Below are 57,671 nucleotides of genomic sequence, written 5' to 3'. Positions count from 1 at the left end.
TCGCCCACGGCATAGTATGGTTTATCAAGATGGAGGTATACTTTTTCCTGCGGATATTCGGCGCGCCATTTATCAAGCTGGTCCACAAGTTTGCTTAACAGGTCATCGCCGGGATCTGTAAAACTAAAAGCAAATGATACAATTACGGTTAGGAGCAACCCAAGCGATATTTTCTTGTATTTCATCATGGTAAATAAAATTCAATTTACACAAAATATCTTGCAGGCGATGTATTGTGAGGTTATAGGTTTTATAAGGTTATTAACTTCCGTGTTGTCATTCTGATACAGCGAAAACTATCTCTTGAGCGGGAGTGAAAATGCAGCGTTATATGCCCATCGCCTAAGACCGCTCCCTGTACTTCACCAGGATGACCTTGTTTTTTTATTACACAAGTCGCCATTTCGACTCGTTATATCAACAATGGTTTAACCTGTTCAAAAAAAAAGATTAAAACTTATTTTTCCACATCATGCTTTCAACAGGCCTTGTTGTAGGATTATTGTATTTGGCGTTGCTTTTGGTATTGTACATGGTTTCAATATCGCCCTCAACCACAAAATAAATAAGCTGCCCTATAGGCATACCCGCGTAAATGCGTACGGGCTGGGCACATGAAATTTCAAGTGTCCAGGTATTGCAAAAACCAACGTCGCCTTTGCCCGCCGTTGCATGTATATCAATACCCAGGCGGCCCGTGCTTGATTTCCCTTCCAGAAACGGCACGTGACTATGTGTTTCGGTATACTCCATGGTTACACCCAGGTAAAGCGTGTTGGGCTGCAGTATAAAACCTTCTTTGGGTATCTCAAAGCCATCAATTTCATTATGTACCTTGGCGTCCAGTACCCGGTTACGGTAGGTGGCCAGGTGCTTGCCTAAATGTACATCGTATGAATTGGTGCCCAGGCATTCACGTTTAAAGGGTTCAATAATGATGTTTCCTTTTTCAATTTCTTCGAGAATGCGCTTGTCTGATAGTATCATGGTAGGGCCTAAATTATAACTAATTAAAACAATAGGCAAGATGTAGTATCAAGTAATTAGTAGTGAGTAGGCAGTGGGAGATTTTTTTATCTGAAAATATAATGCGGGCCCTGATACGCGATACTAACTACTTAATACCAGTGATTGCAAATCAAATGCCGCTTGGTGTCGACTCACCCGATCTACGCTATGCTGGATCATCCTTCATTAGTGGAAAGAGAGAAGAGTAAAAAGTTGGACAAAAGAATAAAGAAAACAATATCTTCACCCTCTTTCCAGCGAAGCTGGAGAGGGGGTCGCCCGGCGGAGCGCAGGCGGGGTGAGTCGGCACCATGCGACAAATTGACCTATATCATTTACTATATTCTAAATATATTTTAATTAAATTTATTTGACATAAGTTTGTCACCTATTTTGCAATTTTACATATATGGCTATAGCATACAGGCAGCGTATCGATGATGATACTGAATTTGCGCTCTGGAAAATTGAGGAAGAGGCTGACGATCTGTATAAACAACTGCAACTTGATGAGGATGAAAAAGCTTACGTTGAAAAACTGAGCAAAGGTAAACGCCACCTGCACTGGCTGGGCACACGGGTGTTGCTGCGCAAAATGCTGCGCACCGATGAATATATTGACTGTAAGGTCGACTCACATGGCAAACCCTACCTGGTAAATCTGCCCTATCATATATCATTAAGCCACTCCTTTGATTATGCTGCTGTAATGATCAGTAAAACGAATAAGGTAGGGATTGATATTGAACAGATCAAACAAAAAGTAGAACGCATTGCCGGTAAATTCATGCGCCCTGAAGAGCTGGCCTTTATAAGCCCGCAGCATAAAATTGAACAGCTGTATGTTTGCTGGTGCGCCAAAGAGGCGGTATATAAATGCAACGGCGAAAAAGAGGTATCATTTGCAGACAATATTTTTTTGAACACTTTTGATTTTCAAAGCAGCGGCGAGTTAAGCGCCCGTCTTCTTAAAAAAGATATCACCCTTGATTATGCGGTGAGCTATATGCAATATGAAGATTACATGATTGGCTACGTAAAGGGATAAATGTGATGAAGAACAAAAAAGTATTTTTTCAGGACTGGGGTTTGATAGATTACCAGCAAGCATGGGATAAACAGGAAGAGCTGTTTGCATCTTCGGTACAAACCAAATTGAAAAACCGCAACAGCGAACTGGCTTATGAAACAGCTGCCAAAACACCGGTAGCTGCCGGCGTTTATGAGCCTTTTGAGCCCGATGAAACTTTTAACTACCTGGTATTTTGCGAACACCCGCACGTTTACACCCTTGGCAAAAGCGGCAAGCCTGAACATTTGCTGCTTAACGAGCAGGGATTAAAAGAAAAGCAGGCCGTTTACTATACCATTAATCGTGGAGGCGATATTACCTATCACGGTCCGGGCCAAATTGTGTCATATCCCATACTCGACCTCGAAAATTTTTTTACTGATATACACCTGTACCTGCGTACACTGGAAGAAGCTATTATTTTAACCCTTGCCGATTATGGCTTAAAGGCAGGCCGCTATCCGGGCTATACCGGCGTTTGGTTTGATGCCGATAATGCCAATGCCCGGAAGATATGCGCCATGGGCGTACGCTGCAGCCGCTGGGTAACCATGCACGGGCTGGCTTTTAACGTAAATACCGACCTGGATTACTTTAACCATATAGTTCCCTGCGGTATTGACGATAAGGCCGTGACTTCCATGCAAAAAGAGCTGGGCCGCCAGGTTGATATAAACGAAGTAAAAGAAATCCTTAAACATCATATTTCCGTATTGTTTGGTATGGAGATATTATGATAAAAGCACTATTCTTAATTTTATTTTCAATAAGCACGCTATCAGCCTGCACAAAAACCGCATTGATGACGCAGATACCACCAGTTACCGGATCGCCCGCTGCTGTTACAGATACCTTAAGTTACCTGGCCCTCGGCGATTCATATACCATAGGCCAGTCGGTACCCGAGCATGACGCGTTTCCATACCAGCTTGCAGGGCAATTGCCCGGTCACAAAATAACCGGCCCAACCATTATAGCACAAACCGGGTGGACAACCCAGCAGCTCATATCGGCTATCGACGCCAGCAGCATCGGGGATAACACCTATGATATAGTAACCCTGCTTATTGGTGTGAACGATCAGTATCGCGGCGGCAGCCAGGCAGGTTACCGGGCTAAATTTGCCGAGGTTTTAAATACAGCCATTAAATTTGCCAAAGGAAATAAGGCCCGCGTTTTTGTACTTTCCATTCCCGATTACGGGGTAACACCTTTTGCCCACGGCGATGACGCGCGGATAGGCAAAGAGATTGATGAATTCAATGATATTAACCGTGAAGAAAGTTCCAGGGCAGGTGTTAACTATATCGACATTACTCCTATATCAAAGGAGGCGGCCTATAATAAAGCGCTCATTGCTGATGACGGTCTGCACCCTTCGGCTATCATGTACGGCCTGTGGGTTGAAAAACTACGACCGGTTATTTTAGGTGCGCTGGAAAATAAATAGTCCCCGCTGGTTTAAATTACCGTCTCAGCCCAAAAACTTTTTTAATCGCCAAAAACCGATTAAAAAAGTGTTAAAATAAATCAAAAAACATCAGTTTTAACACTTTTATTGATTATTTATATGTTGTTTTGATCGTTTTTTCAAGTGTTAACTGAGCTTTAAAAAGTTCAGCGCTGTATATCGGAAAATCAGCACTCGGGCAAGCTGATTGGTATGTTAATGGCCAGTCCGCCATCCGAAGTTTCCTTGTATTTGGAGTTCATGTCAAGGGCGGTTTGCCACATGGTTTTCACCACGGCATCTAAACTTACTTTAGCTTTTTCCGGGTTGCTTTGCAGGGCCAGTTGTGATGCGGTTATAGCCTTGATGGCGCCCATGGTATTGCGTTCAATACAGGGTATCTGCACCAGGCCGCCTATAGGGTCGCAGGTTAAGCCTAAATGATGTTCCATAGCAATCTCGGCCGCCATGAGCACCTGCCTTTGGGTGCCTCCAAGGCATTCGGTCAAAGCGGCGGCGGCCATTGCTGATGATACGCCGATCTCGGCCTGACAGCCTCCCATAGCAGCAGATATAGTAGCCCCCTTTTTAAATATACTGCCAATTTCTGAAGCAGTAAGCAAAAACTGAATGATGCACTGATCGCTATAACCATTGCAAAAAACAATATAGTATTGCAGCACTGCCGGTATAACACCAGCCGCGCCATTTGTAGGTGCGGTGACCACCCGGCCGAACGAAGCGTTCTCTTCATTTACGGCCAGGGCAAAACAACTTACCCAATCCAGTATATTTTTAAAGCCATCGCCGGTTTTCCTGATGGCCATCACCCACTCTTCATAATTAGTGTAGCTGTTATTACCTATTAATTTACTATTGAGTTTAAAGGCGCGCCTTGCTACATTCAGGCCGCCCGGCAGTTGCCCGGTGGTATGGCAGCCGCGGTACATACATTCTTTTATTGCTTTAAAAATATTTAGCACACCGGTACGCGTTTCCTGCTCACTGCGCCAGGCCAGTTCATTCTCCATCACCACCTCTGATATTTTGAGACCGGTTTTGATGCACCAGTGCAGCAGATCAGCAGCGGTATCTATGGGGAACGGGAGGTCAACCTCTTGTTTGGCTTGGTCAGAGCCACCTTCTTTTACCACAAAGCCGCCGCCAATGGAATAGTAGGTTTCAGAAACCGCCCTGCCCGTATTTAAAAATGCCTGAAAAGTTACCGCGTTGGGATGAAAAGGCAAGCTTTCATTGAACAGAAACAGCAGATCATCCACTACAGAAAAGCTGACCTCCTGTGTGCCTGCCAACCGCAATTTATGTGTATTGGTTATGGTTTCAATTTTAGGCGTTATCTGGTCAACCTCAAACGTTACCGGGTCATCGCCGCTCAGGCCCAGGAGTATGGCAATATCAGTACCATGCCCCCTGCCGGTTTTGGCTAAGGAACCATACAGCAATATCTTTACCTGCTCAACCTGGGGCAACAAGCCTTGCTGACCAAGCCCCTGAGCAAACTGCTGCGCAGCCCGCCAGGGGCCAAGCGTATGTGAACTTGATGGCCCAATGCCTATCTTGAACATGTCAAATACAGAAATTTGCTCTCTTTGCATCAAGTCAAAATTATAAATAATATACCATTGTACATTTGAAATAAAGCTGATATCTTATTTATTTTTTATTTAAATATTTTATACTTTGCAGTAATTAAAAAACTCTAAAACACTTACTTAAACCAAAAAAAATGGAAAATTATGATTCTCAATCGGCGCTAACCGGTGCCTTATTTGGTGCATTTCTGATCCCATCACTAATTGTCGGGATCATTTGCATTATTGGCATGTGGAAAATTTTTGAAAAAGCAGGCAAACCAGGCTGGGCATCAATTATTCCTATTTACAATATCATTGTATTGCTTGAAATTGTGGGTAAACCTGTTTGGTGGATAATTTTATTTCTGATTCCGTGCGTAAACATCATATTTGGTATCTGGACCATCAATTTATTAAGCAAAAGTTTCGGTCAGGGCGAAGGCTTTACTGTGGGCCTGATATTGTTGGGCTTTATATTTTACCCGCTGTTGGGTTTTGGTAACTATCAATATATAGGCCCTGCCGGTGCCGGGTTTGCAGGTCATAAACCGTTTGATCCGTCAACCGATTATAAAGACCCTTTTAACAACAACCCACCGCAGGTTTAATGCTGCCAAACTATATTACTTTACAACTATTTTGCAGCCAGCCGGGTTTTATCCACTGGCTGCAAAATCATTTGATCCCCTGTCCTTTCAAATATCTTACCGGCCTTGATTGTCCGGGCTGTGGTTTCCAGCGTTCCGTAATAGCCTTAATTCAGGGCAATGTTCACCAAAGCTTTTCTTTATACCCTCCGGCTATTCCGCTATTGTTATTTTTCACATACGGCATTGCCGACGGATATTTAAAACTGGATACCTCTAAATTCGTTGTAAAAAAAACCTTATTTATTATAACCGGCAGTATCGTGTTAGTTAGTTACGGTATCAAAGTGTGGGGATTATACACCCATTACAAAACATCGGCCTGAGCTATAATGTGGCTGTAATCCTTAATAATGGTTTGTAAAAAAAGCATGTCGTTCATTTCGGGCGGGGGTGTTACGCCTAAAAGCTCTTTAATGCGCTGCGCCATATTGTATACCAATACGCTGTTACGGCTTTTTATGTAGTTATTTATTACCTCGTTTATCAGTTCAATATCTTTCTCATTTAAATTGGCCGCAGCTGCAAAAACCGGCTGATAATTATCGGCCTCGGGTTTAAAGGCAATGTTATTCATTTTGGTACGCGGGCTTGTTCTGATCAGGGTAGTGCCTGCAACCATATCGCCAATGCGCTGAGCTTTATCTGATACGGCTACACATATCACCGCGCATACCCCTCCGCTTAATAAAAAGTCAACTATCCGGAATAACCAGCGCATGAGGTACTGCCCAAACCGTGGCCGGGACCCGTCAAGGCTTATTACCTTTATTTTCATGATACGCTTGCCAACGCTTTGTCCGTTCATGGCGGTTTCGCATATCAGGTCATAAAAAACATATAATGCTGCATAAGCTATAAAAATGAAACCTATCAGTATGTCATTAGTACTTTTGATACTTCCAGAGATGCCAATACCGATTAAAGCCGCAAAAATTACAGCCACAAAAAGCCCCATATCAATAATATAGGCCACTATGCGCTCGCCTACACCTGCCACTTCGTAATCAATATCAATATTTTGTGTGGTGGTTACCCTAATAGTTTGCATACCTGAAATAAATAGGTTTAAATATGCTTTTTTTTGTTGATATATATATGTTTTGTAATTATTTTAACAGAATATTTAAATAAACGGTAATTCATGCGGGAACCGCTTTTTGTAAAACAGAATGCTTCAAAGTGGACCAGCTTTGAGCGAACGCCAACGGATGATCCTGATGAACTTGCTGACCGCTTTATCCAGATCACCGATGACCTCGCTTATGCCAAAACCTTTTATCCAAAATCAAAAACTATCGCATATTTAAACGGACTGGCCGCGGGTTTGCATCAATCCATCTATAAAAACAAAAGCGAGAAAAGTAACCGGTTTTTAACTTTCTGGAAATACGAATTGCCCTTGCTGTTTAAAACCTATCAAAAGCAACTGCTTTACGCCTTTTTATTCTTTACTGTATTTTGCCTGATAGGCGCGCTCTCGGCAAAATATGATGAAAACTTTGTAAGGCTAATCATGGGCGACGATTATGTGGATATGACCAATGCCAATATCATGAAAGGAGATCCTTTTGGCGTGTACAAACAAGGTAGCGAAGCATTGATGTTTTTTGGAATTGCCGTCAACAACATTTTTGTTTCACTGATAACATTTGTAAGCGGCATTATATTCACCGTTGGTTCCGTTTATTATTTATTCCGTAATGGGGTAATGCTGGGCTCGTTCCAGTATTATTTCTTTAGCAAAGGCCTGGGTATTAAATCTGTTTTAGTGATCTGGATACATGGCACGTTAGAAATTTCATCAATCGTTATAGCAGGCGCTGCCGGTATTATTTTAGGGAACAGTTTGTTGTTCCCCAAAACCTATAAGCGCATGGTATCGCTAAAAAAAGGCGCAAAAGACGGCATGAAGGTGGCTATCGGTATTATTCCTATTTTAATTGTGGCGGCTTTTTTTGAAGGCTTTGTAACCCGGCATACCGAGATGCCTGTATGGCTCAGTATTACTATTTTAGCATCATCATTAGTTTTTATTATATGGTATGTAATTATATACCCTAACAAAATTTATAAAACCAACCAAACCTATCATGCAATCAAAAGTTGAGTTAGCCAAAGTCCGCGATTTTGGCGAAATTATAAATGACACCTTTTTGTTTTTGAAGCAGAATATAAAACCCCTGCTCAAATACTTTTTTATCTTTTGCGGCATTTTTGTTATTGCAGGCGTTATAAGTGCAAGCATGTACCAGCTAAAAGTAACCAATACCATGAACAGCATCAGCAATGGTACTTATAATAACATGGAGTACAAACCGTCCTTTTTTAGCTTTATTGGTCCGGAACTTTTCATGACCTCTACTTTTGCGTTTTTAAGTGTTATTACCATCGAGGTAACTATTTTAAGCTACATCGCCCTGTATAAAGAAAAAGATAAAGCGGTGCCCACTACCGAAGAGATGTGGGGTTATATTAAATACTATTATCTTAAAATATTGGGCAGCTCCATACTGTTGCATTTATTGTTGGTAATAGGCTTTGTATTTTGCATAATACCCGGTTTGTATCTTGCCCCAATCTTTGCACTTGTACTGCCTATCATGATCATTGAAAACACCAGCTTTAGTTACGCTTTTAACCGTTGCTTTTTTCTGATCAAGGAAAACTGGTGGGCAACATTTGGTGTGATGGTAGTAGTTTGGATAATTTTTTCTGTATGCCGGGGGATCATCGTATTGCCAACAAGCATCCTTAATATCATAAGCCTGATTACACACCCTAACAAAGCAGTACTTTCGGTACCTGGCGCTGTAATTACCGCGGGGGTTCAGCAGCTTTCCCTGGTATTTTTAATGATACCAATTGTTGCACTAAGCCTGTGTTATTTTAATTTAACCGAAAGTAAAGACGGCACCAGCTTAATGGATAAAATAAGCAAACTTGGTACTACTACTCCTGATACCGATTTACCTGCCGAAGAATATTGATGATGCTGCGCCTGTTCTGTACTATTATCTTCGCGTTATCTGTTCATGCGGGTACCGGAACCGTTCCGGCCAAACCGGCAAAACATTTGCCGTTGGTGCTTAAAATGGATAGTACACGGGTAACCGTGCGGCAGCTGGACAGCGCGGCAATAACTGCATACCGCAAGATGCCCGAGTTTCAATATAATGACGATGTTGAAACCACGCCTTCCTGGTGGATCCGTTTCTGGCACTGGTTCTGGGGCCTGTTTAAGCCCATAAACTTTGGCAAGCATGATCCGGGTCCGTTTATGCGGGTTTTGATTTATATTATAAAATATATTTTTATAGCGGCGGGCCTGGCAGCCATAGTTTTGTTGGTGTTTAAGCTGGCCGGGATAGATATGCTTCATATTTTCAGACGCCGGTCTATGCAGGCTGAGGTGCCTTATTCTGAATCATTAGAAAACATTCATGAAATAAACTTTGATGCTGAGATAGAAAAGGCAATAGCGCAGCACAATTACCGCCTTGCAGTAAGAATGCTTTATTTAAGGTGCCTTAAACAGCTAAGCGATGCCGATTTAATAAAATGGCAAATTGATAAAACAAACAGCACCTATATTAATGAGCTTAACAATACCGAGCAACGCAAGGTTTTTAAAACATTAACCCTGCAGTTTGAATATGTTTGGTACGGCGAATTTATTATTGATGCCGCTGTGTTTAAAAATATAAACACATTGTTCCAGGACTTTAAAAAGAGCATAGCATGAAAGACTTTAAGATCTACATCACTATTGCCAGCCTGCTACTTATAGGTTACGTGGTTGCACAATATAATAAGCCAAGTCCGGTAAACTGGCAATCTACCCTGTACCGTAATGATAAGATCCCTTTTGGAACCTATATTTTATATCACCAGCTCAATCAATTATACCCCGGGGCGCGGGTTATAAATACCAATAAATCTGTTTACAATGTTTTCCATAATGACAGCTTGCAGCAAGGCAACTATATAATTATAGCTAAAAGTATAAAGCTCAACAAGTTTGATTTTGGTGAGATGCTCAAATATATCAAAGCGGGCAATTCGGTGTTTATGTCGGCATTTGAATGGCAGGGCTATATTGCCGACTCGCTAAAAATTGTTACGCGGGCCGAGTACGCGAAAAGGAATGTTTCGCTTAACTTCATCAACCATCAGCTAAAAGCACCGGTTAATTATGTATTTAACCGCGACATTGCCAACCAGTATTTTTCTGAACTTGATACCGCCAGGGCTACAGTTATAGGTAAAAACTACGCGGAACACTGCACATTTTTAAGCTATAAGTTTGGCAGGGGTAACTTATACTTATGTACCACTCCGGCTGTTTTTACCAACTACAGCCTGCTAACCAAACAGGGAGCTGATTATGCGGCGAAAGCATTATCATACCTGCCGAACGCTAAATACATTTACTGGGACCAATTTCAAAACGGCGATATACCCGAAGATATATCGCCGTTGCGGGTATTTTTTAGCAATCGGGCTTTACAATGGTCATACTACATAAGTTTAGTGGGCATGGTGGTTTTTATAATTTATGAAATGAAACGCCGCCAGCGGATTATCCCGGTTATTGAACCATTGCAAAACTCTACATTAAACTTTGTTACCGTTGTTGGTCAGGTTTATTATGAAAAACGTAATAATGCCAACATCGCTCATAAAAAAGTGATCTATTTGTTAGCACACCTGAGAGACCATTACCGGTTAAAGACCAGCAACCTTGATCAGGAATTTGTGGATAAACTATCACAGAAAACAGGTATCGACAGCAAATTTGCAGCCTCACTTATAAATGTCATCAGTTTTATCAGCGTTCAGCAACGTGTAACTGATATGGAATTAATACAGCTCAATAAACTTATAGAAAAATTTTACAGCCAAACCGGATATAATGGAAAATGAGAACTTTGAAAAAAGAACCGATCTGAGCAAGCTCAGTACAGCGGTTGATCAAATAAAATACACGCTTGCCAAAATTATTGTAGGGCAGCAGGAATCTATCGATCTGCTGATAGCCGGGATACTGGCCGATGGGCATATACTGATAGAGGGCGTACCAGGTGTGGCTAAAACTCTTACGGCCAAGCTTATTTCAAAGGCGATTGAAGCCCGTTACTCGCGTATACAATTTACTCCCGACCTGATGCCTTCGGATATATTGGGCACATCGGTATTTAACCCTAAGAGCACTGAGTTTGAGTTTAAACAGGGGCCAATTTTTGGTAATGTTATACTCATAGATGAGATTAACCGCGCACCGGCAAAAACACAATCGGCTTTGTTTGAGGTGATGGAAGAGCGCCAGGTTACTATTGACGGGCACACCTATAAAATGCAGGAACCGTTTACCGTACTGGCCACTCAAAACCCGGTTGAGCACGAAGGTACTTACCGCTTGCCCGAAGCTCAGTTAGACCGGTTTTTATTTAAAGTAGAGATCAAATACCCATCGCTTGAGGAAGAAATAGCTATTATAACCCAGCAGCACCAGCAAAAAACAGCCGACCAACTGAGCCACATTGAGCCGGTTTTATCGGCAGCCGATGTTATTGCATTACGCCAGCAGGTAAGGGCGCTGCATGTTGAGACTAAATTACTGGAGTTTACCGCTAAAATAATTTATGAAACCCGTAATCATAAATCACTGTTCCTGGGTGGCTCGCCCCGGGCGTCACTGGCCTTGATCAATGCGGCCAAAGCCATGGCCGCCATTAAAGGGCGCGATTTTGTTACCCCGGATGATATTATATATGTAGCCGCGCCGGTTTTAAGGCACCGCATTATGCTTACCCCTGATAAGGAAATGGAAGGTGTGAGCCCTGATGATGTGGTGGCGCAAATTATACAGAAAATTGAAGTACCCCGATAATATAGTCGTGTGAAAAATATTATCGACCTGTTTTATAAGAACCTTTTTTTAACCAACCGCTTATTTGCCGGGTTAACCGGCAGCGCGGTATTGTTTTTACTGTCGTTCTTTTTCCCCTGGATGGGCGTTATCCCTGAGCTGGTATTTTGGGTGCTGATGATATTGTTTGTTATCGACATATTCATGCTTTATCAAACATCTAAGGGGGTATTTGCCAAACGGCATGCGCCCGAGCGGCTGAGCAATAGTGACAATAATGAGTTGGGTGTGTATATTGAAAACTGGTATACGTTTGGTATAAGCGTTGGTATTATTGATGAAATCCCCTTTCAGTTTCAGAAACGCGACATTTGGTTTAAAACCAGCTTAAAACCGCGCGAGCGTAAGTTAATTAACTACACACTGCGCCCTACCCGGCGCGGAGAATATGAATTTGGCGACATCAGGGTTTATGTTAAATCACCCTTGGGGCTGGTTAGGCGCCGCTATAATTTTAGCCAGGCCGAAACACTGCCGGTATACCCCTCTTTTTTGCAGATGCGCAAATATGAGCTAATGGCTATTTCAAACAGGTTAACTGATATCGGCATAAAAAAAATACGCCGTATTGGGCACAGCCTTGAGTTTGAACAGGTAAAAACCTACGTACAGGGCGATGACTATCGTACCATAAACTGGAAAGCCTCTGCCCGGCAGGGTAGCTTGATGGTAAACTCATATACCGACGAAAAATCACAGCACGTATATTGTATAATTGATAAATCGCGGGCCATGAAAATGCCCTTTGACGGATTAAGTTTGCTTGATTACGCCATAAACGCCTCGCTGGTATTATCAAACGTGGCTTTACTAAAAGAAGATAAAGCGGGGCTGATCACTATGTCTGAAAAACCGGGAGCTATAGTACCGGCCGACAGGCGTCCCGCGCACCTGAATAAGATACTGGAAGTACTATATAAAGAAAAAACGCGCTACCTGGAAACCAACATGGAATTGCTTTACAGCACCGTACGCAAAGTAGTGAAGCAACGAAGCCTGGTGGTTTTTTTCACCAATTACGAAAGTTTGAACGCCCTGAACCGGCAGCTGCCTTTTCTTAAAAGGATTGCTAAATACCACCTGCTGCTGGTTGTGTTCTTTGAAAATACCGAGCTTAAAAAACTGAGTGAACAACCCGCCGCCGATGTTGAAGGCATTTATATAAAAACCATTGCCGAAAAGTTCGCGTACGATAAAAGGCTCATTGTTAAAGAGCTGGCAAAACATGGCATTCAATCTATTTTGAGCGCACCGCAAAATTTAACTGTAAATACCATTAACCGCTACCTTGAAATTAAGTCCAAGCAAAAGATTTAGCAGCTGCAACAACTGTTGTCCTTTCGTATTTACATTACCCTGCTTTAGGAAAAGCAACCCCGGCGGCGGCAAGGTCTTTTATGATCTTTTCCTGCAGGGCTATTTTGGCTGTTAAAAAATTACTGGGGTTAACCCACACATTTACCAAAAACCTTACAGAATCTATCTCAAGGCTGCTTACACCAATACGCGATGCGGGATTTTTAAGTAAGTTATCGGTTGTATCAATGGCCTTCTGCAAAACTGTTTTTACCACTTCAATATCATTGGCGTAGGCTACTTTTACTTCAAAATCAAGGCGTCGCTTGCCTTCGCGCGTTACATTAACTATAACCTCGTTAAACAGCTTACCATTGGGGATGATAACCGTTTTGTTGTCGGCAGTGAGTAAAACGGTATAAAACATTTGTATAGATGTTACCTTGCCATCCTGCCCCTGTGCCAATATGCTGTCATTAAGCTCAAAGGGTTTTAGCAAAAGTATAAGCACTCCCCCTGCAAAGTTTTGAAATGTACCAGACAACGCCAAACCCGCCGCCACACTGAATGCCCCTATAATGGTAGTGAAGATGGACATCTCCCAACCAATAAAGTTCATTACCCAAATTACCAGCAGTACATAAAGCGCGGTAATGGTTAAACTTAAAAAAAAGGGTTGCAATGATGAGTGGATACCTCGTTTTATCATCCGGTTGCGGAGGCGTGTCCGTAAAAACCGAATCAACCAAAGACCAACAAAAAATATGATTATTCCACCTATATATTTTGGACCGTGTTCAACAAGCCATTTGTGGAAATCTGAATAAAACTCTTCTACTTTCATAAACTGAAAGCAAAGTTAAAAATTAATTATTTACCGTAAATAGCAATAAACAGCTCAGGGCCTTTGATCAGTAACCAATCGACTATGGTACTGTGCACTAATTTTGTTTTTTGAGCAATGCGTTTCATGATAATAACTTGTATTCAAATGCTATGCCTAAGCAGCTTAACCTTTGTAATTGTTACGCAAAACTAAACAATAGCGCTACAGTAAATATTAAAAATTAATCAAATGATTAATAAATGACTGTCCATTTACCTTCCAATGACCATAAGTGGTTTATAAAACAAAATCCCTGTCTGGAAAACCAGACAGGGATTTGTATATTATATTTTTATCCCTTATCGGGGATAAGGCAAGATTACATCATGCCGCCCATGCCGCCACCCATTGGAGGAGCACCTGCGCCTTTTTCATCTTCAGGATCATCAGCCAAAACAACTTCTGTTGTTAACAACATAGCTGCAATTGAAGCTGCGTTTTCCAAAGCTACACGACCAACCTTAGTTGGATCGATAACGCCTGCACCAATCAGGTTTTCGTATTTATCGGTACGTGCATTGTAACCAAAGTCGGCAGTGCCTTCTTTAACCTTTTGCACAACGATTGAACCTTCGATACCTGCGTTTTCGCAAATTTGACGTAAAGGCTCTTCGATGGCACGACGGATGATCTGGATACCAGTGTTTTCATCTTCGTTATCACCTTTAAGGTCAGTTAAAGCAGCTACCGCGCGGATGAAGGCAACGCCACCACCTGCAACAATACCTTCTTCAACAGCCGCGCGGGTTGCATGTAATGCATCATCAACACGGTCTTTTTTCTCTTTCATTTCAACCTCAGTTGCAGCACCTACGTATAATACAGCAACACCGCCTGATAATTTGGCTAAACGTTCCTGCAATTTTTCGCGGTCATAATCAGATGTAGTTGATTCGATCTGAGATTTGATCTGGCTTACACGGCCTTTAATTTCGTCGGCAGAACCTGCACCGTTGATGATAGTAGTGTTATCTTTATCAATGATGATCTTTTCAGCTGTACCTAAGTATGAAAGGTCGGCATTCTCTAATTTATAACCTCTTTCCTCAGAAATTAATGTACCACCAGTAAGGATAGCGATATCCTCTAACATGGCTTTTCTGCGGTCGCCAAAGCCAGGAGCTTTAACAGCAGCTACTTTTAACGAACCACGGATCTTGTTAACTACCAGCGTAGCCAAAGCTTCGCCGTCAAGATCTTCGGCTATAATTAATAATGGTTTGCCGGTTTGTACTTGTTTTTCAAGGATTGGAAGCAATTCTTTCATCGATGAGATCTTTTTATCATAGATCAGGATGTAAGGATTTTCTAACTCAGCTTCCATTTTATCAGCGTTGGTAACAAAGTAAGGAGAAAGGTAACCACGGTCAAACTGCATACCTTCAACAGTTTTAACTTCAGTTTCAGTACCTTTTGCTTCTTCAACGGTAATTACACCATCTTTACCAACTTTTTCCATAGCCTCGGCAATTAACGCACCGATAATTTCGTCGTTATTGGCAGAAATTGAAGCTACTTGTTTTATTTTGTTATTGTCTTCACCAACAGTTTGTGACTGTGATTTTAAGTTTTCAACAACAGCTGAAACAGCTTTATCAATACCACGTTTCAAATCCATTGGATTAGCACCGGCTGCTACGTTTTTAATACCAGCAGTAACAATAGCCTGGGCCAGTACAGTTGCAGTAGTAGTACCATCACCTGCTATATCAGCAGTTTTTGATGCAACTTCTTTAACCATTTGTGCGCCCATGTTTTCTAAAGCATCTTTTAATTCGATCTCTTTAGCTACAGTTACACCGTCTTTTGTAATTGCCGGTGAACCAAATTTTTTATCGATAATAACGTTACGACCTTTAGGGCCCAATGTTACTTTAACTGCATTAGCTAAAATATCAACACCGCGTTTCAGAGCGTCACGTGCTTCAACATTGTATTTAACTTGTTTTGCCATTTTCTTTTACTTTTTGTTTTTTAATGTTTTAAAGTTTGAATGTTGTAATGTTATTCATCACAATTTTATGCAGGGCTTAAAGCAACTTTAAAACTTTTAAACCTTGCAACATTTCAACAAAGTTTACAGTACCGCGTAAATATCAGATTCGCGCATAATTAAGTATTCTTTACCTTCATATGTAATTTCGGTACCTGCGTATTTTCCATATAAAACCTGGTCACCAACTTTTACAGTTAAAGGCTCATCTACCTTACCGTCGCCTACGGCAACAATAGTTCCACGCTGAGGTTTTTCTTTAGCGGTATCCGGGATAATAATTCCCGAAGCGGTCTTCTCTTCGGCAGCTGCAGCTTCCACCACAACCCTGTCTCCGATTGGTTTAATGTTTAATGACATAGTTATATCTGTTTATTTATTTAAGTTTCGACTGCAATTCCTCATCAATTATGCCAAGCAAACACCATGTCATTTATTGACAGCAAAAACTGTTGTAATGTCAGCTAAAGGTTATTTTTAATTTCAGGCTTAACAATATTTTAATCTGCCAGTGCCATCATGTCAGTTACCCAAATGGGCAAAACAAGGACTGTTTTATTGGTATTATCTGATAACGTACCAGAACAATTTTGGGGAGGCTTGTTCACAAACTGTTGTTTAATATCAACTGATTTCCTCTCTTTACCAATGTTAAACCATAGGCGGGGTAGCAAACGCGCGCCATGTAGCCACTACACCGGTAACTTCATCAGCAGGCAAGGCATCCGGTTTTCCTTACAGGATCGGTTGAGCTATATGTACAAAAAAAGGCTCTGGAATTACCCAAAGCCTTTTTTAAGTCTTTTTTATCTTTAATTATTTAGCTGGTTTATCAGCAGGTTTGCTTGCAGGAGGCGTAGCAGGTAAGCTCAGCGGTGCAGCAGCCGGTGTTGTTGGTTTTGAAGCTTTTTCAATCTGATCGTTCAGGGCAGGATTGTCGCTTTTTGTTGCACCACCTTTTACGGCAACATTAATTGCCAGGGATAATACCATTAAACCGATGGCCAGTACCCAGGTGCCTTTTTCTAAAAAATCGCCTGTTTTTTGCACACCCATTAACTGTGATGAGCTTGAAAAATTTGAAGCCAAGCCTCCACCCTTAGGGTTTTGGATCAATACGATAAGCCCTAAAAAGATGCAAACGATAATGGCAAGGATAATTAAAACTAAATACATTTCTTTATATTAACTGGTTTTCTTTTCTAACTGTTCAATTTGGCTTGCAAAGTAACGGCTTTTTTCCGGGAATTTCAACATCAATTTTTTATATGTAGCTATTGCCTTATGATAAAGCATTTGATCGGCATATATTTGGGCCAGTGTTTCGCTTACCAGGTCGTTCCTGTCTTCCGCGCTTTTTTTGGCTTTGTTTTCGTTATCAAGCTTATCCATGGCCGGCGGCCGTATCTGGGGCTCTTCCTGTATAAACCTTTCAATAATAATATCTTCTTTGCGTTTTATTTCGGGAACGTCAGCCTGTGGTGTCTTTTCAAGCTCCTCCAATGACCGTACATGGAAAATGTTTTCGATATATTGCTGCTGAAGCTCGTCGGCCGTTTGTCCTTCCGGCTCAGTTGCAGGCGTCCGTTGCACGGCGGCAGATGTCAATGTGTCTGAGTAAGGCTGATAAATTGCCGCATGTTCTTTACGGGTTTTATCAAGCCACCACATAAAAGTATAAGGCATTTTTTCGTCATTATACTTTGAAACATCATGCTGGCCCTCTGTATCGGCATTCGTGCGCTCTTCGTTTGCGTTAACCACTTCAGATACTGGTGTGGTTATTTCTTCTGCTTTAACCTCTTCTTTATTCTTTTGATCAATCGCCGAGTTATCAAACATGAAGTAATCACTGCCGGCAATGCTGCCTATGATCCAGTCTTCAGACCCGATATTTACACCAGGCTCATTGATCGGGCCTTTCTCGTCGGCAGCAGGCGTTTCCGCCTTTGCCTCTGCGGCCGAACCCGAGATATTGATATTCTCAATGCCTACAATTTCGTCATATACCTCATCCTCAATATCCTCTCCCTGTGGTGCCAAAGTTAAAGGCTCATCTATATTTTGGTTTTCGCGTACAGGTTCTTCGGCGTTAGCAACGGTTGCCAGTTCATTATCATCATTGCTTGTTACTGCAGTATCAGAAGCAACTTCGGGTTCTGCAGCAGCCGGTTCTTGTTCCAATTCGGCAAACAGTATTTCTTCATCTATGCTGGCGGCATCTGCTGTTACGGTTTCATTTATTACCTGGGGCTCCTCTATATTAACTTCATGGTCAATTACAGGCTCTGCTGCATAGGTTGTTAAAATAGTTTCGGATTCGGTGTCTATGCTAAAATAATTTTCGCCTGATGAAAATCCGGCATCCTGATAGTAGTTTTTGGTTTCTTCATTAGGATGCCCGGCAATTTGTGATGGGGTTACCGCCTGCAAGCTATCGGCATCATTAATAAGTTTGTATAACAGGCGCGGATCAAAATAAGCGGTGGCCTGTTTTAGCCCGCTGCCCGAATTTGCACGTACAAGCATAGCGCGAAGTATACCACTTTGCGGAAATTCATTAACCAGCTGCTGCAATTCGATGCGGTACTGCTGGCCTGAGTTGGCCGGATTGACCAACAATTCTGATAATATTTCGTTCTGCCTGTTATTCAAATCTTGATTCACGTGGTTGAAAGTACAAATTGCCTACCAATTAGAAAAGGCCTTATTAAAAATATCTTCCGTTAACTTACTTACAATTCGCTGTATCAGGTTTTGCTCCTGTGCCGCAATGTCGCCCCTAAAATCCTCATAATTGGTAAAAGTTTGTTCAAAACTAATTTTTTTATCAGCTTCTGTTTTGGCAGCATCAAAAACGAATTTCACCCTTACCGTTATAGTTAGCCTGTTCGCATCGGCTATTGGAGCTACGTTATTGGCTACGGCCTCAATTGAAACCGGAGCTATAGAATAACCCACAATACTGCCCGACATGGTAGCATCACTTTCATTACGGGTAATACTTAAACGGCTTTGAGTACGTATCCTGTTTTTTAAAGCTTCGGTAAAGGTTTGGCTCAGATTATTAACTACAAGCGGCGCGTTATTTTCAAAAAACTGCACATCAATAGTTTTCAGGCCGGGCGGAATTGACGAATTTTTAAGGGTATAACACGAAGATAACATTAAACTTAACGAACTAACAATAATAAGCCCCAATAATTTTTTCATTTAGTTTATAAGTTTAATTCTTTTATTTTACGGTATAAAGTCCGTTCTGATATACCCAGTTCGTTAGCTGCCAGCTTACGTTTTCCCTTATGTTTTTTTAACGCCTTACGTATCAGGTCCGATTCTTTTTCAATCAGCGATAGTGATTCTTCAACTTCCTCTGCCTCGTGCGTTATATTGTACGAGTCGACATTAGTATTGCTGTTGTTATTAACCGTATTAACGGGCTGTTGCAAAGTAAATTGCGTTTCAGGGCTCCCGGGCAATTCAATGTCACGGTACAACTGGTTAATTGTTTGGGAATGATTGCTATAATTAGCCGCTACACCGCCGTGTTCAATAATATCCGCTACCAGTTTTTTCAATTCAACCATATCGCGCTTCATATCAAACAGCACTTTATACAAAATGTCGCGTTCCGAAAAATCATCTTTGTGCTGATTATCCAGGCGCATGGGCAAATTGCGGCCACTCACTTCGTGCGGAATGTAGGTAAGCAGGGTTTGGGCGGTAATGATGCGATCACGTTCCAGTACAGCCAGTTGCTCGGCCATATTTTTAAGCTGCCTTACGTTTCCGGGCCACGAATAATTAATTAATACCTGCTGTGCCTCTTCATCAAGCTGAAAAGGCGGCGTACGGTATTTATCGGTAAAATCTGATGTAAATTTTCTGAACAGCAGATAAATATCTTCCTTCCTATCGCGCAGTGGTGGTATTTTTAGCGGCACTGTATTTAAGCGGTAATAAAGGTCTTCCCTGAATTTACCGTTTTTTACAGCTTCGTAAACGTCAACGTTAGTAGCTGCAATAACACGCACGTTTGTTTTTTCGACCTTTGACGAACCCACCTTAATATACTGGCCCGATTCAAGCACACGCAGCAAACGGGCTTGTGTGCCCAGCGGCATCTCGGCAATTTCGTCCAAAAATATAGTACCGCCATTTACGGTTTCAAAATATCCCTTGCGCTCACCAACGGCGCCGGTATAGGCGCCCTTTTCGTGCCCGAATAATTCTGAATCAATGGTACCTTCGGGAATGGCCCCGCAGTTAACAGCAATAAACGGCCCATGCTTACGCGGGCTCATCTGGTGTATAATGTGCGAAAACACTTCCTTGCCACTACCACTTTCGCCGGTAATTAATACCGAAATGTCTGTAGGCGATACCTGATTTGCAATATTTATAGCCCGGTTAAGCAAAGGCGAGTTGCCGATGATACCGAAGCGTTGTTTTATTTCTTGTATTTCCATGAACCCCCCAGCCCCCTAAAGGGGGAGTGTTTTAAATTTAAATTTATTATTATACCCTCAAATGCGTTAACCTGAATTAAACTCAGGACATAACTTACCTTAGGTAGTTTGCGGGATAACCCTGCCAATCAATGTAGCTGATGTACTGCGTTCTATCAGCACATTTACATATTGCCCTGGCTTGTAATTTTCATCTACCGGGAATATAACCATGGCGTTTTGATCGCTGCGGCCGCAATAATCCTGGTCAGATTTTTTTGAATAACCTTCAATAAGTACTTTTTCAACCTTGCCTATACGCGCCTGCATACGGTAAAACGAATATTCCTGCTGCTTGGCCACAATTTGTTGTAAGCGTTTTTGCTTTACTTCCTCCGGAATATCATCAGCATAACGTTTTGCTGCTAAAGTACCCGGCCTCTCGCTATATTTGAACATATAAGCAAAATCATACTTCACATAATCCATCATGCTCACGGTGTCATTATGTTCCTCGTCGGTTTCGGTACAAAAACCGGTGATCACGTCGGTTGATATAGCACAGTCGGGAATAATGCGGCGAATGGCGTCAATCCTATTAATATACCATTCCCTGTCATAGGTACGGTTCATCATATCCAATATCCGGCTGTTACCTGATTGTACCGGCAGATGGATATAGTTGCAGATATTCTCGTACTTGTTAATGGTGTACAGCACATCATCAGTAATATCCTTAGGATGCGAGGTTGAAAAACGAACCCGCAGATCAGGACTGATGAGAGCAACCAGTTCTAATAAATCAGCAAAGTTAACCCCGTCTACACCCAGTTCATCAGCCTGCTTTTCAGCGTCCTCCCCTTCGGAAGGAGCAGAAATGGATTTCCATTTATATGAATCCACATTCTGCCCAAGCAAGGTAACCTCACGGTAGCCTTTGTTAAACAGATCGGTACATTCAGCAATTATTGATCGCGGATCGCGGCTGCGCTCCCGGCCCCGGGTAAATGGCACCACGCAAAATGAGCACATATTATCGCATCCCCGCATAATGGACACAAACGCGTTAATGCCATTGCTATTTAAACGCACGGGGCTTATATCGGCGTAAGTTTCCTCGCGCGACAATAATACGTTAACCGCTTTCTGGCCGCTATCTACCTGGTCAATCAGTTCGGGCAGGTTACGGTAAGCATCAGGCCCAACTACTACATCAACCAGTTTTTCTTCTTCTAAAAACTTTGATTTTAAACGCTCGGCCATACAACCCAGCACACCAACCACCAATCCGGGATTCTTTACTTTAGCAACCGTAAATTCCTTTAGGCGGTTACGCACGCGCTGCTCCGCGTTTTCGCGAATGGAGCAGGTATTTATAAAAATAACATCGGCCCCGTTAAAATCGGCGGTGGTTTCAAAACCCTGTTCCGATAAAATTGATGCAACTATCTCACTGTCAGAAAAATTCATGGCGCAACCATAACTTTCAATATAAAGTTTACGGCCGTTGTTTTTACCGACTACAGGCTCTAAAACCAAAGCTTCGCCCTGTCTGTTCTCATCATGAGTTTTATCCGGAATAACCAAATCCATCATTCATTAAAAATTAGTTTGCAAAAATACATAAAATTTAAATACCCGAATGACATATTGGCAGCATTTAACAAAATCGAAGTTTTATTGTTATATTCCTAACCTTAAACAATTTATGGCAGCAAACGCTTTTATATCCGAAGTCCCCTAACATACCTAATTATTTAAGATACTTTTAAGTATCACCAAATGATTATGAAACGTTAATAAAAACAATACGATAAGACCTTAAAAGAAAACCGTAAATGGAGCTTAAGTTTTTAAAGCACAGGTGGCAAAAAGTAGTATTTAAATTTGTGTTTCTGCCCGTTATAGTAATTTTAATCCTGGCTTTAATTGCAAACCGATATTGGTCGCCCATTTTAGCCAGTAAAGTACACGATGTTGTTTTAAACAGCAGCGATAGTTTGTACAAAGTTGATTTTTCTGATGCCGAACTGCATATACTGCAAGGAAAAATAGTGCTTTACAACATTACCCTAAAGCCTGACACCAATGTTTATAATCAAAAAAAGAAACAACACCTGGCACCAAACAACCTGGTTGAGCTGCATGTGAAACGGCTGATATTACAACATATACATCCGTTTGGATTATATTTCAGGCGTAAGCTAAATATCGGGTCGGTAGTTTTAAATGAACCTGAAGTAAAGATCAGTTATCAGCTTAACCATACCAGGGATACCGTTGTAAAAGATCACCGCACAGCCTGGCAAAGGATCTCTAAAAGCCTCAAATCCATCCGTATAGGCCACATCTATTTTAACGATGTAAAATTTAAATATAAAGACTATTCGGGCAACAAAGTGGCTATATCCGAATTAAAGGAGATGAACCTGAATGCAACCGACCTGCTCATTGACTCGGCAACACAAACTGACAGGTCGCGCCTGCTTTATTGCAAGGATATTATTACCGAACTGAATAATTATACCGGCAAAACGCCAAGCGGCCTTTATACTTATAGAATTAAATATCTTAAACTTTCCACGCTAAAATCGCAGTTAAATGTGGAGGGCCTGCAGCTTGAACCGGCAAAAACAGGTGTGTTTTTTGACAAAAGCACGCATGACCGTTTTGGGTTAAACATTGATACACTGCAACTTAACAATTTTGATTTTTTAAGTTATCATAAATACCGCAGGTTAACGGCGTCAAGCCTGGTATTGAACAGCGGCGATATCAGCGTGTTTAATAATCCAAATAAAATAAAAAACCCGGCTATTGATAAGGTAATTACCTTCCCTAACATCATGATACACAAGATCAATATGGATCTTCATATCGATACTTTACATGTACACCACATTAACGTTGAATATTCTGAGTTCAATAAAAAATCGCAGAAAACAGGCACTGTTACTTTTAATAATACCAGCGGTCATTTTTATAATATTACTACCAATGATGCTGCAATAGCTAAAAATAATAATACCTTGGTAAAGCTCACTACTTATTTTATGAACCGCGGCCGGCTGGATGTACAATTTAATTTCAATTTAACTGATAAAAATGCCGCGTTTACCTATAAAGGAAGCCTGGGGCCAATGAGTCTGGAGGTGCTTAACCCGGCTATAATGCCCCTGGCTATGGTTAAAGCCACCTCGGGCACAGTTAAACAGTTAAACTTTGATATTCAGGCCAATAGCAAGGTATTTAAGGGCAAAGTAGGCTTTTTATATAATGACCTCAAAGTGAACATATTCCAGGCTGATACCGCGAATGACCGGTTAAAAAAGCGCTCGCTAATGTCAATGTTTGCTAACCTGTTTGTTATCAAGCATAACAACCCTGATTCGGATAGCGAACCGGCACGCTCGGCAAACGTTATTTATCCGCGGCCTAAGGATTCGCCTTTTTTTAAAACAATGTGGAAGACGCTGCTGGAGGGCATAAAACCATGCGTAGGCCTTGATGCCAAAAAGCAAAAGGAAACCAAAGACCGTATCCAGGAACATCAAAAAAACAAAGAGGATAGGCTTGTTAAAAAAGCCGAACGCAAAAAACGAAAAGCTGAACGCAAGCGCCAAAAAGAGCAGCAAAAACGGTAGAAAAGTGTTGCTTTAAATCACAATAACGATCAAAAACGTATCAATTTAACACTTATTGAAGCAACAATTTGAGGTTGATGCCAAAATTAGTAAATGCGGTGTTAAATGTTTGTGAAGTATAGGGCCGGGTGATATTTGAATCGTAAAACAGGTTGAGGTTAAAGCGCTGGTTGATCACATAATCAATTGACGGGCGCATGGTGATGTTTTGTGCACCCGACGATATTTCGGCTGCTTCCACATCGGCGCGATATATCAATGTCTTATTATCGCGCAGGGAAAAGTCAAGTTTAAAATTAACATCATTATCCTTACCTGGCCCGCTGAACCAGCCAAACGGGAAATGGAAGTTTTTGGTATGATAGCCAAAACCAAAAACAATTATCCGCTCATTTTGCTGTGCCAGCTGACTGTTGAGCAGGCTCAAACTCAATGAACGGCTTTGCCGGTACTCTACATTGGTGGTCATGCTGTTCTTGAACCTGATGCTTGCACCCAGCAGTGGTACAAACTGCTCAAATATAGTTACCTGCGAAAACTGATATAGCGGCAAAAAGTCATTGTTCAAATCCCTTGAACTGGCGGCTCCGTTGGCTTCCTGATATTGAAGCAGCGAGGTAAACCCGTTTACGTTATAGGATGAGCGGTATCCGTGGCTCAGGTCAAATGAATCAAAAAGGCCCTGAAAAAAGGATATTTTGCTTAAACCGTTATAAGTGATCTGCCAGTTGGGTATAGGAATAACCGGAAACTGGTTGAGATTGCTGGCCGAGGCTTTTTTACCGGTATACGCCGCTAAAAAGGCCGGCACCAACACATTCTGCGAGTTTGGTCCATAACCGTCGGCATAACCGTCAACACTGCCTGTAGAATTTGGATTGAGCGCCCCCAGTTTTTGCGATATAACGGTACGGTTCTCTAAAAGTTTCTGGTAAACGGGCGATGTGTTATTTCCCCCCCCTGTTTTTTTAAACGCGGTACCAATAGTTAAAAAAGATATGCTGTAGTTACCCGTAGTTACAGGGCTCAGGGTTTCAATACTATTGGTTGTGGCCAGGTATTTAAAATTTGCCTGGTAGTTATGGTCCTGTGTTTTAAAGGCTAAAAGCTCAATGCGCAAATCCTTAAATGGCTCCAGTATCCCCCTGAAATGCATATCTTCATTAAGGGTGGTTACATACAACTGGTTTTGCAGGGTATCGGTGGTTATCCAGCCGTTGGCTACCGCCTTTGCCCGTATATCAGTTTGGCTGCCCAGCAGGAACCCTAAACCCGGAGCTCCCGCATTTGATCCAAAAAAGCCCGACCCCGGCAGATACCCCGGCAAAAACGTGCCCTCGGTTCGGGTATAGGTTGCGCTAAGGTTTTTAACACTGGTTAGCAGCCCCAACAGGAACTTGCCGCCGCTGCCCTTGGTGTTCGGGTTGTTGGCCTTACGTATAAACGGAAATTTATTGTAAAGGGCAACCATATTCAACGTGGGGTTTATTTGTATGGCCCTTGAATTTTGTATGCTGTTGCCCACATCATAGGTGGGGTCATTTATGGCAAACAGCGGCTGGGTTTGCCAGTTAAAGTGGGCGCTGTACCGGGCAATAACGGCAGCCCAGTCCATACCCGGTATTTTACCTATGGGTACGTTATAATTAAGGTTTAAGGTGTGGTTATAGTTGGTGGTACGGCCAAGCTTTTTAAGGTTATCCCAAAGGGTATCGCGTTTTAACCCGTTAATGCGGCCCGCGGGCTCATCAACCACCGATAAATTGGTGGCATCAATATCCAGCTGCAATGATTTTGACAAATTCCACCCTATACCGTAAACCCTGGTAATGTTAAAATATTTATTGAAGGTAGTTGTGGGTATGGGTATAAAATTATTGGGGTCATTATCGCGCAGCGTATTCTCCGAATAAAAACGGTTAAAGTTGATGCTGAAGTTTAACCGCGAAGGCAGTATGCTGAAATTAATATCACGGAACAGTGCCAGTAAATTACTTTTTATGATCTTAGCAAACGGACTGTAATATTTGGGCTGGTTGGTGTAATTATATGCCAGGGTAAGGTTGTATGTTTTTTCCAGGTCGCTCTGGGTCACAAAATCATGATGGGTATATTCCGTATAGGCGTAACTCGCGTTCAGGTTTTCAACATCCCATATATGGCTCGGCGCGTTAGGATCCGTTTTGGCTTTGTGCACGTTGGTAAAGTTGTAGCTTCTGCGTATGGTATAATCAACGGCGGCGTTTCTTATAGAATCGCGCTCCTGGCTGCTGGTTGCGGCGGCAAGGGATGCTTTTAACTCCACATCGGGCGAACCGGGGTCATACTGGGGCATGCTTTTTTGCGATGACAGGTTGATATAAGCCGGTATGTGGATACCGCTTTTATCCGGAAAGAACTTACCGAGTTCCAGGTTGGCCGATAGGTCATAAGTTTGATCATCGCTGCGGCTCCTGTCGTTCAACCGCGAATCAAGCGTGCCAAACCCAATCGTAGTTTTGGTGCCTGATAAAGTAACATCGGCAAAATCGGCAAGTTTAGCATCAAACCTGGCTGTTGCCGCCCAGCCGCCCCGCTGGTCAAAGTCTGTTAAACGCATCTCGTCAAACCAAACAATACCGCTTTTATCCAAACCATCGTCGGCAATTGCCTGCGAACTGCCCTTAAAAGGGTTGCGTACGCCCAGCATAATGGTGCGCAGGCGGCTCAAATCGGGCTGACCTTTAATGTATACCACTTTGTCGCCTTCTACATATTTAAACACATCGGTATAAGGCACGTTGGAGTGGTTGCGTTTAAGTTTTGCGCGGGTAAGCAGGTCAAGCTCCAGGTCAATAGCGTTAACAGCCGGCCATATGGCGTCAGGATCGCGGGTGCCAGGCTGCGTAACTTTTAAGGGCACCTGAAACTCATAATAATTATCCTGATAATCAACCCCCAGGCGCACAAACGCGTTAAGATCATTATCCTTGAGCTGGTCGCCTTCGGCATGTATAAAAACCTGCAGGCGTTTGTAAGAGCGCAGATCGTTGTAAAAAGTTTTAAAAGCGGCCCTTGAATACCCATCGCGCAGGCCTTTTACAGTTAATGAGAGCGATTGCTCATTTAGCTTGGTATCGGTTTGCAGGTTATTATAATTGCGCTGGCGGTTTATGCCCGGCGGCACTACATACGGTATGGGCGTGCGGTTACCATTCTGCTCAATATTTACAGCCTGAACATCAAGTGTTGAATTATCAAGCGGTGGGTTCTGGATAGCAGGATCGGCAATAACATTAAGCGGGTTCTTTTCAATATTAAAGGTACGCCACTCGCCGCGTACCAGTTGCAGGGTAGCAAAACGCAGTATGGCGGTATCGGCAAAATTTGTCATGAACATCCGCATAAACCTGATGGCCTTAAAATCCTGGATGTTGCCTGCTTTGCCCTGGTAATCAGTTATTGGTATCCTAAACTGGTACCAGTTAACCTGTTGCGTTGTACCATTGGCCAGCTTAACCGAAGCGGTAAGCTTATCGCTGATGTAATTTTGGCCAACTATCATATCACCGGGGCGCACAGATACTTTATACTGAAAGTATGAATCTTCCTGGCTCATATTATTGTCGCGGTTAATATCCTCGCCATCGGGTAATGATGTAGATGCCGAGTTTTGGATCCCCAGTTCGGCCTGTGATTGCTCGGCGGTTTTTGAGTTGCCGTCGGTACCATTGTATTTACTGTACCTGTCCAAAATACCCGCCCTTGCCTGATCCAGCGCCTGTCCCTGGTAATATTGATAATCATCAGAAGATGGATCGGCGTCAAAGCTGGCGGCTGCCTGCGCGTTCAGCTGGCCATTTACCTGCTGTACAACAGGCGCAAATTTGGCTTTTTCGCCCACATCGTTCAACCCATCCAAACCTACGTCCTGCAGTTTACGCGAATCGGGGTTGTTGTCAAAAGCGTTGATCACCGGCTGCAGCTTTGATACCCTGCCCCAGTTGGTTTCATCCACCTGCGTTTGGTCGCCGTTAACAGGCAAGCTGTTTTCAAGGCTCTTACGCCCGTCCCTTAATATATCTTCAGATACGCTGCCCAGGTTAAAATACAGATCGCCGCCGGCTGAATTTGGTTTATATATAAAAGGATCAAGTACCCAAAATTCAATATAGGCAACGTTGAGCGATTCAAAATCATTGGTTTCCAGTTTCCTGAACATACCTCCCCAGCGCGATTTTGGGTTTTGCAGCGTACCATCATTATTAATGCCGGTTGTTGCATAGTTGTAAGGGCCGCGCACCGTTGGATAAAACGCCATATTAAGCGTGGCCAAACTCAGCTGCTGCCCGGTTGATGACTGTTTATAGGGAAATACTTCCTGCTCAATTACCTGTCTTACATAATGATTGGACAGCTCGGCCCGCGAAACGGGGATGTTGCCCAGGTTGGTATAAAATATAGGGTCGATATTGTAAAACGCCAGCCGGGCGCGGTTATAGCCATAGCTGAGGTCATTTGATGCTGCCGATTCGGGAAAGAGCTGCGGCGTGCCGGATATTTGCCAGCTGTTGGCGCTTTTTACGTCTATTACTGATTGGCTGTTTTCAAAATCATCAAGATAGGAGGTACCGTTTTTTGACCCGGCAAAATTGAGGGCGCCGGGGCTGCCCGGTAACAATTGCGCAAACTCGCCCGAAAAATTGATTGATGACGGCGCTTTGGTATGTATAAACGGAATTTTATCAACCAGCCGGGTAAGCAGTCTTGAATCTGAGCTGTAGTTTGCATCAAAACCCCATATGGTATTTGATATGGATTCGTCGCCGGCCACCTCGTTCTGGGTAATAGGCTGCTCGGTAAGGTGCATAATGGTACCGCCCAAATTGAGCTTGTCATTAACGTGATAATCAAATCTTGAGCCGTATAATGATTTTTGCTGAACGCCAAACAACTCATTGTTCTCGAGCTTAACGGTAATGGGCTGCCCCGAAGACAGTAAAGCCTGGTTAAGTATCCGGATGCGGCCCGCGTTATAATCAACCGTATAATCATTACCCTCTGTTAGCTTTACTGAGCCAGCGGTAACGTTTACCGAGCCCTGCGGAATATTAACCGCGTTTAACTGGTACTCCGATCCTCCCGTTGAAGTGTAGGTTCCTTTGATCACAAACCGGTTAAGCCCCGGAAAATACTGCTGCGCTATGGTTTTGGTTGAATCATATAAAGGCTGGTAAACGTAGCGTTTAATAAGGTCCTGCTCGCCCGGCACAAATTTTTTGGCCAGGTCAGACCCAAAGGGTTCCAGCACCGGGAATACGATGCGCCCGTTCTGCGAGTCGATGGTCACGCCCTCTAAAAAATCAAAATAGCCGTCGGGCTGATGGTCATTTTGCTGGTTCAGGTTATCAAGCCCCGTAATCTGGAGCCATAGTTTACCTTTGGTATTCTGCCCCTCTTCCATTACCGTTTTTTCGATACCTGATTTATCATCAAGCCTGGTAACGGTTAGTTTAAAATCAGTAGGGCTTATCTGGAAGGCCCCCAGCGAGTAGATGTTTTTCATCATGAGGTCCCATGACGGCAAATTGGTTTTCAGCAATTCGTTCTTCAGCAACTTTACATATAATACGTTTGCTTTATTTGCATCAACCGCCACATCGCTGCTAAATTCCCCAACCTGGTATTGTACCCCGTTTACGGTATATTGATAGGCCACCGCCAATACTTCGTCATTATTTAAGGGATAGTTGAGCGATATATACCCCAATTGCGGGTGCAGGGTAAACTCCTTATCGGTAAGCTTGCGGGCATAGGTAAGTTTTGAATAGTTATCAGTGCTACCGGTGCTTTGAAAATAGTTGGCTACCGCGTTGGAGTTGGTTAAACGGGAGTCGGCCGGCAGATTATTTAACAATGAGTTTGATTGCTGCGCAAAACCTGGGCCTTTAAAACCGGCCGGCAACGCGCTGAAACCCGGCCCGCCCTGTATCCGTGTTTTGTTATACGGATTATTTTCGCCCAGATCAAGAAAGGCCAGTATATCCCTGGAATCGGTGGTTACGTTTGTACGGTTTGTTGTCCATACTTCAATTTTGGTGATATTGACATTAGAGCTGATAATGGGGATACGGGACAGCGCCTTGTTATAATTATCGCGAAAATACTGTGATAAAAAAAAGTGCCTGTTGGCCTCATAATCTGCCGGGGTTACCCTAAACTCGCCCTGCTGGGCGCCATTGGTTATGGTAATGGTTTTTGATTGCGAACGCTGCTGCGATAAAATACTGGTTACATCAAGCCGGCCAAACTTTAGCTTGGTTTTTATACCAAACAGCGCCTGGCTGCCCGTAATAAGCGTGGTATTTAAGGGCATGCTTACGGTACCGGCCTCCACCTTTTGGATGATCTCGTCTGGCGACCCGGTATAATCAAGCTTGATCTGGTTTTCAAACTGAAACTGGGCGTCGGTATTATAATTGGTAGTTATTTTTAATTTATCACCTACATTTCCGGTTACGTTAAGCTGTATTTTTTGGTCAAAATTAAAATTGAACTGGCTGCGTTGCCTGGTATTGAATAACGGGTTTTGGTTTTTGTTTATCTGACCGGCCAATATCATTTCGGCCGAACCCTGTGGCCTGATATCAATTGTTTGGCCGCCAAATATTTGTTCAAAGGTACGGCTGCGTACTTTTATAGCCGGAATAAAGCCGGGTTGCTGCGAATCATAAGCGTAATTATCGGCCAGCTGTTTATAGTAGGTCCGCTGGTCACTTTTGCTTTTTAATTTGAGGTACTGCGCAAAGGTTAGGTATTGCGGCGGGCGGTATAATAAATTACCAACGCGTTCGTATAATATATATCTGTTTGAGGCCGCGTCATATTCAATAGTGCGTACCATGTTAGGCGGGTCAGGGTCAAAAATACCTTCCCTCGCCCTTACATTTTTCGGTTCGGCTAAATTAACGGGTGTGCCTGTGTGTGTCGTATCTCTTTTAGCACCCGAAACCCGTTGTTGTGCATAAACACTCCCCAGCCCGCTAAATGCCAAAATGAACAACACACTTATAATAATATTATAAGTAAATATTCTTACCAAACGTCAAGTAGAAATTTATACGTAATTATAGGGTTTTTAAAGCGAACTTAATAAGCTGTTCAACTGTTAATTCTTCACTATTTTTGCTCAATTCCTGATCAAGTACCTTTTCGGCGGCATTACGGGCAAACCCAAGCATTACCAGGGCCGAAAGCGCTTCGTCTTTAGCCGTCTTACTTACAGGCACTACGGTCAGGGTATCAGGCCCTTCCTTGCGCAATTTATCCTGCAGTTCTAATATGATACGCTGTGCCGATTTGGGGCCAATACCTTTTATGCGTTGTATTAAAGCAACATTACCGTTAACAATAGCTGTTTGTATTTCGGCAGGGGTTATTGATGACAACATCATTCGCCCTGTATTTGGCCCTATGCCGGAGATGGATACCAGGTGTAAGAACAAGCGGCGCTCCCCGTCGTCAGCAAAGCCATATAAGGTGAGCGCATCTTCTTTTACGTGCTGCCAGATAAATAGTTTGCAGTTTTCTGCATCACCCAGCTTTGAATATGTATTTAATGATATATTAATGTGATAGCCTATACCTGCGGCATCAATAACTACATGTGAAGGGCTTTTGAATACCAGTTTGCCACTAATATAATCGTACATATTTTATTATAATTGATTAGCGTATCAGGTATCAGGACCGCTGCATTTGTTTTATAAGATCTTTAAAATCCTGATACCCGATACTAACTATTTATTTTCCTTTAAGCTTGTTAAAAATACCCGTGGTTTTATTGGCACTGGCTTTTGCCTGCGCGTCAACTACGGCTATGGTTATCATATTTACAATTTCGCGAACCGAGCTGCCCAGCTGCAACACATGTACGGGCTTTTTTAAGCCTAATAATATGGGGCCAACTGCTTCGGCGCCGCCAATTTCCTGCAGCAGTTTGTATGCAATATTACCCGACTCCAGGTTGGGGAATATCAGCGTATTGGCAGGTTTCCCGTTTAACGAGGAGAAGGGGAAATTATCGGCCAGCAGATCTGAGTTCAGCGCAAAATTGGCCTGCATATCACCGTCAACCACCATATCGGGGTATTGCTCGTGCAGTATCCGTACGGTTTCTCTTGTTTTTTCGGGTATTGGACCATCATTTGAACCAAAGTTTGAAAAGGACAGCATCGCTACCCTCGGGTCAATATTGAACTGCTTAACAGACCGTTCAATAAGTACAGTAATATCAACCAGTTCCTGCACCGTTGGATTTTCGTTTACCGTGGTATCACCAAAAAATACGGGGCCTTTTGCAGTTATCATCATGTACATACCTGCAACCCGGTTCACGCCGCCCTCTGTACCAATAATTTGCAATGCGGGTTTAATGGTAGGCACATAATTCTTGGTCAAACCCGATATCAGCGCATCGGCCCTGCCAAACTGAACCATGCAAGCGCCGTAGTAATTACGGTCGATAAGCATTTTTTGAGCCTCAAATAAGGTAACCCCTCTGCGTTGGCGTTTCTCATATAAATAGTTGACGTACTCCTCCATATTCTCACAACCCGCGCGCGGATCAATGATCTGTACATCACCAAGGTCAAGATCATTTTCACGCATAATGCGCCGTATCTTGTCCTCGTTACCAAGTAAAATAGGTGTGGCTATACCCTCTTCTTTTACAATCTGGGCCGACCTTAAAATTTTATAATTATCAGCCTCAGCAAAAACCACACGTTTAGGATTTTGCTTGGCTTTATTGGTAAGGTTACGCAACAATTTATCGTTGGTACCTAAACGCGATCTTAATTCTTCGTGATATGCCTCCCAGTCGGTAATTACCTTACGGGCCACACCCGAATCAATAGCCGCTTTGGCAACTGCCGCCGATACTTCGGTGATCAGCCTTTGATCCATTGGCTTGGGGATGATATAATCTCTGCCAAATTTAAGATTGGTGATATTATAAGCCAGGTTTACTGCCTCGGGTACAGGTTTCTTGGCCATTTCGGCAATAGCATGAATGGCGGCAATCTTCATTTCTTCATTAATGGCGGTAGCCCTTACATCAAGCGCGCCTCTGAAAATATATGGGAAACCCAGTACATTATTTACCTGGTTAGGATAATCGGACCGGCCGGTAGCCATAATGATATCATCGCGTGTACCGGCGGCCAGATCATAATCAATCTCCGGTATTGGGTTGGCCATGGCAAACACTACCGGCTTTTTAGCCATTGACTTAAGCATATCGGGTGTTACCACATTACCCGCCGAAAGCCCCACAAAAACGTCGGCATTTTTCATGGCGTCGGCAAGGGTCTTGATATCGGTGCGGGTGGTGGCAAATTCCATCCTGATATCATCCAGGTCGGTACGGTCGGCAGTTAATAAACCATTGATATCAAACATTACCAGGTTCTCTTTTTTCACCCCCAGCGAAAGGTACATTTTTGAGCATGATACCGCGGCGGCACCTGCGCCATTAACTACCATTTTTATCTTATCCAGCTTTTTCCCCTGTATCTCGCAGGCATTCATTAAAGCCGCTCCCGATATGATGGCCGTTCCATGCTGGTCATCATGCATTACGGGGATATTCATCTCGGCTTTAAGCCTCCGCTCGATCTCGAAACAGGTTGGGGCTGATATATCCTCCAGGTTTACCCCGCCAAAGGTAGGCTCAAGCGCTTTTACGATAGTTACAAATTCGTCAACACTTTTGGCATTTACCTCCAGGTCAAAAACATCAATATCGGCATAAATCTTAAACAGCAGGCCTTTTCCCTCCATCACCGGCTTGCTGGCCTCGGGGCCAATGTTACCCAAGCCTAATACCGCGGTGCCATTGCTTATAACAGCTACCAGGTTCCCTTTGGCTGTATATTTATAAACGTCTTCTACATTATCGGCAATGCGCAGGCAGGGCTCGGCAACTCCGGGGGAATATGCCATAGTTAAATCACGCTGCGAATTGGTAGGTTTGGTAGGTACTACCTGTATTTTTCCGGGGCGGCCTTGTGAGTGATAGTTCAGGGCGTCCTGTTTACGATTATTCTTGTTCATCTTCTCAAATTTCAAGCGCTCAAAATTACAATTCTTTTTATGGTAAGCCGAATAAAAAAGCCCGGCTTTGAAACATATCAAAAACGGGCTTTTTTTAGGGTTTTAACCTTTATTATCTTAAATTTCATTACGGGTTTGCCAAATTCCGTACTTTAAATTGTTGGCAGCACCGTTCTGTATATGCTATAAAACGCTTTTTGTTCTCTGGTCAACAGCCGCACTTGTTGGAGCTTCTTCGCCATTGGTTACCTTGATGGTTTGCCCAACTGGCGCCCGGTTACTTTTTAAGTGGTTCCAAACTTTCAGGTCCTGCACTTCAACGCCATATTTATCGGCAATTGATGCCAGTGTTTCACCTTTTCTTACTTTATGACGGGTAGGCATCCGGCGCTCGGGCTTATCGGGGGTGTATGATGCATAAACTACTTTAGGCTCAGGTGATACCGCGTCAGTTCCACCATTCAACACATTGTACAACGCGGCAAAATTTTCCTTTGCAACCTGGGGTAATATCAGGCGGCGTGGCCTGGCGGCGCTACCATTTACTATCAGCCGGCGGTAAGCGGGGTTTAGTATAGCCAGTTGGCTAACATTTGTTTTCAATGCCTGCGCTACACTGCTGAGCGCCACGTATTTTTTCACCATAACAGTATCCGTTTTTACTGAAAAATTACAAGCCTGCGGAACAATATTATGTTTGTTAAAATAATGCATTACATAATTCATGGCAATAAAGGCCGGTACATACCCCCTGGTTTCGGCGGGCAGGTATTGGCGGGCGCTCCAGAAGTCGTTTTCCCCGGCTTTTTCAACGGCACGTTCCACATTGCTTTTACCGCAGTTGTAGGATGCAATGGCCAGCAGCCAGTCGCCAAATTCCTGATAGGCATCTTTGAGATAGGCGGCAGCGGCGTACGTTGCCTGGATAGGGTCGCGGCGCTCATCAACAAAACTGTCAATATTTAACCCATAGAGTTTTCCTGTAGTGTACATAAACTGCCACGGCCCGGTTGCACCAACTCTTGATACCGCATTGGGGTCAAGTTTTGATTCCACTATCGACAGGAATTTTATTTCTTCGGGTATGCCGGCGTCGTGAAAAGCTTTTTCGTAAATGGGGAAATAGTATTTAGACAGCCCGATCACCTGGCCCATCTCATCGCGGTTTTGCATGTACAGGTCAATATAAGTTTGTACATACTCGTTATATTCAAGCGGAATATCTTTACTGATAGAATCTAACCGGCGTTCATAAATACCTCTGAGAGGTGCCGGTGCAGCTGGTTGACCGATTGCCTGGCGCAGAATGGTGTCGCGGGAATTGATAAGCCATTGAAATTTTAACTTTGATGAAGAAGTGGCGTTAGCGTGAACAATTTGCAGTGATAAAAGGCAGATGGCAAGCGTAAATAGTTTCTTCATTCTTTAGGGATTTAATTAACTAAAGGATATAGCCGGGTTGGGCTATTTTACTAAATTATTATTTTTTTAAAGCTCAAGGAAATATTTTGAAAAATTTAACAGTTCCTGTTCATTAAAATGTTTGGTTAACAATTGTAAACCTAACGGCAAACCCTGCTTATTATTGCCAGCGGGCAATGAAATAGCCGGCACACCGCTTAATGATGCCTGTACTGTAAAAATATCGGCAAGGTACATCACTACCGGATCTTTCTCTTCGGTACCCAGTGCAAATGCAGGCTCGGGCGCCGTTGGAACCAGTATAAAATCATATTCGTTCAATATCTGGTCCGTTTTTTCCCTTATCAAACGGCGCACTTTTTGGGCTTTGGCATAATAAGCATCGTAATACCCGGCGCTAAGTACAAACGTACCCAGCATAATGCGGCGTTTTGCTTCTTTCCCAAACCCTTCGGAACGCGAGCGTTTATAGGTGGACTGCAAATCATCAGCCTGGGGGCTACGATAACCATAGTGTACCCCATCATATCTGGCCAGGTTTGATGATGCCTCGGCCATGGCCAAAATATAGTAGGCCGGCACCAGATAATCCAATTGTTCAAATGCTATAGGGTTTACGGTATGGCCTTCGGCACGCAGTTTATCAATGTATTTTACCAGCGTATCTTTTACCTCGGCATCAACACCCGGACTTGAAAGCGCCTCCTGTAAATAAGCGATCTTTTTTTTGCCGGGCTTTTCAATATTACTTGAAAACGCCGGCACCTCTTTCTGCGCCAGTGTGCTGTCATACTCATCAGGGCCTGCCATTATTTCCAGTAACAGGGCAGCGTCTTCAACCGACCGGGTGATGGGCCCTACCTGGTCAAACGATGATGCGAAAGCAATAATACCGTGCCTTGATATACGGCCATAAGTAGGTTTTAATCCTATTACACCGCAAAAGGAAGCAGGCTGCCTTACCGAGCCGCCGGTATCTGTACCAATAGCGGCATGGCACATATTGGCTTGTACCGCCACGGCTGAGCCGCCCGACGAACCGCCGGAAACCCTTGTTTCATCAGCCATGTTTTTAACGGGGCCGTAATAGGAGGTTTCGTTGGCACCGCCCATAGCAAATTCATCGCAATTACAACGGCCTATAATAATTACATCTTCGGCCAACAGCCGTTCAACAATGGTTGATGAATAAATAGAAGTGAAACCTTCTAATATTTTTGATGAGGCGTTTACCTGGTGCCCCTTATAGCAGATGTTATCTTTTATGGCGATAACCATACCGGCCAGTTTGCCGGCCGTGCCATTTTTTATACGGTCGTCAACGTTTTTTGCGTTTATTAATGCTTCCTGTTCAAAAACCTCATTAAAAGCATTTAAATGAGCATATTTTTCAATTTGATCAAGATAACCCTTTACCAGTTCTTCAACTGTAATTTCCGCACGTTGCAACCCACTCCTTATTTCACTTAAAGAGGAATAAAATTTAGCCATGGGGCTAAAATAAAAAACTTATCTGTTGAAATAAGAATATTTCAACAGATAAGTATATATACCATAAAAAGCAGTAAACAAATTTGAACCAGCTAACGCTGTAAGACTAAGGTATTAAGCCTTTGGTTTTTCTTCGGTTGTTGTTGTATTGCTCTCTCCGTTTTGCGCGTCTTTAAATTCTTTAACGCCTCTTCCCAACCCTCTCATTAGTTCAGGTATTTTTCTACCGCCAAACAACAAAAGTATTGCAATAATGATCAGAATAATTTCTGGTGCGCCTAATCCACCCATGATTTTTAAGTTTTATGTTATGTAAAATATTATTATGATTTGTATTCTTCGTGCTCTGTTTTAACAGGCTCCGTAGTTTTTTTGGTAAGATCAATATGAGCTTCACTTACCGGGTTACTTTCAGTATCAATGTAACTATCAGAAACCGGTATTGTATTGGGTACCGTGTTTTCTGTACCGTGTATAGGATGCCTTAGTTCTTCGTCGGCCGCGGTTTCCTGCTCCGTTACATTTTCAGCAAGCGGGGCTTCTGCTACCTTGGTCTCGGTCTTTTTATCCTCGTAATTGTTTATCTGGTTATTGATCTCGCGCTTTACATCCTCAGAAGCATCTTTAAAATCACGAATGCCTTTACCTAAGCCACGTGCCAGATCGGGAAGCTTTTCGCCTCCAAAAAGCATCAATGCTGCAAAAAGTATCAGTACCATCTCGCCTGTACCAATATTTAAAAATAAAAAAACTGAACTTAGCATCGCATTTAATTTAAGGTTACAAATATATACAATTAAAATTTCATAAAGTTCATAACTAATTAGTTAGGTGCCAGCCATATTTTAGGGTTTACTGCTGTTGCACCTTTATACACTTCAAAATGAGCTTCGGTTTCGCCGGTAGAAGGATCAGTTGCAACCGTACCAATAACCTGTTTGGTTGTTACTTTTTGCCCCCTGGCCACGCTTGCCGATTTCAGGTTTCCGTAAACGGTAAAATATTCCCCGTGTAATATCATTACCAAATAAGTACCGCTTACATCTACCACCCTTACCACTGTTCCGTCAAACACGGCCCTTACCGAGCTGCCCGGATTTGTACGGATATCAACACCGTTACTTTCACTTCTTATGCCTTCGGGAGTAGTATATATACCAAATCCCTGCGTTATGCCGCCATTGGCAACCGGCCATGGCAAACGACCGCGGTTCCCTAAAAAGTCGTTTGACAGCTTGGCTGCTTCAGGAGTAGCATTCAATGCGCTCGACGTGCTGCGCTCCACCGGCTTTGCCGCAACAGGCGCCGGTTTGTTTTCGGCTTTCGCCTTTGCCGCCGCTATCCGCGCAGCTTCTCTTGCTTCTTCAGCCGCCTTACGCTTTGCCTCTTCAATTTCGCGGCGTATGGTAGCGCTAATCTCCCGGTTCATTTTAGCAATTTTGGCCTGCACCTCGCGTTGCTGCTGTTTTAACTGCCCCTGGTGCTGCGACAGATCGCTTACCACCTTTACCTGGTTATTTTTCTCTTTACCCAGGGTTTCCTTTTCCTTTTGCTGATCAGCCAGTAAATTGCTCTTTTCCTGTTTATTTTTATCAAGCTCGTTTATTTTTACATGCAGTTCTTTTTGCGTTCCCTGTATGTAACCGGCCTGCCGCTCGCGGTAGGTACCAAACTGCTGTAAATATTTTAAACGTTTATAAGCCTGGTTAAAATCTTTTGAAGCAAAAATAAACATCAGTTTATTATAAGCACTCTGGTTACGGTAAGCAAAAAGCACCATAGCCGCATATTCTTTTTTTAACTGATCAAGCTGGTTCTGTAAACTATGTACGGTATTATTGCTCTCCGAGATTTGATTATCTAAATTTCTTACCTCTGAATTGATGATATTTATTTTTTCTTCTCTTAAATTGATCTGTGCTTTTAGCAGGCTCAGTTGTTTTAAGGTAGCTCTTTTATTTTGAGATGTTTCCTGGTAATCCTTATTTAGCTGCTCCAGTTCATCTGTTAGTCTGTCACGTCTCCTTTTTAATTCGGCACTGCTTTGTGCATGTACATCAACTGCTATAAATACCGCTATAATAAAGAATAATACTTTTAAAAATTTCATCAAACAAACATAATTAATTTATTTGGCCGGTTCATAATTAGAGGGTATACTGAACGGATATTCCTGCTGAACGTCAAAATCGGCTTTGGTATAATGCAAATTAACCTGTATTTTTTTATCTTTTACTATAGATGCAATGTCTATTTGCGATGGTATTACCCTGTTTGTAGCCTGTATAAAAGTATTGTTAACCACCTGTAACGATTGCCTTTCGTTTTGGTTGGATAAATTTGTTTGAGTAACCTTTAAATCGGCTCCCAGGATGAGTTTATACAGCAGATCCTGCAGGTTGCCGCTTATGGCAGTACTTCCGGCAGTGTCAGCAAAGGCAGCATCCTCATTCAACAATTCGGGTATGGCATTACCAATAAGCAATGATTCAAGTGTTTTATAATTAACCTGGCTGCTGGCAAATTTATATACATAATTAAACGGTTTCCTTACATAAACACCCTGCAGGCGGTTAATAAGCATGATACTGTCTGGAGTAATTAACGCCCTTGCAGCCTCAACACCTAAAATGGCGGTAATGGAAACCCATATTTTTTTATCGCGCGCAATACGGATGTTCAGGGTAACATCATTACTGTTCCCATTAATATTAAGCCGGGTTTTGGCTTTGCCGGCAAAGGTATTAAAGCTTACCTGTTTTGCCTTTATTGCATTAAGCCGGCTTGTTTTATTATTAACAGGCGTTGCAGATGAATCTGCCTTACGGCTAACCAAAACCTGTTTACGTGACTTACAGCTCACCATGGCCAGCAGGCAGCAAACTATAAGTAACTTATTCGCTATATTTTTTTTCATTTATTTTACGCTCTAATACCGGCGACTGGCCACCGTGCTCTTTAGCTTTTTTCCAATTTTGTACGGCGGCATCTGTATTACCCAGATAATACAAAATATCGCCATAATGTTCGTATTTAGCCGAACTATTATCTTTATCATGCGCCAATGCTTTTTCCATCCATACTTTGGCCTCGGTATATTTTTTCTGTTTAAATAATACCCAGGCGTAAGTATCCTCAAACGATGCTGTATTAGGCTGCAATTCATTGGAACGGGCCGACATTTGCGCGGCCTTGTCTAAAGCTTCATTTCTTAACGATAAATAATAAGCATAATTGTTCAATGTGTACGCATTATCCGGATTATAACTTAAGGCTTTATCATAGGCCGCATCTGAGCTCTTGCTATCTTTTAAATCATGGTAACAATCGCCCAGTAACGAAAAGCTTAACGAAAGTAGGTCCTTATCCTGAATTTCTAATGAAGTTGCATTTTTAGCATACCCCAGCGCTTTTTTTGAATCCTTTTTTTGAGCCCATGCCACACCCACCATATAATTCATCCAACCCTGGTTGGGGAATAGTGAAAGGGCGTTTTCGCCATCTTTTATGGTAGCATCAATATCGTTTTGGCTAAGTTCAATGCGTACAAGCTGTTCATGAACAATATATACCTGCTCATTGAGTTCAATTGATTTTTTGTAGGCTGCCGCCGCTTCTTTATATTTCGCGTTTTGTGCAAGCATGTCGCCATACATTGCATAGGCTTTGGAATCAGCCGGGTGGGCAACGGTTAATATACGGCTTAATTCAAGGGCGCTGGCTTTGGCATTAGGTTCAGGAAACTTTGGGAAATATCCGCCGATGATCCTTATTTTTTGATCGATACTAACATCAGGGATTGAAAATGCCAGTGTAAGCTCATTAAAAGCAGCGTCAATATTTTTTTTATCCCGGTAAATATCGGCAAGCGCCAAATGTACCATCCCGTTATTGCTATCCTGCTTTTCGGCTTGCTGTAAAACCTTCAGGGCCTTATCTCCAAAATTATTGGAATTGTAAATTTCGGCCAGTAACAAATAGTAACGTGTTTGGCCGGGGTTGTCGGCTATGGCTTTTTCAAGTTCGGCGGCGGCCTGATCAACCCTGCCCTGTTTCAGATAAATTTTTTGCCGGCTGGCCAAAATATCGTCGCTTGGCCCGGTAAGCTGCTCCAGCTGGTTATAAACTTTAAGGGCATCGTCGTATCTTTTCAGGATCACGTAAGCATTAGCTTTATCAAAATAATAATCGGGTTTATCAGGATTGATCCTGATGAGTTGATTAAATACATTTTCAAGCTTGACAATGCTGTTACTTTTTTCATAGCTATCGGCAAGCGCTGCCCAATACCATTCGTTGTCGGGCTTAACGGCTACGGCTTTCTCCAGCAGGGGTTGGGCACCGGCATAATCATTTTGCAGCTTTTTTAAATTAGCCAGCTCATACATTGAAGCGTCATTTGCGGGGTCTGTTTGTAACACCCGTTCAAACATTTCGGTGGCCAGTTTGGTATTCTCGATAGTTTTTTCGCGCAGCGCCGAGAAAAAAAGCTGTTTCACCATGATGCTGTCAAGCGCCGACATGGGTTTAGCCGGTCGTTGAGCGCTCGCTTGCAGAGAAAAAGTCAGGGATAAAAGGCAAAAGATAACTGCAGCATAGTACTTGCCCGCATTGTTCTTTCGCTTGCCATATCCCCGTTCCCGATAGTTCATGATGATGATATACTCTCCTTGATCTCTTGCTGGTTTTACTTACTTTATTTAACCGCAGTATGGCCAAATCCGCCTTCGCCGCGCAAGGTTTCATTCAATACTTCCACTTCGTCCCAATTCACTTTTTCATGCCTGGATACTACCATCTGGGCAATACGGTCGCCCATATTAATTTCAAACACATCAGCCGAGAAATTGATGAGCAATACTTTAACCTCTCCCCGGTAATCGGCATCAATGGTACCTGGTGAATTAACAATACCTATACCATGTTTAAACGCGAGCCCGCTGCGTGGCCGTATCTGCGCTTCAAAACCTTCGGGCAGTTCAATATACAAACCGGTAGGTATCAGCTTACGTTCCATGGGCTTAAGCAATATAGTTTCTTCTACATTGGCCCTAAGGTCCATGCCGGCCGCGTGTGCCGTTTCATAAGCCGGCAAAGCATTTTTTGATTTGTTAATTATGCGAATGGTCATTACCGTTTCCTAAATATAATTCTTAATTCATTGCGCTCAAAATAAATAGCCGCTAAAGCAAATACCAGCAAAAGGGCATTACCCGCTAATAAGTTTCGTTTAAACACAACGAAAGACAAAAATACCAATACTATTGATGTAAATATATAAGCGATGTTCTTTTTGATATGATATGGGATAGGATAATTTTTTTGCCCCCATACGTAAGATAATATCATCATCACAGTATATGAAATAAGTGATGCCCAGGCTGATGCCATATAGCTGTACCGGGGTATAAAGACCACATTAAGCGTTATGGTTAATACAGCGCCCACACCCGATATATATAACCCGTAACGAGTTTGGTCAGATAACTTGTACCACACTGACAGGTTCATATAAATGCCCAGACTTACATATCCAAACAGCAGAAGTGGCACAACGTTTAACCCTACCCAGTAGCTGGCACCGATAAAATGTTTGAGTATTTGTATATTGGCTACCACTCCTAAAAAGGCTACGCATACGGCTATTACAAAAAAATTCATGATGCGCGCGTAGGTTTGGGGAGCATTCTTATTTTTAGCATGACTAAAAAAGAAAGGCTCGGCGCCTAAACGAAATGCCTGTACAAAAATATTCAGGAACACAGCTATTTTAGCACAAGCGGCATAAATACCCAACTGTGAACTACTAATGTTCTCGGGCAGCATTTTACCCAACAGCATCTTATCAAGATTTTCATTAATGATGAAGGACAGGTTTGCAACCAGTACCGGCAAACTATAGGTAAGCATTTGCCAAAACATACTGCTATTAAATTTAAAGCCGAGTTCAAGTAATTCCGGCAACAAAAGAAGTAAAGTTAGCGCGCTGGCAACAAGGTTCGACAAGAATATATATCCTAACCACCCCTGCCTGAACCATGAACTTACCCATGCAGAACCCACAGAATGATGGCTTATAATATAAGGCAGCACATAAATAAATACCAAGTTCAAAGCTATGAAAACCAGCACATTAACCAGTTTAATAAACCCATAGCGCATTGGACGGCCATTGGCCCTTACTTTGGCAAATGGCACAACACACCATGCATCTATAACCATAAATGAAATAAAATAAATGGTGTATAGTTTATAATCATGAAACGATGTGTTTTTTTCGATACTTATCCACCTGGCTATTGAATTTATACAGGGTAAGGTTATAGCTAAAAATATAACAGAGATAACAAAAGTTGCGGCAAAGGCATTATTATAAACCTGCTGTTTCCTGTTCTCATGCTTATTCAGATACCTGAAAAAAGTAGTTTCCATCCCAAAAGCAAGCAGTGCCTGAATTAGGGACGCATTGGCGAACATATTTGAAAAAATACCATAAATACTTTTACTATATGCCCGGGTGTAGGCTGATGTAAGAAAGAAGCTCAGCATTCGGCTGGCCACCGTACTTAGCCCATATATGGCGGTTTGACCGGCAAATTTTTTAGCGGTAGACAATGTTTGTGTATGGAGTAATTAAAATAATACTGCCTGTTAAACTACAGGGCTTTTTTTACAACCTCAAAATTACGATAGTTTTTTAATTCGCCTTCATGGCTTTCAACAGAAGTTACTTCTGCATCTTCGGGTCCTTCATGGCACCAGTCCATAAACATTTCCAGGGTGGTGTCATCAGCCTCGGCTGCTAAAAAAACATCGCCGTTGGGCTCATTCTTAACAAAACCCCGCACCCCCAGCTGATCGGCAACTGCTTTGGTGGCTTTGCGAAAAAAAACGCCCTGAACTTTGCCTTTTACGGTAATATCGAGATGCCTGACCATTAGTTTATTTTGTTGATTAAGTGAGCAATTAACATCAATGTTCTAATATTTTACAAAGTAACCCAATCAAACTCAATCAACCTAATTACTGTTAAACTAATCTGCGAACTTTACTTTCAGGAGTTATTTCAAGTCCGTCAAGGCCGGTTATAAGGTTTAGCCCGGGTGTTTTTCCAGGCTCAAGTGTACCCTTTTCATCATCGATCCCTAAAAACGACGCACCGTTGATGGTACCCCATTCAATCAATTTAGCGGTACTTATAGCAGGAAACTTTTTTTGGATAGTGCGCATTTCGCTCAATATACACAGGCGGTTATTTGATGCCAGGCTATCGGTGCCCAACGTAATATTAAAGCCCTGATCTATAAAAAGCTGTATTTTAGGGAGGCGGTTTTCAATGTATAAATTAGCATTCGGGCAAAAACACCAGTTTATTTTACGGTCAAAACGTTTTATAAAATAAATGTCTTTTAAATTGGTACAGGTATTATGCACCAGCAAAACCTGCTGTTTATTGGTCAGTAACGGAATGATGGATTGCAACGAGTTGCGGGCCTGCGGTTTAAAGTGGCTGATATCAATACCAAAATGTTCATAAAGCTCAATAAACCCACCCAGCTTATAGCGGTAAAATTTATTTTCGTCTTCACACTCCTGATTATGGATACTGATAAGGTTTGAGCCGGAATCACTATGCTTTTTGATCAGTTTAAATAGCTCTTTTGATACTGAATAAGGCGCATGTGGCGTGATGGAACACGGCTGCGGCTTAAATTCAGACAGCAATTGCAATGCCTTATCAAAAATAGTTTCCGCATTTTGCGGTAAAAAGCCAAAAGTTTCCACAAAAGTGTGGTAATATAACTTGCTGGCAGCCTTAACCGGGATGCTTAAATTACTGTTTGAAACATCGCCAACGGCCACAATGCCATTGTTGTACATCTCTTCGTCGGCTTTTTGAATAGCAGCTGTTACCAGGCCTTCATCAGCGTTCCTGAAAGCTTGTATGCTTTTAATAAAATTTACCAGCCCATCGTGGGGTGTTATCTTATCTTTAAGATGCGATAGCTCAACGTGGCAGTGGGTATTGATAAATCCGGGGCAAATAATACCGCTTAATTGTTCAACCGGACCGTCGGGAGGGTTGTTATGGTCTGTTACCGATATGATCTTACCATGATCATCAACAGTAACAATTCCATTTTTAATAGGATCGGCATAAACGGGAAAAACGTAATCGGCTCTAAAACTTTTCATTAATTATATCACTTAGTATCAATCTCAAACGTTTTTCAAATAAAACAATCCCACAAAATTAAGTACAATTAACTTTTAGTTATTGTTTTTTATTCATTCAAAAGAATGACTTTAAAATAAGACAGATTTTTTTAAATTTAAGTACTTTTGCGGTGTGAATAATGCAAAAGATAAAATAGACATCCGCAGTCTCAGCCTGGAAGCCTTGCAGGAGCATTTTATCCGTATGGAGGAAAAAAGTTTCAGGGCTAAACAAGTTTATGAATGGCTTTGGAGAAAATCGTGCTTCTCTTTCAACGAAATGAGCAATATTTCAAAAGAACTACGCACCAAACTCAACGAAAATTTTGTTATTAACAATGTTAAAATAAATTCGTCGCAGATTAGTGCTGATAAAACTATAAAAAATTCTTTTATTTTACATGATGCTCACTTAATTGAGGGCGTTTTAATTCCTACCCCGGGCCGAATGACTGCCTGCGTATCATCGCAGGTGGGCTGCAGCCTTACCTGTAAGTTTTGCGCAACAGGATATATGGAGCGTAAAAGGAACCTGAATCCCGATGAGATTTACGACCAGGTGGTGTTGATAGACCAGCAGGCGCGCGAAAATTATGGCGTACCCTTATCAAACATTGTATACATGGGCATGGGCGAACCTTTGCTTAATTATGCCAATATGATGAAATCTGTTGAGCGGATCACTGCGGAAGATGGTCTTAACATGTCGGCTAAAAGAATTACAGTATCAACAGCCGGCATAGCAAAAATGATAAAAAAGCTGGGCGATGACCAGGTAAAATTTAACCTTGCCCTGTCATTACATGCCGCCAATGACGAAAAACGGAATACCATAATGCCTATTAACGAGCAAAACTCATTAAAGGCGCTGGCCGAAGCTTTAAAATACTATTACGCCAAAACTAAAAACCCGGTAACTTACGAGTATATTATTTTTGACGGTGTTAATGATGGCATTCAGGATGCTATGGAGCTGGCCAAATTTTGCAAGCACCTCCCTTGTAAAGTAAATATTATTGAATATAATCCAATTGCTTTTGCCAGCTACATCAATGCCGGCGAAGATAAGGTTGAAGCGTTTGCAGCTTACCTGCAAAAACAAGGCATTAACACGCATCTGCGCCGCAGCCGGGGCAAAGATATTGACGCGGCTTGCGGACAATTGGCTATTAAAGAAAAAACTAAAGTTACCGAAGTATAAAAAATCTGCCTTAACTTAAGGGCATGAAATTGTTGCGCGGCTACCTGGCCGATTTTGTTTCACTCCTTTTTCCTGAACTTTGCCCGGCTTGCCAGGCCAGTCTTGTAGCCAACGAACACATTATTTGTTCTGATTGCCGTTACAATTTGCCCTACACAAATTTCCATTTACAGCCCGACAACATTGTTGCACAGCAGTTTTACGGCAAAATTAATGTGGACGCCGCTTACGCCCTGTATTATTTTACCAAAGGCGGCAAAGTGCAAAACCTCATGCACCATTTTAAATATAAGGGCATGCAGGAAATTGGTGTTTTACTTGGAAACGTTGCCGGGACGCAGCTGATGGAAAACCCCGTTTTTAATACCGTAGACTTTATTATTCCCGTCCCGCTTCATAAAAGCCGGCTTAAAGAACGCGGTTATAATCAAAGCACTTGTTTTGCTGATGGACTGGCACCCAAATTAAATGCCATGGTTGATGACAATAATTTACAACGAATTGTAGCAACGGCAACACAAACCCATAAATCGCGCTTTGCCCGGTTTGAAAACATGCGCGAAGTGTTTATGATCAAGTATCCGGAAAGGTTAGAAAACAAACACGTTTTACTGGTTGATGATATTGTAACAACAGGTTCAACACTGGAGGCCTGCGGTATTGAGCTATTGAAAATACCGGGTTTAAAACTAAGTATAGCTACAATAGCCTATGCGCAGTAACATTTTGCGAGCCGTAACAATTCGGCGCTGCAGGAAAAGCTTTTTTTGTTTAAGTAAATATTATTTTCCCCGCTAATTAAAGGGACAGAAGGAATTACTGGTGCTGGTACCGGCTTAATTTATCGTAAAGCATTTTAGGTTCAAATGGCTTTAATATATAGTCATTCATCCCGGCTTTATTAATTTCGCCCATTTGGTTGCTGAGCATTGATGCAGTTAATGCGATAATTGGTAATTGCTGAAAATACGGTTCGGGTTTTGAACGTAATATTTGGGTGGCTTCCAATCCCCCCATTTCGGGCATGTGGATATCCATTAATACCACATTATAATTACGGTTGCTCTCAATTTTCTTTATGGCTTCAATACCGTTCTCGGCAAAATCAGCATCAGCACCCCATTTTTTCAGTATCTTGTTTATTAACAACCGGTTTATCTGGTTATCATCAACTACCAAAACGTTTATTTTGAGTCCTGTTTCCACGTTATTATCGTTACTGTTTAAATCGTTATCTGTTTTATTAAAGGTAATGGTAAACCAAAATGTAGATCCCACGCCCGGTACACTATCCACATTTATTCTTGAGTCATGCAGTTCTATCAGTCGTTTACTAATGGCCAGCCCTAAGCCGGTGCCGCCATATTTGCGGGTAATATCCAGTTCGGCCTGTTTAAATTGTTCAAATATAGCACCCAATTTATTATTAGCGATACCTATGCCGGTGTCTGAAACCGAAAACCTGATCCTTACATCCTTTTCTGTTTGCTGAATTACTTTCAAATCAATGTTAACCCCGCCCTCCTCTGTAAACTTAACGGCATTACTCACCAGGTTAAGTAGTATCTGACATAAACGGGTGCGGTCGCCTATCACCATTTCCGGTATGGCATCATCAATACTTTGGCTAAGATAAATATTTTTTCCTTCGGCTTTGTACCGCATCGAAGTAGTGATGCTCTGGATAAGTGCGCGTATGTCAACAACTGCCTTTTCCAGTTCAATATTACCAGTTTCTATTTTGGTAAAATCCAATACATCGTTAATCAGTGTCATTAAATTTTCTGCCGAAAACCTAAGCACGGCAAGATTCTCCTTTTGTGAATCCAGCGGGTTATCTTCAAGTAATAAATGCGATATACCTATCACTGTATTAAGCGGGGTACGTATTTCATGACTCATTACCGATATAAACATATCCTTGGCCCTGCTCAGCTGCAGCGCCTCTTCCTTAGCTGTTATCAGTTGAAGCTCGGTTTTCTTTTTGGCGGTTATATCAATAATTACCTCAATATATTTGTCAACCGCGCCGTTTTTACCAATAATTACAGAGTTAATGACCGATATCCACAGCGGCTGTCCGTCTTTACGGTAAATGAGCAGATCAACCTCAAATGATTGTTTGTTACGCGATAGTTCACGTGCTTTTTGAATGCTGCCAACATCGGTAAGTTCGCCTTTCAGCACATCACCCAGGTGGTTACCTTTAACCTCGTTAATGTCATAACCCGTTATTTGTTCAAAAGCCCGGTTTACCCATTCAACTTTACCTTCGCTGTTGTTTATAACTACACCACTTGTTGTATTGCTTGCCACCAATGATAGCTTGGTAAGTTCCTCCTGGTTTTTTTTGCGCTCGGTTATATCAACCATTACGCCAACTTGCCTGTCAACCTTACCTATTTCATTTAACAGAGGGCTGTTTGATAAAAATACCCAACGGGCGGCACCATCCTTTTTATAAATTTTTAGTTCTATTTCATAAGGCCGATTTTCTTTAACGGCCTTTACAGCACTTTCAAACACCGCAAGATCGGTGTCTTTGCCTACGAGCGCATTGCCCACGGCCTTGCCTTCCAGTTCGGCAAACGAGTAGCCAATAATATTTTCAAGAGCTTCGTTCATCCACAGTATCCTGCCCTGGTTATCGCGTATAAAAATACCGCTGGGTGATTTTTTAGCGGCAAAGGATAAAATTTCAAGATCTTGCTCAATTTTTTTCCGGGATGTAATATCAATAATAACCCTTATGTATTTATCCACAGCGCCTTCGCTGTTATGGAGCACTGAGTTAATAACAGTGATCCATATCGGGGTTCCGTCCTTACGGATCATCAGCAGGTCAACTTCGTATGATTCCTTCTTTTCTATCGAAGCGTCCAATCTGGCAATTGCCGCTTTGTCATTGGGCTCCCCTTTTAATACGGCCTTCAGATATTTATTTTCAACATCGGCAAAGTTATAGCCTGTAATATTTTCAAATGCTTCATTTACCCATATTACCTTGTCGGCGGCGTTGCTTATTACCACCCCATTACCTACTTTATCAATTACCACAGACAGTTCCTGCAGTTCTTTTGCAACCTGTTTTTGATAACTTATATCACGACCACAGGCCAGGTATTTATCGTTTTTAACGGTTAATGACCAGCTTAAACATTTAATATCACCGGTAGAGGTATAAACCGATGTTTCAATCTCAAATTGATGTGGCTGCTCATTTAAACGGCGTTTAAGCTTCTCCAAAAAAACTATTCTTTCTTCTTCCGGAAAAAGTTGCCAGATATGCTGGCCGATAAGAGCATTTGCCTGATAACCTAAAACAGATTTTACCGATTGATTGACCCGCTCAATTTTAAATTCGTGGTCCATAATACAATGAATATCGGGAGAAGTATCAAAAAGGTCATGAAACTCTTTATACTGAGCAAGGCTTTTTTCAAGCTCAAGCTTTTGCCTGTGCAGCGTAAAGTGTGAAATAACCTCTGCAGCGAGTGTCTGCAATGAATCGCGCTGCCCTGGATTGAGTTTGCGGGGCACGGTATCAGTAACACAAAGCGCTCCCAGGTGATACCCTTGCGGGTCAATTAAAGGAACGCCGGCATAAAAACGTATGGTTTGGCCGGTAGCACCGGTACTATCCTTAAAAGTATTATCTTTTAGGGCATCATCTATTTCCTGTATCTCATCACTCAGGGTAACAAAATTGGAAAAAGCGCCGGCATGGAGTGTTTCCTGTGTACCGGCGCCATATTTTGATTTAAACCATTGCCTGTCTGCATCAATTAAAACGATGAAGGCAACAGGCACATTACATATAAAAGCAGCAAGGCGGGTTATAGCATCATATTCCTTTTCAGGTGATGTATCTAAAATATGGTATGATCTCAGGGCACTTAAACGTCCCTTTTCATCATCGCTAATTATAGGTTCCTGCTGCCTGATTGTCATTTATTGATCCGAGCCGTTCTCTCTGTACAACGGATAGTCATACATCAGCTTGTGGACCTTTTTACGTATCTTTTTTAAAGAAGGTTCATTTTCAGGATCGCTAATTACCGCGTCTATCAGTTCAACAATATGATCCATTTGTTTCTCTTTCATTCCCCGGGTAGTAATAGCAGCTGTACCTACACGTATACCTGAAGTAACAAACGGCGACTTATCATCATAAGGAACCATATTTTTGTTCACAGTAATATCAGCAGTTACCAGCGCATTTTCGGCCGCTTTACCAGTGATATTTTTATTACGCAGATCAATCAGCATCAAATGATTATCCGTACCGCCTGATATGATCTCATAACCACGTTTAACAAAAGCCTCGGCCATAGCACTGGCATTCTTTTTAACCTGAACAATGTATTTCATATAGCTTTCGCTCAAAGCTTCGCCAAAGGCTATTGCTTTTGCGGCTATAATATGTTCAAGCGGGCCGCCCTGCGTACCCGGAAAAACAGCCATATCAAGTAATGACGACATCATTCTTATTTCGCCCTTAGGTGTTTTTATTCCAAATGGATTTTCAAAATCCTTACCTAATAAAATAAGGCCGCCGCGGGGGCCGCGTAACGTTTTGTGTGTCGTGGTAGTAACTATATGGCAGTGCGGTAGCGGATCGGTCAGTAAACCCCTTGCAATAAGTCCGGCGGGGTGCGATATATCGGCCAGTACCAGGGCACCTATTTTATCGGCTACTTTACGTATAAATTCATAATCCCAATCGCGCGAGTATGCAGATGCACCGCAAATGATCAGTTTTGGTTTCTCTTTAAGCGCAACTTTTTCCAGTTGTTTGTAATCAACAAGGCCGGTTTCTTTAACTACACCATAAAAATGCGGCTCATATAGTTTACCCGAAAAATTAACCGGTGAACCATGGGTTAAATGGCCGCCATGTGAAAGATCAAATCCTAATATTTTATCACCCGGCTGAAGAACGGCCAGCATAACCGCCGCATTGGCCTGCGCACCTGAATGTGGCTGAACGTTTGCCCACTCGGCATTGAATAATTGCTTGGCTCTTTCAATAGCAATGGTTTCAATTTCATCAACCACCTGGCAGCCGCCATAATAGCGTTTGCCCGGTAAGCCTTCGGCGTATTTGTTGGTGGCAACAGACCCTGCTGCTTCCATAACCTGACGGCTTACAAAATTCTCAGACGCTATCAGCTCAATGCCTTCCTCCTGGCGCTGCTGTTCTTCATCCAATAGCTTAAAAATTAACTTGTCTCTTTTCATTATATATAATTAAAACGGCACTATGTTTAAAACGGCCCTAAGTTAGGTAAAAATTAGTTTTGAGAGGTGAGATATGAGATTTGAGATTAAAAAAACACATTTTGTAATCGATTATAAATGAACTACAAGCCTTATACATTTTTTGTCTCACGTCCTTTATCTAACATCTCAGATCTCCCTCGCCGATATCCAGAAATTATTATATCCCAGGCCTATTTGTATATCTATCAGCTCCTGCTGCAGCATTTCTAAAACAGCCAGAAAATTATAAACAAAATGCACCTTGTTTTCCGAATGCCCGGCAATGGTCTTAAAGTCAAGCATTTTATTGATTTTCAGCAGGTCGCTTACTGCTTTCTTTTGCTTTTCAATGGTATATGGGTATTGAACAACGGTGTGCTTTACCTCTTCGCTGCGGTTAAGGTAATTTTTCATTAACCGCTCATGTACCATCATCAGTTTATACAGGCTTATTTCTGATAATTCTTCGCCCGGCAGGGTTACCTTTTCAACCTGTTCCAGGTCTTGTTTAATATTGCCACGTTTTTCCTGCTTAAACCGCTCATCTTCAAAAGGGCGCAATTCATCACAAAGCTCCTTAAACTTTTTATACTCAATAAGTTTCCTGATCAGGTTTTCTTTAGTGTCCGCTTCGTCTCCGGCCTCTTCAGCATCATAGCGCGGCAACAACATTTTGGCTTTTATACGCATCAGCGTAGCTGCTACAAAGATAAACTCGCTAGCCAGCTCCATGTTAAGGCTGGTCATTTGATGTATGTAGTTTAAAAAATCGTCGGTGATGCGGGCAATCGGTATATCATGAATATCCAATTCATCCCTTTCGATAAAAAAAAGCAGCAGATCAAACGGACCTTCAAACTGGGGTAACCTTATTGCAAAACTGTCGTCGGTCATAAATCTTATCCAAAAATACGTATTTATATAATCAGAAGCCAAAATACAGGGATCAGGATTGAATTTTATGGGACCGCTTTTCTATATCCTGATGCTATATTCGTGCTTCTGATACCCGCGCCAAACAATAAATACATTTAGATGCCCCGTTTTTATAAATAAATACCTTACTTTGTAAGTTAAATATTCTTACTAATGTCTATGCAGGTACCAGCAGGAGATTTATTAAAAAAAATAAATTATCCATCTGATTTAAAGCAGCTTAGCGAACACGAGCTTGAACAGGTTTGCCAGGAACTGCGCCAGTATATTATTGATGTAGTATCAGTAAATGGTGGTCATTTTGCAGCCAGTTTAGGGGTTGTTGAACTAACCGTTGCGCTTCAATATGTACTGAATACTCCTTATGATCAGTTGGTTTGGGACGTTGGCCATCAGGCTTACGGTCATAAGATACTTACCGGCCGCCGCGAAGCTTTTCATACTAACCGTATATATAAAGGCATCAGTGGTTTCCCAAAACGCTCAGAAAGCGAGTATGATACTTTTGGCGTAGGCCATTCGTCTACATCAATATCTGTAGCATTGGGCATGGCCGTAGCGTCGCAATATAAGGGCGAAACAGACAGGCAACATGTGGCCGTAATAGGCGACGGCGCCATGACCGCCGGTATGGCTTTTGAGGCGCTTAACCACGCTGGTATTGAAAATTCAAACCTGCTGGTGATCCTGAATGATAATAACATGTCTATTGACCCTAACGTGGGCGCCCTGAAGGAATATCTTACCGATATTGCCACCTCAAAGCCTTACAACCGTTTCAGGGATGATATAGCTCATGTACTGGCAAAACTATCGGCCATTGGGCCTGATGCTTTTAAAATAGCCCAAAAGATTGAAAAAAGCATTAAAGGAACCTTACTTAAACGCAGCAACTTTTTCGAAGCTCTAAAATTCCGATACTTTGGCCCTATTGATGGGCATGATGTAAATCACCTGGTAAAGGTTTTAAAGGACTTGCGCGATATACCCGGACCCAAACTATTGCACTGTGTAACAGTTAAAGGCAAGGGATATGCCCTGGCCGAAAAAGACCAGACCAAATGGCATGCCCCCGGTTTATTTGATAAAATAACCGGCGAGATAAAAAAAACCAAGTACGATAAGCCGCAGCCACCAAAATATCAGGATGTATTTGGCCTGAGCATTATTGAACTGGCCGAGCAAAATCCTAAAATTATGGGTATTACCCCGGCCATGCCATCAGGATGTTCACTTAACCTGATGATGAAGGCTATGCCGTCCCGCGCTTTTGACGTAGGTATAGCCGAGCAGCATGCGGTAACGTTCTCGGCCGGATTGGCTACGCAGGGTTTAATACCTTTCTGCAACATATATTCCAGCTTTATGCAAAGGGCATATGACCAGGTGATACACGATGTGGCCATACAAAACCTCAATGTGATATTTTGCCTTGACAGGGCTGGCATAGCCGGCGCCGACGGGCCAACGCACCACGGCGCTTATGATTTAGCCTATATGCGTTGCATACCTAATATGACGGTATCGGCTCCTATGAATGAGGAAGAACTGCGTAATTTGATGTTTACCGCGCAACAGGACAACATGGGGCCTTTTGTGATCAGGTACCCTCGCGGCAGTGGTGTAATGGTTGACTGGCAGCGCCCGTTCAAAGCTATACCTGTAGGCAAAGGCCGTAAAATATGTGATGGCGATGATGTTGCCATTTTATCAATAGGAGCTATAGGTAATGAAGTGGTAAAGGCGACTACTGAACTGAATGCCGAAGGTTATTACCCGGCTCATTATGATATGCGGTTTGTAAAGCCACTTGATGAGGCGTTGCTGCATGAAGTATTCCAGAAATTTGACAAGGTGGTAACCGTTGAGGATGGTTGTCTTGAAGGAGGGCTGGGAAGCGCTATACTGGAGTTTATGGCTGATAACGGTTATCAGAAAACACAGGTAAAACGCCTGGGAATACCAGACAAGTTCATAGAACACGGGGAACAGCCCGAACTTTGGGCCGAATGCGGCTACAATGCTAAAGGCATAGCCGAAGAAGTGAAAAACTTAGGAGCTAAACGTACCACACATACAATAGCGTCATAAACATAAAACAAGAAAAGCGGCTCGGCCGCTTTTCTTGTTTTATACGAATATTTGTCTTTTAGTGTGCTTTATAGCTTGCAATATCATTATAAATACTGCGGAAAGAGCTGCGTATGCCAAAAGTAAGCATGGCGGTTTTATCATGAAACTGGCTATTTTTTTCGGAACGGTAAATACCTCCGAGCTCAAAACGAAGGTTATATTTAGGGTTTATTAAATAAGCCACCTTACCTTCCAGGTAAACCATATTGGTGGTTAGGCCCTGACCAGTATAGTTGCCAAAAGCCCTTGCCGGATCAACATAAACCTGAAAAAGATCTTTACCGTAATTTACGTTATCAATATCTAATCCGTAGTGGCCATAATCAAGCTCGCCCGAAAAATCAAATCTTTTATAGGAGTAGTTTAGCAAACCTACAACTTCGCGAAAGTTTGCACCCCAGGGATGTGCCAGTGGTTCGCCATTCTCAGCGTAATTAATTACCGAACTACGCTCAGAATAAGTATAAGGTTTTACATTGTTAGTTTCAACCAGGTAGTTTAAACCGCGCACATTAAACAGGTTTGCTCCCCGCACACCCAGTTGCCAGGCATATTTGTTTCGGGAACTGCCGGTGCTCGAAAAAAAGTTTTTGGCTTCAAATTCGTCCAGGGCAAACTGGCCATATGCTGTAATACCATCTGTGAGTTTATATTTACCTGTAAGGCCTAACAGCGCGTTATCAGGCGAACCGTTTGTTGCCTCAACAGGCCTTAAAAATATTATAGGATTAATATAAGTAAAATCAAAACCGCGGGAATGGCCTGCATCGTCTTTTGCTCCCCATACCACGGCATCAAAGAAACCCAACGAAAGTCGGTTGCTCACATTCCAGTCGAGATAGTGGAACACACCGAATTTTTTCCTGTCACCTCCGTCCACTTTAATGGATAGGGGGTCATTAAAATATGTCCACATGGCCATATATTTTACATTACCCAGGGTACCCGTTAGCTTTAGGAAAGGATAAGGCGAGGCATAATCAGACAAAAGTACAGAACGATAACCATCGCCTATAAAAGTTTTATCGCGGCCACCGGTTATATTTAAATATTTATTGGGCGTGTATGATACCAATGCCGTAATGTATGACCACCGGTATTCATTACCATAAATGCCTGCATAGGCCTGTCCGGGAGCTATGCCTGTTTGGTTGGCGTAAGTGGCCAGGTAACCGGGTAATACCGCCCTGTTTTCATAGGCGCTTATATTGTAAGAAAATTTGTCGCCAACGGTTCCGCCAAGCTGCAAGCCCAATGAACCAAAATTGGTATTTCTCTTCCCGGAAAAGTCACGGCTGAGATTAAAATCAGGTAACAGATCGGTATAAAAAGTATAATTGTCACCTTTAACATCTATCTGATGCTGATTAAAAAACCTCCCCTTAAGCCCGTCTATATTCATGAGGGAGTCGTAATGGACCTTTAGCAAAGAGTCATCAATAAAAAATGGTTTCAATGAACTATGCACACGGGTTTTAGTTGAGTAAACGTCTGCATTAAGTTTTTGGTAAAACTGGTACGAATAAGGTTGGTATACCGACTGGGCTTTTACAACTCCACTTATTAAAAATAATAATGTAATGCTTGTAAATACTTTCTTCATATGTAGAATTTAGAATTGGCGATGTAAATAAATTTATTCAAAGTAATTGAGCGTTTTAAAGCCGCCTTTTTTCAAATACTCGTCTTTTTTAACCAGGTGCAGGTCAGACTGCATCATATCAGTCACCAGCGCCTGAAGATCATATTTAGGTTTCCAGCCTAACTTATCGAAGGCTTTTGAAGCATCGCCTATCAATAAGTCGACCTCCGTTGGCCTGAAATATTTCGCGTCGACCTTTACTACTGTTTGACCAAATTTTAAGTAATCGGTGTTTAAACCAAGTTCCGCAGCTTTTTGCGCATCAATATCAATAATCACGCCGCGCTCCTGCTCGTCCCTGCCACTAAATTCAACCTCAATGCCCAGCTCGTTAAATGCCATTTTTATAAAATCACGTACGGTGGTAGTAATGCCTGTGGCAATTACAAAATCTTCGGCTTTGTCTTGCTGCAGCATTAGCCACATTGCTTCAATATAGTCCTTAGCATGCCCCCAGTCGCGTTGTGCCGAAAGATTGCCCACGTAAAGGCAATCCTGCAGGCCCAGGGCTATTTTTGATGCGGCACGGGTAATTTTGCGGGTAACAAATGTTTCGCCCCGTATAGGGCTTTCATGGTTAAATAAAATGCCATTGCAGGCATACATGCCATAGGCTTCGCGGTAATTTACAATTATCCAGTAACCATATAACTTGGCCACCGCATAAGGCGACCGCGGATAAAACGGTGTGGTTTCGCTTTGCGGAACAGCCTGTACCAGCCCATACAACTCTGATGTTGAGGCCTGGTATATGCGGGTTTTGCGGGTAAGCCCTAACAATCTAATAGCTTCTAAAATACGCAGGGTTCCAACGCCATCAGCATTTGCAGTATATTCAGGTGTATCAAAACTTACCTTTACGTGGCTTTGTGCTGCCAGGTTATAAATTTCGTCGGGCTGTACTTCCTGCACCAGTCTTATTAAGTTGGTTGAGTCTGTAAGATCGCCGTAGTGCAGTTTAAACTTTACATTAGGTTCATGCGGATCATGATAAAGGTGATCGATCCGCTCCGTATTAAATAATGACGACCGACGCTTTACACCATGTACCTCATATCCTTTTTTTAGCAGAAATTCGGCTAAATAGGCACCATCCTGACCGGTTATACCTGTTATTAAGGCTGTTTTCATTTATTTAGATAGGCTTGAACTTATATATTACAATATTATCCAAATTAATTGTAAAAACTCACATACTGTATTATATAAGCCCGTTTTTACTAAATTTCAATAAATGAATAAGGAGTAATTATATAATATCCGGATATGGAAATGATAAACAGCCCCAATTTAATTAAATG

General features: G+C 42.3%; 47 protein-coding genes (2 of these 47 running past the window's edge). 15 read left to right on the top strand and 32 right to left on the bottom strand.

Going from position 1 to position 57,671, the window contains the following annotated elements; all coding sequences use genetic code 11:
- A protein-coding gene (locus tag J2W55_RS13420; RefSeq protein WP_310096455.1) for a TonB-dependent receptor plug domain-containing protein crosses the window boundary here: on the bottom strand, positions 1-188 show its 5' portion. The gene continues 2,536 nt to the left of window position 1, outside the view; 188 of the gene's 2,724 nt are visible here — the first part of the coding sequence; the start codon lies at positions 186-188; its stop codon lies beyond the left edge, outside the window.
- A gap of 262 nt (positions 189-450) precedes the next feature.
- Entirely contained in the window at positions 451-987 is a 537-nt protein-coding gene (dcd, locus tag J2W55_RS13415; protein WP_310096454.1) for a dCTP deaminase, read from the bottom strand.
- Between the two features lie 430 nt (positions 988-1,417).
- Here dcd and J2W55_RS13410 point away from each other — a divergent pair, with 430 nt between their 5' ends.
- From J2W55_RS13410 to J2W55_RS13400, 3 genes are all read left to right on the top strand, one after another.
- Complete coding sequence (locus tag J2W55_RS13410; protein WP_310096453.1) at positions 1,418-2,056, top strand: 4'-phosphopantetheinyl transferase family protein; 639 nt, start codon at positions 1,418-1,420, stop codon at positions 2,054-2,056.
- A 5-nt stretch (positions 2,057-2,061) separates the two neighbouring features.
- On the top strand, positions 2,062-2,817 hold the full coding sequence (lipB, locus tag J2W55_RS13405; RefSeq protein WP_310096452.1) for a lipoyl(octanoyl) transferase LipB: 756 nt from the start codon (positions 2,062-2,064) through the stop codon (positions 2,815-2,817).
- Positions 2,818-2,882: 65 nt separating this feature from the next.
- Positions 2,883-3,530 (top strand): SGNH/GDSL hydrolase family protein, encoded by a 648-nt coding sequence (locus J2W55_RS13400; RefSeq protein WP_310096451.1) that lies wholly within the window; start codon positions 2,883-2,885, stop codon positions 3,528-3,530.
- A gap of 188 nt (positions 3,531-3,718) precedes the next feature.
- Here the strand turns inward: J2W55_RS13400 and J2W55_RS13395 are convergent, their stop codons facing one another.
- Positions 3,719-5,146, bottom strand: coding sequence for an L-serine ammonia-lyase (locus J2W55_RS13395; RefSeq protein WP_310096450.1), 1,428 nt, complete (start codon positions 5,144-5,146; stop codon positions 3,719-3,721).
- Between the two features lie 131 nt (positions 5,147-5,277).
- On the opposite strand from J2W55_RS13395, the gene J2W55_RS13390 reads away from it, so the two are divergent.
- Together J2W55_RS13390 and J2W55_RS13385 are read left to right on the top strand one after the other, a co-directional pair.
- Entirely contained in the window at positions 5,278-5,733 is a 456-nt protein-coding gene (locus tag J2W55_RS13390; RefSeq protein ID WP_310096449.1) for a DUF5684 domain-containing protein, read from the top strand.
- Positions 5,733-6,098, top strand: coding sequence for a DUF2752 domain-containing protein (locus J2W55_RS13385; protein ID WP_310096448.1), 366 nt, complete (start codon positions 5,733-5,735; stop codon positions 6,096-6,098). The genes J2W55_RS13390 and J2W55_RS13385 overlap by 1 nt, the downstream gene beginning before the upstream one ends.
- Here J2W55_RS13385 and J2W55_RS13380 read toward each other — a convergent pair.
- Positions 6,080-6,823: an RDD family protein gene (locus J2W55_RS13380; protein ID WP_310096447.1), complete on the bottom strand. Its 744-nt coding sequence runs from the start codon at positions 6,821-6,823 to the stop codon at positions 6,080-6,082. The two genes, J2W55_RS13385 and J2W55_RS13380, sit on opposite strands and share 19 nt — an antisense overlap.
- Positions 6,824-6,916: 93 nt before the next feature.
- Between J2W55_RS13380 and J2W55_RS13375 the strand changes: the two genes are divergently transcribed.
- From J2W55_RS13375 to J2W55_RS13350, 6 genes are read left to right on the top strand one after another with little or no spacing between them, the layout of a single operon-like run.
- Complete coding sequence (locus tag J2W55_RS13375) at positions 6,917-7,882, top strand: stage II sporulation protein M (RefSeq protein WP_310096446.1); 966 nt, start codon at positions 6,917-6,919, stop codon at positions 7,880-7,882.
- Positions 7,866-8,762, top strand: a complete 897-nt coding sequence (locus J2W55_RS13370; protein WP_310096445.1) for a glycerophosphodiester phosphodiesterase family protein — start codon at positions 7,866-7,868, stop codon at positions 8,760-8,762. The genes J2W55_RS13375 and J2W55_RS13370 overlap by 17 nt, the downstream gene beginning before the upstream one ends.
- The gene (locus J2W55_RS13365; protein ID WP_310096444.1) at positions 8,762-9,517 is read left to right on the top strand and encodes a hypothetical protein; all 756 of its coding nucleotides are present in this window, start codon (positions 8,762-8,764) and stop codon (positions 9,515-9,517) included. The genes J2W55_RS13370 and J2W55_RS13365 overlap by 1 nt, the downstream gene beginning before the upstream one ends.
- A complete protein-coding gene (locus tag J2W55_RS13360; RefSeq protein ID WP_310096443.1) occupies positions 9,514-10,698 on the top strand; it encodes a DUF4350 domain-containing protein in 1,185 nt (394 codons plus the stop codon). The genes J2W55_RS13365 and J2W55_RS13360 overlap by 4 nt, the downstream gene beginning before the upstream one ends.
- A complete protein-coding gene (locus J2W55_RS13355) occupies positions 10,688-11,665 on the top strand; it encodes an AAA family ATPase (protein ID WP_310096442.1) in 978 nt (325 codons plus the stop codon). The genes J2W55_RS13360 and J2W55_RS13355 overlap by 11 nt, the downstream gene beginning before the upstream one ends.
- Positions 11,666-11,674: 9 nt before the next feature.
- Entirely contained in the window at positions 11,675-13,021 is a 1,347-nt protein-coding gene (locus tag J2W55_RS13350; protein ID WP_310096441.1) for a DUF58 domain-containing protein, read from the top strand.
- A gap of 34 nt (positions 13,022-13,055) precedes the next feature.
- Here J2W55_RS13350 and J2W55_RS13345 read toward each other — a convergent pair whose 3' ends face one another.
- From J2W55_RS13345 to miaB, 8 genes are all read right to left on the bottom strand, one after another.
- On the bottom strand, positions 13,056-13,844 hold the full coding sequence (locus J2W55_RS13345) for a mechanosensitive ion channel family protein (protein ID WP_310096440.1): 789 nt from the start codon (positions 13,842-13,844) through the stop codon (positions 13,056-13,058).
- A 361-nt stretch (positions 13,845-14,205) separates the two neighbouring features.
- Entirely contained in the window at positions 14,206-15,840 is a 1,635-nt protein-coding gene (gene groL / locus J2W55_RS13340; protein WP_310096439.1) for a chaperonin GroEL, read from the bottom strand.
- Between the two features lie 123 nt (positions 15,841-15,963).
- Complete coding sequence (gene groES, locus J2W55_RS13335) at positions 15,964-16,239, bottom strand: co-chaperone GroES (RefSeq protein WP_076375713.1); 276 nt, start codon at positions 16,237-16,239, stop codon at positions 15,964-15,966.
- Between the two features lie 456 nt (positions 16,240-16,695).
- Positions 16,696-17,055 carry a preprotein translocase subunit SecG gene (gene secG / locus J2W55_RS13330; protein ID WP_310096438.1) on the bottom strand — a complete coding sequence of 120 codons (360 nt, stop codon included), beginning with the start codon at positions 17,053-17,055 and terminating at the stop codon, positions 16,696-16,698.
- A gap of 9 nt (positions 17,056-17,064) precedes the next feature.
- Positions 17,065-18,546 (bottom strand): hypothetical protein, encoded by a 1,482-nt coding sequence (locus tag J2W55_RS13325; RefSeq protein WP_310096437.1) that lies wholly within the window; start codon positions 18,544-18,546, stop codon positions 17,065-17,067.
- A gap of 21 nt (positions 18,547-18,567) precedes the next feature.
- Positions 18,568-19,092 (bottom strand): LptE family protein, encoded by a 525-nt coding sequence (locus J2W55_RS13320; RefSeq protein ID WP_310096436.1) that lies wholly within the window; start codon positions 19,090-19,092, stop codon positions 18,568-18,570.
- Positions 19,093-19,097: 5 nt separating this feature from the next.
- Positions 19,098-20,348, bottom strand: a complete 1,251-nt coding sequence (locus tag J2W55_RS13315) for a sigma-54 interaction domain-containing protein (RefSeq protein WP_310096435.1) — start codon at positions 20,346-20,348, stop codon at positions 19,098-19,100.
- A gap of 99 nt (positions 20,349-20,447) precedes the next feature.
- Positions 20,448-21,923 (bottom strand): tRNA (N6-isopentenyl adenosine(37)-C2)-methylthiotransferase MiaB, encoded by a 1,476-nt coding sequence (gene miaB / locus J2W55_RS13310; RefSeq protein WP_310096434.1) that lies wholly within the window; start codon positions 21,921-21,923, stop codon positions 20,448-20,450.
- A 242-nt stretch (positions 21,924-22,165) separates the two neighbouring features.
- Here miaB and J2W55_RS13305 point away from each other — a divergent pair, with 242 nt between their 5' ends.
- A complete protein-coding gene (locus J2W55_RS13305) occupies positions 22,166-23,971 on the top strand; it encodes a hypothetical protein (RefSeq protein WP_310096433.1) in 1,806 nt (601 codons plus the stop codon).
- A gap of 52 nt (positions 23,972-24,023) precedes the next feature.
- Here the strand turns inward: J2W55_RS13305 and sov are convergent, their stop codons facing one another.
- The 14 genes from sov to J2W55_RS13235 form a co-directional block, all read right to left on the bottom strand.
- A complete protein-coding gene (gene sov / locus J2W55_RS13300) occupies positions 24,024-31,052 on the bottom strand; it encodes a T9SS outer membrane translocon Sov/SprA (protein WP_310096432.1) in 7,029 nt (2,342 codons plus the stop codon).
- A gap of 25 nt (positions 31,053-31,077) precedes the next feature.
- Positions 31,078-31,662, bottom strand: coding sequence for a Holliday junction branch migration protein RuvA (gene ruvA, locus J2W55_RS13295; protein ID WP_310096431.1), 585 nt, complete (start codon positions 31,660-31,662; stop codon positions 31,078-31,080).
- 91 nt (positions 31,663-31,753) lie between these two features.
- Positions 31,754-34,066, bottom strand: coding sequence for an NADP-dependent malic enzyme (locus J2W55_RS13290; RefSeq protein WP_310096430.1), 2,313 nt, complete (start codon positions 34,064-34,066; stop codon positions 31,754-31,756).
- Positions 34,067-34,249: 183 nt separating this feature from the next.
- Positions 34,250-35,488 (bottom strand): lytic transglycosylase domain-containing protein, encoded by a 1,239-nt coding sequence (locus tag J2W55_RS13285; RefSeq protein WP_310096429.1) that lies wholly within the window; start codon positions 35,486-35,488, stop codon positions 34,250-34,252.
- A gap of 66 nt (positions 35,489-35,554) precedes the next feature.
- Entirely contained in the window at positions 35,555-36,979 is a 1,425-nt protein-coding gene (gene gatA / locus J2W55_RS13280; protein ID WP_310096428.1) for an Asp-tRNA(Asn)/Glu-tRNA(Gln) amidotransferase subunit GatA, read from the bottom strand.
- Positions 36,980-37,093: 114 nt separating this feature from the next.
- Positions 37,094-37,270: a Sec-independent protein translocase subunit TatA/TatB gene (locus J2W55_RS13275; protein WP_310096427.1), complete on the bottom strand. Its 177-nt coding sequence runs from the start codon at positions 37,268-37,270 to the stop codon at positions 37,094-37,096.
- Between the two features lie 32 nt (positions 37,271-37,302).
- Positions 37,303-37,743, bottom strand: a complete 441-nt coding sequence (locus tag J2W55_RS13270) for a Sec-independent protein translocase subunit TatA/TatB (RefSeq protein WP_310096426.1) — start codon at positions 37,741-37,743, stop codon at positions 37,303-37,305.
- Positions 37,744-37,802: 59 nt separating this feature from the next.
- On the bottom strand, positions 37,803-39,089 hold the full coding sequence (locus tag J2W55_RS13265) for a murein hydrolase activator EnvC family protein (RefSeq protein WP_310096425.1): 1,287 nt from the start codon (positions 39,087-39,089) through the stop codon (positions 37,803-37,805).
- Between the two features lie 18 nt (positions 39,090-39,107).
- Positions 39,108-39,896 carry a lipoprotein insertase outer membrane protein LolB1 gene (lolB1, locus tag J2W55_RS13260; protein WP_310096424.1) on the bottom strand — a complete coding sequence of 263 codons (789 nt, stop codon included), beginning with the start codon at positions 39,894-39,896 and terminating at the stop codon, positions 39,108-39,110.
- Entirely contained in the window at positions 39,874-41,631 is a 1,758-nt protein-coding gene (locus tag J2W55_RS13255; protein ID WP_310096423.1) for a tetratricopeptide repeat protein, read from the bottom strand. The genes lolB1 and J2W55_RS13255 overlap by 23 nt, the downstream gene beginning before the upstream one ends.
- Positions 41,632-41,675: 44 nt before the next feature.
- Entirely contained in the window at positions 41,676-42,110 is a 435-nt protein-coding gene (dut, locus tag J2W55_RS13250; RefSeq protein ID WP_310096422.1) for a dUTP diphosphatase, read from the bottom strand.
- Positions 42,110-43,594 carry a lipopolysaccharide biosynthesis protein gene (locus J2W55_RS13245; RefSeq protein ID WP_310096421.1) on the bottom strand — a complete coding sequence of 495 codons (1,485 nt, stop codon included), beginning with the start codon at positions 43,592-43,594 and terminating at the stop codon, positions 42,110-42,112. The genes dut and J2W55_RS13245 overlap by 1 nt, the downstream gene beginning before the upstream one ends.
- Before the next feature lie 41 nt (positions 43,595-43,635).
- Complete coding sequence (locus J2W55_RS13240; RefSeq protein WP_310096420.1) at positions 43,636-43,917, bottom strand: acylphosphatase; 282 nt, start codon at positions 43,915-43,917, stop codon at positions 43,636-43,638.
- Between the two features lie 91 nt (positions 43,918-44,008).
- Positions 44,009-45,175 (bottom strand): amidohydrolase family protein, encoded by a 1,167-nt coding sequence (locus J2W55_RS13235; protein ID WP_310096419.1) that lies wholly within the window; start codon positions 45,173-45,175, stop codon positions 44,009-44,011.
- A gap of 154 nt (positions 45,176-45,329) precedes the next feature.
- Here J2W55_RS13235 and rlmN point away from each other — a divergent pair, with 154 nt between their 5' ends.
- Complete coding sequence (rlmN, locus tag J2W55_RS13230) at positions 45,330-46,397, top strand: dual-specificity RNA methyltransferase RlmN (RefSeq protein ID WP_310096418.1); 1,068 nt, start codon at positions 45,330-45,332, stop codon at positions 46,395-46,397.
- 23 nt (positions 46,398-46,420) lie between these two features.
- On the top strand, positions 46,421-47,119 hold the full coding sequence (locus J2W55_RS13225; protein ID WP_310096417.1) for a ComF family protein: 699 nt from the start codon (positions 46,421-46,423) through the stop codon (positions 47,117-47,119).
- Positions 47,120-47,213: 94 nt separating this feature from the next.
- On the opposite strand, the gene J2W55_RS13220 is transcribed toward J2W55_RS13225, so the two are convergent.
- From J2W55_RS13220 to J2W55_RS13210, 3 genes are all read right to left on the bottom strand, one after another.
- A complete protein-coding gene (locus J2W55_RS13220) occupies positions 47,214-50,348 on the bottom strand; it encodes a PAS domain S-box protein (RefSeq protein WP_310096416.1) in 3,135 nt (1,044 codons plus the stop codon).
- The gene (gene glyA / locus J2W55_RS13215; protein WP_310096415.1) at positions 50,349-51,638 is read right to left on the bottom strand and encodes a serine hydroxymethyltransferase; all 1,290 of its coding nucleotides are present in this window, start codon (positions 51,636-51,638) and stop codon (positions 50,349-50,351) included. It abuts the gene before it with no gap.
- Between the two features lie 168 nt (positions 51,639-51,806).
- A complete protein-coding gene (locus tag J2W55_RS13210; RefSeq protein WP_310096414.1) occupies positions 51,807-52,553 on the bottom strand; it encodes a segregation and condensation protein A in 747 nt (248 codons plus the stop codon).
- A gap of 201 nt (positions 52,554-52,754) precedes the next feature.
- Here J2W55_RS13210 and dxs point away from each other — a divergent pair, with 201 nt between their 5' ends.
- Positions 52,755-54,686 carry a 1-deoxy-D-xylulose-5-phosphate synthase gene (gene dxs, locus J2W55_RS13205; protein ID WP_310096486.1) on the top strand — a complete coding sequence of 644 codons (1,932 nt, stop codon included), beginning with the start codon at positions 52,755-52,757 and terminating at the stop codon, positions 54,684-54,686.
- Positions 54,687-54,744: 58 nt separating this feature from the next.
- On the opposite strand, the gene J2W55_RS13200 is transcribed toward dxs, so the two are convergent.
- The 3 genes from J2W55_RS13200 to J2W55_RS13190 all read right to left on the bottom strand — a co-directional run.
- Positions 54,745-56,331, bottom strand: a complete 1,587-nt coding sequence (locus tag J2W55_RS13200) for a gliding motility protein RemB (RefSeq protein ID WP_310096413.1) — start codon at positions 56,329-56,331, stop codon at positions 54,745-54,747.
- 33 nt (positions 56,332-56,364) lie between these two features.
- The gene (gene gmd / locus J2W55_RS13195; RefSeq protein WP_310096412.1) at positions 56,365-57,501 is read right to left on the bottom strand and encodes a GDP-mannose 4,6-dehydratase; all 1,137 of its coding nucleotides are present in this window, start codon (positions 57,499-57,501) and stop codon (positions 56,365-56,367) included.
- A gap of 163 nt (positions 57,502-57,664) precedes the next feature.
- On the bottom strand, positions 57,665-57,671 hold the final stretch of the coding sequence (locus J2W55_RS13190) for a DUF3109 family protein (RefSeq protein WP_310096411.1). It continues 557 nt past the right edge of the window; 7 of the gene's 564 nt are visible here — the last part of the coding sequence; the start codon falls outside the window, past its right edge; its stop codon occupies positions 57,665-57,667.

Source organism: Mucilaginibacter pocheonensis, assembly GCF_031456535.1.
GTDB classification, from domain to species: domain Bacteria; phylum Bacteroidota; class Bacteroidia; order Sphingobacteriales; family Sphingobacteriaceae; genus Mucilaginibacter; species Mucilaginibacter pocheonensis.
This window is presented reverse-complemented; position numbering and strand designations above follow the sequence as displayed.

Bases quoted from the DNA above. Each gene is read 5' to 3' on its own strand.
- dxs (WP_310096486.1), top strand. From the start codon at position 52,755: ATGCAGGTACCAGCAGGAGATTTATTAAAAAAAATAAATTATCCATCT.
- dcd (WP_310096454.1), bottom strand. From the start codon at position 987: ATGATACTATCAGACAAGCGCATTCTCGAAGAAATTGAAAAAGGAAAC.
- J2W55_RS13275 (WP_310096427.1), bottom strand. From the start codon at position 37,270: ATGGGTGGATTAGGCGCACCAGAAATTATTCTGATCATTATTGCAATA.
- gatA (WP_310096428.1), bottom strand. From the start codon at position 36,979: ATGGCTAAATTTTATTCCTCTTTAAGTGAAATAAGGAGTGGGTTGCAA.
- groL (WP_310096439.1), bottom strand. From the start codon at position 15,840: ATGGCAAAACAAGTTAAATACAATGTTGAAGCACGTGACGCTCTGAAA.
- J2W55_RS13270 (WP_310096426.1), bottom strand. From the start codon at position 37,743: ATGCTAAGTTCAGTTTTTTTATTTTTAAATATTGGTACAGGCGAGATG.
- J2W55_RS13210 (WP_310096414.1), bottom strand. From the start codon at position 52,553: ATGACCGACGACAGTTTTGCAATAAGGTTACCCCAGTTTGAAGGTCCG.
- J2W55_RS13395 (WP_310096450.1), bottom strand. From the start codon at position 5,146: ATGCAAAGAGAGCAAATTTCTGTATTTGACATGTTCAAGATAGGCATT.
- glyA (WP_310096415.1), bottom strand. From the start codon at position 51,638: ATGAAAAGAGACAAGTTAATTTTTAAGCTATTGGATGAAGAACAGCAG.
- lipB (WP_310096452.1), top strand. From the start codon at position 2,062: ATGAAGAACAAAAAAGTATTTTTTCAGGACTGGGGTTTGATAGATTAC.
- J2W55_RS13385 (WP_310096448.1), top strand. From the start codon at position 5,733: ATGCTGCCAAACTATATTACTTTACAACTATTTTGCAGCCAGCCGGGT.
- J2W55_RS13365 (WP_310096444.1), top strand. From the start codon at position 8,762: ATGATGCTGCGCCTGTTCTGTACTATTATCTTCGCGTTATCTGTTCAT.
- dut (WP_310096422.1), bottom strand. From the start codon at position 42,110: ATGACCATTCGCATAATTAACAAATCAAAAAATGCTTTGCCGGCTTAT.
- ruvA (WP_310096431.1), bottom strand. From the start codon at position 31,662: ATGTACGATTATATTAGTGGCAAACTGGTATTCAAAAGCCCTTCACAT.
- J2W55_RS13355 (WP_310096442.1), top strand. From the start codon at position 10,688: ATGGAAAATGAGAACTTTGAAAAAAGAACCGATCTGAGCAAGCTCAGT.
- lolB1 (WP_310096424.1), bottom strand. From the start codon at position 39,896: ATGAAAAAAAATATAGCGAATAAGTTACTTATAGTTTGCTGCCTGCTG.
- gmd (WP_310096412.1), bottom strand. From the start codon at position 57,501: ATGAAAACAGCCTTAATAACAGGTATAACCGGTCAGGATGGTGCCTAT.
- J2W55_RS13290 (WP_310096430.1), bottom strand. From the start codon at position 34,066: ATGAACAAGAATAATCGTAAACAGGACGCCCTGAACTATCACTCACAA.
- J2W55_RS13390 (WP_310096449.1), top strand. From the start codon at position 5,278: ATGGAAAATTATGATTCTCAATCGGCGCTAACCGGTGCCTTATTTGGT.
- J2W55_RS13265 (WP_310096425.1), bottom strand. From the start codon at position 39,089: ATGAAATTTTTAAAAGTATTATTCTTTATTATAGCGGTATTTATAGCA.
- J2W55_RS13410 (WP_310096453.1), top strand. From the start codon at position 1,418: ATGGCTATAGCATACAGGCAGCGTATCGATGATGATACTGAATTTGCG.
- secG (WP_310096438.1), bottom strand. From the start codon at position 17,055: ATGTATTTAGTTTTAATTATCCTTGCCATTATCGTTTGCATCTTTTTA.
- J2W55_RS13285 (WP_310096429.1), bottom strand. From the start codon at position 35,488: ATGAAGAAACTATTTACGCTTGCCATCTGCCTTTTATCACTGCAAATT.
- J2W55_RS13225 (WP_310096417.1), top strand. From the start codon at position 46,421: ATGAAATTGTTGCGCGGCTACCTGGCCGATTTTGTTTCACTCCTTTTT.
- miaB (WP_310096434.1), bottom strand. From the start codon at position 21,923: ATGATGGATTTGGTTATTCCGGATAAAACTCATGATGAGAACAGACAG.
- J2W55_RS13240 (WP_310096420.1), bottom strand. From the start codon at position 43,917: ATGGTCAGGCATCTCGATATTACCGTAAAAGGCAAAGTTCAGGGCGTT.
- J2W55_RS13380 (WP_310096447.1), bottom strand. From the start codon at position 6,823: ATGCAAACTATTAGGGTAACCACCACACAAAATATTGATATTGATTAC.
- J2W55_RS13220 (WP_310096416.1), bottom strand. From the start codon at position 50,348: ATGACAATCAGGCAGCAGGAACCTATAATTAGCGATGATGAAAAGGGA.
- J2W55_RS13360 (WP_310096443.1), top strand. From the start codon at position 9,514: ATGAAAGACTTTAAGATCTACATCACTATTGCCAGCCTGCTACTTATA.
- J2W55_RS13200 (WP_310096413.1), bottom strand. From the start codon at position 56,331: ATGAAGAAAGTATTTACAAGCATTACATTATTATTTTTAATAAGTGGA.
- J2W55_RS13235 (WP_310096419.1), bottom strand. From the start codon at position 45,175: ATGAAAAGTTTTAGAGCCGATTACGTTTTTCCCGTTTATGCCGATCCT.
- groES (WP_076375713.1), bottom strand. From the start codon at position 16,239: ATGTCATTAAACATTAAACCAATCGGAGACAGGGTTGTGGTGGAAGCT.
- J2W55_RS13375 (WP_310096446.1), top strand. From the start codon at position 6,917: ATGCGGGAACCGCTTTTTGTAAAACAGAATGCTTCAAAGTGGACCAGC.
- J2W55_RS13370 (WP_310096445.1), top strand. From the start codon at position 7,866: ATGCAATCAAAAGTTGAGTTAGCCAAAGTCCGCGATTTTGGCGAAATT.
- J2W55_RS13255 (WP_310096423.1), bottom strand. From the start codon at position 41,631: ATGAACTATCGGGAACGGGGATATGGCAAGCGAAAGAACAATGCGGGC.
- J2W55_RS13345 (WP_310096440.1), bottom strand. From the start codon at position 13,844: ATGAAAGTAGAAGAGTTTTATTCAGATTTCCACAAATGGCTTGTTGAA.
- J2W55_RS13400 (WP_310096451.1), top strand. From the start codon at position 2,883: ATGACGCAGATACCACCAGTTACCGGATCGCCCGCTGCTGTTACAGAT.
- J2W55_RS13315 (WP_310096435.1), bottom strand. From the start codon at position 20,348: ATGGAAATACAAGAAATAAAACAACGCTTCGGTATCATCGGCAACTCG.
- J2W55_RS13305 (WP_310096433.1), top strand. From the start codon at position 22,166: ATGGAGCTTAAGTTTTTAAAGCACAGGTGGCAAAAAGTAGTATTTAAA.
- J2W55_RS13320 (WP_310096436.1), bottom strand. From the start codon at position 19,092: ATGAAAAAATTATTGGGGCTTATTATTGTTAGTTCGTTAAGTTTAATG.